Origin of the sequence: Vibrio sp. Isolate32 (assembly GCF_022397955.1) — a bacterium.
In the GTDB taxonomy this organism is placed as follows: Bacteria; Pseudomonadota; Gammaproteobacteria; order Enterobacterales; family Vibrionaceae; genus Vibrio.
This window is the reverse complement of record NZ_JAKEUQ010000005.1, coordinates 115,343-173,013: the sequence shown is the minus strand read 5'-3', so window position 1 is coordinate 173,013 and position 57,671 is coordinate 115,343. Positions and strand designations below refer to the sequence as shown.

The following is a 57,671-nucleotide window of genomic DNA, read 5'->3' as shown; positions in this document are numbered from 1 at the left end:
GGTATTGAAAGATCTGGTTGGTGGTGAACAAGAAGTTGTTGCCCAAGCAGACGTTGCTGCAAAAGTAGCTGCGCTAATCTAATTAGCATTAGAGCAAACGCTCATAACGAATAATAACGTCAGCACTATGCTGGCGTTTAAAGAATTAAAGAGGACAGGAAGTGGAACTTTACGATAGCGAAGAGCAGCAGGTTGAAGCCATTAAAGATTGGTGGAAAGAGAACGGTAAAGCCGTAATCTTCGGTGCGGTTATTGGTTTAGGTGGTCTATTCGGTTGGCGCTACTACCAAGATTCTGTAGTTGAGGCGCGTGAAGCTGCTTCAGAAAGCTACACGACAGTGATCTCTGCTTTAGATGCAAAAGGCGTTGATGCTCAATCTGATATTCAAGCTTTTATCGACGCAAACAAAGATGCTGAATACTCAGTACTTGCAGCGATGCAGCTAGCAAAAGTACAAGTACAAGCAGGTGAATTATCTGCAGCACTTGAACAGCTAGAGTGGGCAAAAGCGGCAACTAAGGAGGCGGCACTTTCGCCACTACTGACTTACCGTGTTGCTCGTATCAAAGCTGAGCAAGGTGAATTTGATGCTGCGTTGTCTGATCTTGCTGCAGTAACGGACGAGTCTTGGAAAGGCCGCGTGGCTGAACTACGTGGTGATATCTCACTTCGTAAAGGCGACACAGACGCAGCATACAGTGCTTACACCGAAGCACAGCAAGCTGTTGATGCTAGCCAAACGCTTCAAATCAAACTTGACGACCTAGCTAAATAAGGCGCTTTGAATGAAGAAGATGTTTCCAAAAGCGGCGTTGTGTGCGATTGCTCTTGGCCTATTAGCTGGCTGTGCGGGTGAAGAAGACACCGTAATCATGGCGCCAGTACCAACGGTAAACAGTGAGTTCACTCCTAAACAGGAATGGTCGACCTCGGTTGGTGATGGTGTTGGTCACTACTTTTCAAAACTGACGCCTGAGCTGGCTTACGACAAAGTGTTTGTTGCAAGCCGTGAAGGTCTGGTTAAAGCGCTGGATCCTGAAACGGGTAAAGAGCTCTGGAAAACTGACCTTGAGAAAGATGTGCTGGCTCGTTTGTCTGGTGGCTTAACTGCTGCTTACGGCAAAGTGTTTGTGGGTTCTGAAAATGGTGAAGTAATCGCGCTGGATGAATCGACTGGCGAAGAGCTGTGGCGTGTATCAGTAAACGGTGAGGTGCTTGCATCTCCTGCCACTGACAACAATATGGTATTGGTTCACACTAGCCGCGGCATGATGCTCGCGCTAGACCAAGAGACCGGTGAACAGAAGTGGACAATCAGTACTGAAGTTCCAAGCCTGACGCTACGTGGCGACAGTGCTCCTGTTGCGGTTTCTGGTGGTGTGTTCTGGGGTACGGCAAATGGTCGTCTAGCAGCAGCTATTGTTGAGCGTGGTCAGTTGATTTGGCAACAACCAGTTGGTACACCAAAGGGCGCGACGGAAATCGATCGCTTAGTTGATGTTGATGCATCGCCAGTTGTACTGGGTGGTACCTTGTACACTGTTGGCATTAACGGCCAGTTGATTGCCATTGATCTACGCTCTGGTAAGCCAGTTTGGAAACGCAACTACTCATCAGCGATTGACTTAGCAAGTGACGGCAGCCGTTTGTTCCTTGTAACAGATAAGGATCACGTAGTTGCAGTAGATGCTCGTAGCGGTACCGAACTGTGGAGCACTCCATTGCTAGAAAACCGTTTACTGACAGCACCTGCTATCATTAACGGATACGTTGTTGTGGGTGATACAGAAGGCTATCTACATTGGTTAGATCGCTCAACGGGTGAGTTTGTTGCTCAGCAGTTGGTTGATGACAGCGGCTTTGCTGTAGCGCCAATTGAACTGCCTGAAGGCTACTTAGTGACGACTCGCAACGGCGATGTAAAGAAACTGACGATTAGCCAATAAAAGCGTGATATAATTCACAGTCGGCTCCTGGTTGGTAACAGCCAGGAGCCGTTTTGTTGTTAAAAATTAATAAACCATGTGGTTATAGGTAAGAGTTTAAACTTGCGAACAAGTGCTTACCTATAACTACATTAAGAGAAGAAATTGTAGAGGTTGTTATGGTACCTGTTGTTGCTCTAGTAGGGCGTCCGAACGTAGGTAAATCTACGTTGTTTAACCGATTGACTCGAACTCGTGATGCATTGGTTGCGGATTTCCCTGGCTTAACGCGTGACCGTAAATATGGCCATGCTCAACTTGGTGAGCATGAGTTTATTGTTATCGACACTGGTGGTATCGACGGTACCGAAGAAGGTGTTGAAACTAAAATGGCAGAGCAGTCATTAGCTGCGATCGACGAAGCTGATGTTGTACTGTTCATGGTAGATGGCCGTGCTGGTCTAACACCATCTGACGTTGCTATCGCGAAGCACCTTCGCCAACTAGAAAAGCCTTCAATGCTTGTAGTAAACAAGGTTGATGGTATTGACCCTGATGCAGCAAGTGCTGACTTCTGGCAGCTAGGTGTAGAAGACATGTACCAAATCGCTGCAGCGCACGGTCGTGGTGTTACAGCACTGATTGATCTTGCTCTAAACCCATTTGCTGAAGCACTTAAAGCTGAGCAGGGTGAAATTAGCGATCTAACAGAATTTGAAGACGAAGAAGCTGAGCAGGTTGATTTCACTGAAGAAGAAGCGGAACAAGAGTTCAAGCGTCTGCAAGATCAGCCAATCAAGCTTGCAATTATTGGTCGTCCAAACGTAGGTAAATCAACGCTAACTAACCGTATCCTAGGTGAAGAGCGCGTGGTTGTTTACGATATGCCTGGTACAACTCGTGATTCTATCTACATCCCAATGAGCCGTGACGAGCGTGAATACGTTCTGATCGATACTGCGGGTGTACGTCGTCGTAAAAACATCAACGAGACTGTAGAGAAGTTCTCGGTTGTTAAAACGTTGAAAGCGGTTGAAGATGCGAACGTTGTTCTACTTGTGATTGATGCTCGTGAGAACATCTCAGATCAAGACTTGAGCTTGCTAGGTTTTGCATTGAACGCAGGTCGTTCAATCGTGATCGCAGTAAACAAGTGGGATGGCCTAGATAACGACGTGAAAGAGCGCGTTAAGAAAGAACTAGACCGTCGTTTAGGTTTCGTTGATTTCGCACGTATTCACTTTATCTCTGCACTTCACGGTACTGGTGTTGGTCACTTGTTTGAATCGGTTCAAGAGGCTTACAAGTCAGCGACAACTCGTGTTGGTACGTCTGTTCTAACTCGTATTATGAAGATGGCGACTGATGATCACCAACCGCCTATGGTTCGTGGTCGTCGTGTGAAACTGAAATACGCGCACGCGGGTGGCTATAACCCACCAATTATCGTTATCCATGGTAACCAAGTTCGTGACTTGCCAGATTCATACAAGCGATTCCTGATGAACTACTACCGTCGTTCACTAGAAATCATGGGTACGCCAATTCGCATTCAATTCCAGAACAGCGAAAACCCATTTGAAGCTAAGACGAACAAGTTAACTATCTCTCAAGAACGCAAACGTAAGCGTATGATGAGCATGGTTAAAGGACGTAAATAGTCCTTTTGAATAGATTTGATACCCGAGCCTGTCTCGGGTATTTTTTTAAGCAAAATTTACGTTATCTGATAACCGCACCTTGCGAGGAATTATCAGTAAGCGACATAGACTAGATTCCAAAAGAAGAACGACATGACAACGAGCGACTTGATTACACCAGCAGCAATCACACCGACCATCACCCAATTCTGCCACCAGACTTGGCAGCTTGAGGCAAAGGTTCTGCATGTTGAAAGTGATGAGAGCAAAGCCTACTTAATCACAGATGTGACTCCTTTTCACCCTGTTAGCCACATATGGCCAGATCACCCAGCGGATAGAGGCACTGTTAACTTTGGCGACCTGCAATATACCGTTGATGATTGCTTAGTGGGTGCGATAGAACAATCTACTGGCAAACTTTATGTAGCAGCAGATATTCCTGTTAAGCGAGATACAGAGGGTTGGGTATTTGTGGTGGTCCATCAGCTACCTGCATCCGCTTCTACGATAACTATTAACGAGCAGGTATCGTTATCGGTTGATAAAGAGTATCAAGCAAGCATTAGCCGTGGTCATAGCGCGGGACACGTCGCCTTCTTAGCGTTGAATAAGGTCTTAGCTGACAGCTATTGGCGCAAAGATGCAGACCGCAAAGATCCACTGGGCAGCTATGACTTTAATAGCTACGCCCAAGTAACCAGCTTTGTAACGCCTGAGCAGTGTAAAGACACTTATCGCTTGGGTAAAACCTTGAAGAAACGTGGCCTGAACGTTGCTGACATGCTAGCGAACCTTGAGGCCATTGAAGCTGATGTTAATGAGCTGATTTCCGTTTGGTTAGCACAACCATCGGCGGTTACGATGAGGTTAGAGGGTGAGGCGTTAACAGACTCTCGTTACTGGGAATGGCAACTTGACGCAGGTACCCAGATCACCATTCCTTGTGGTGGCACACACATTGGGAATACCTCTGAACTTGGTGCGCTGTCCGTTAAGTTGACCCAGATAGATGACCAAAACATTGAAATGCTGACGCATGTAATTCGATGATTTGAGTAATAGATCGAAATAACTTGTGCTGATTATTTCTTTTTTATTTGTCACTTTTAATATAATTAACTGTATAAAATTGAAATGCAGCATATGTAACTTATGCTTTCGGTGTGTGGTGATATAAATATTCTTTTTGGGGTAGATCGCTGATCAAAGTAGATAAAGCGAAAGATCAACCAATGTTCCTCGATTGTGGGTAGTTGTAATTAAGTGTGTTATTATTAACCAATAATACTCTTGAATGAGAACAGGCTGTACCCGATTAAATAATTGAAAGCGTTATTGAATGGAACAACTATTTTTATTAGAAGGCCACCGAGCAGTCAACAGTTTGCTACGGAAGCTTGCCCTTGGGATGGATCGCAAGGACTTAAACCGCAAGATCATTGAGCTTACAGAACAGCTTTTTGGTCAGCGTATGGCTTCAATTTTACTTCTCAACGCCGAGTCTCAGACTTTGCACCTCGAATATGCTCCGAATTTGCCTGATTTCTATAATCAGCAGATAGAGGGGGTCGGTGTTGGTGCTGGGATTGGTTCCTGTGGTGAGGCCGCTGCGCTCAAAAAAGCAGTGATGGTATCAAATATAAATGCACACCCCAATTGGGCACCTTTCTTGGCGTTAACAAACCAGGCTAACCTTCATGCATGCTGGTCTGTGCCAATTCTTTCTTCAAACGGGCACGTACTTGGTACTTTCGCTATATACAGCCAATATGTTTCCGAGCCACATGAATTCGAGCTTGAGATCTTAGAGCTGCTCGCTTCTCTATATTCGGTGGCGTTAGAAAAGTACGAGTTGGAAAATCAGCTTAACTTTTTCGCTAATCGTGATTCTCTTACCCACTGCTTGAATCGCCGTGCCTTGTTCAATGAAGCTGAAAAGGTCTTAGCCAAGACCTGTTTTGCACAGAAGGTGATGGCGTGTCTGTTTGTCGATGTCGATAAATTCAAATCAATCAATGACACCTACGGTCACAGCTTTGGCGATGATGTGCTATTGGCGGTTGCCGAAGTTCTAGATGAGGCAACCACAGCATGTGCCAAGATAGGTCGTTATGGTGGTGATGAATTTGTGGTGTTCTCATGTTTTGATGATCAAGAAACTGCTCTCAACTTCTACCACCGTTTAGAGAAAACACTGCAACAAGCCCTTTATATTAATGACGTGCAGTTCTCAGTGAGTGTAGGTCTTGCTTGTGAAAAAGATCCACAGGGGTTAGATCAGTTGATCGCACAAGCTGATAAGAACATGTACCAAATCAAACAAGCGAAATCCAAGCAGTAGTAGATTGTAAAAAGAGTCGTGAATTAGGAAATACTAATGAGTGAAAATATCTGCCCTAAGTGTCAGTCAGAGCTTGGCTGGGATGGACAATGCCACTGTAAAAATTGTCAGGCACATTTTACTAAAGTAGGGTTCTGCCCAGAGTGCAGCAGCCAGTTAGAGAAACTTCAAGCCTGTGGTGCCGCGAGCTATTTTTGTAATGGTGAGTGTAACGAGCTTAAATCTAAGTCGAGAGTAAAGTTCGAGTTCCAAGCTGCGGACTAGCTTGAAAGTGACAACAGTAAGTATCGTAACCATAGCATTCATTAAGAGGCCCAATACCTATGTATTGGGCTTTTTTGTACCCACTCTAGGGTTGTGTATCATCTTGGTTCATTCTTATTGTCACTGCACCAGTATGAAACATAGTGACATGGTTGCTATGCACGCTATTGGTGTGGTCTATTTTTAAATCCATTTAATACAACCACTTATGTTTTTAATGGTTACTTATTGAGTTTGGCACTCTTCTTGTAACTCTGTAATTGAATAACAAAAATACAATTATGGAGTACTATCATGAACAAGGTGTTCAATTTATCGCTAGCTGCACTGTGTACAACACTTTCATTTTCTTCTGCATCAGTGTTTGCGGCTGACGAGACCATAAAGGTCGGCGTTCTACATTCACTATCTGGCACCATGGCGATCAGTGAAACCACACTGAAAGATACCGTGTTAATGCTCATCGAAGAGCAGAACAAAAAGGGCGGCTTGCTAGGTAAAAAGCTTGAGCCTGTAGTCGTTGACCCTGCATCAAACTGGCCTCTATTTGCAGAAAAAGCGCGTGAGCTTATCGAAAAAGAGAAAGTGGATGTGGTGTTCGGTGGTTGGACATCGGTATCACGTAAATCCATGTTGCCTGTCTTTGAAGAGCTCAACAGCATTCTTTTCTACCCAGTACAGTATGAAGGGGAAGAGTCTTCTAAAAACGTTTTCTACACCGGCGCCGCGCCAAATCAACAAGCGATTCCTGCCGTGGATTACTTAATGGAAGAGCTGGAAGTTGAGCGTTGGGTACTAGCAGGCACGGATTACGTTTACCCGCGCACAACCAACAAGATCCTTGAAGCCTACCTGAAAGATAAAGGTGTCGCAGAAGAAGACATCATGATCAACTACACGCCATTTGGTCACTCTGATTGGCAATCTATCGTTTCCGACATCAAGAAGTTCGGCGAAGCGGGCAAGAAAACCGCTGTGGTTTCTACTGTGAACGGTGATGCGAACGTCCCTTTCTACAAAGAGCTAGGCGCTCAAGGCATTTCATCTGAAGACATCCCAGTTATCGCATTCTCTGTTGGTGAAGAAGAACTATCGGGTATGGACACAGAACCACTGGTAGGTCACCTAGCGGCATGGAACTACTTCATGAGCGTTGATACTGAAGCCAATGAAGAGTTCGTTGAAACGTGGCAGTCATTCATCAAGAATGAAAAGCGTGTCACCAACGACCCAATGGAAGCGCACTATGTTGGCTTCAATATGTGGGCGCAAGCGGTAACCAACGCGGGCACAACCGATCCTGAATCTGTGCAAGATGCCTTGATTGGTGTGTCTGTTCCTAACCTTTCTGGCGGCTACTCAACCATGCTGCCAAACCACCACATCACTAAACCAGTCCTGATCGGTGAGATCCAAGACGATGGTCAATTCGATATCGTCTGGGAAACCACAGGCCTTGTTGCGGGTGACGCTTGGTCGAGCTACTTACCTGAATCGGCAAAACTGTTCTCTAGCTGGTCGAAGCCATTCTCATGTGGTGCGTTTAACGTCGAAACCAAGAAGTGTTCTGGCGGTAACTAGAGCGTTAATTTAGGAATATTGAGCCTTCTTTTTTGGGAAGAGCGCCTCTGCTTAAGAGGTGAAGCAAACGGAAGGCTCATCATTTCAACTAACAATAATTCTCCACATGTTCACTGAGCAAAAATAACAATATCTAGCTCGATGGATTAAGGAAGCAGGGATGAAAAACCTATTGAACGTATTCAAGGCGCTACTGCTTATGGCTGTCAGTGCTCAGTTGGCTTTTGCCGGAATAACGGATGAAGCTAGCTTTACCAAGGCGCTAGTTGGTAAGAAAACATCAGATAAAGAATTGGCTATCGATTGGGTCATTGAAGCACAAACGGAAGACGTGTCGAAACCTATTTTGGATGGCTGGTTAAACGGTAATCTCTATTACTTCAATGATAAACAAAGCGAGCAGTACAAACAGCTCTACCTCATTCAAAGTATCAAAACAGCGACGTCAGCTCAGTCGGTATGGGATGATTCGACGCTGAATATCGAGAATGCTAAACAGTTTAAAAAGGTTCGCGTGAACAACAAGCTTCGCGGGATCTTACGTGGTGAAATTGCCTCGATTGGCTTAAACAGTAGTAATCCAGATGTGCGTTATCAGGCGGTCTCTGATCTATTGGGAACCAAAGATGCCGATATCATTAACCGCCTGTCTGAGCTGAGAGCAAATGAGCCCGAGACTAAGGTCGCTGAACTAATGGATCTCTCACTCGCGATTTATACTTCTCTGGATAGCAGTGCTACTACACAAGCTCGTGTGGCTTCAATTGAACGAGTTGGCGACTTCAAACAATCAGTCGTGCTAAGGACGCTAAACCAACTGCTCAACAGCGAGCAAGATCCAAAAGTATTGGCTGCGGCAGAGCGTGCTCTTGATAGTTATCAACAGAGCCAAGCACTGTACTCGGGCGTTGAGACCGTATTCTTCGGCTTGAGTTTAGGTTCGGTATTAGTGCTGGCAGGTATAGGCTTGGCGATCACCTTTGGCGTAATGGGCGTGATTAACATGGCCCATGGCGAGCTGATAATGATTGGCGCATACACCACCTATGTATTGCAGTTGTTGATGCCGAATCACATCGGTTTAGCGTTGATTCTCTCTATTCCGGCTGCATTTGTTGTATCTGGTCTGGTCGGCATAGCGATTGAGCGCAGTGTGATTCGCCACCTTTACGGTCGCCCACTGGAAACCTTGCTCGCGACCTTTGGTATCAGCTTGATCTTGCAACAAGCCGTTCGCTCTATTTTCTCGCCACTTAACCGCTCAGTGAGCACACCTGAATGGATGTCTGGCGCATTGCAATTGAATCCAATGCTGTCTCTGACCTACAACCGCTTATATATCATCCTCTTCTGTGCTTTGGTGTTTATGGGATTGTTGATGGTTCTTAAGAAAACGCCACTTGGCTTGCAGGTACGTGCCGTTTCTCAAAACCGTGGCATGGCGCGTGCTATGGGTATTCGTTCTGAACGTGTTGATGCGCTGACCTTCGGTTTAGGTTCTGGCGTTGCGGGTGTTGCGGGTGTTGCACTGTCTCAACTGACGAACGTTGGCCCGAATATGGGACAGGCGTACATCATCGATTCTTTCATGGTGGTGGTGTTCGGCGGAGTTGGCAACTTGTGGGGAACACTCGTCGCAGGCTTAAGCCTTGGTTTGTTCAATAAGATCTTGGAACCATGGGCTGGCGCTGTACTCGCCAAGATTTTAGTACTGATTTTCATCATTCTATTTATTCAAAAACGCCCACGCGGATTGTTCCCGCAGCGTGGTCGTGCGGCTGAAGGTTAAGGATAACATCATGCAGTCTAAATCATTTGTACTTTCGGCGATGCGTGGTGACAAAGGTGGGCAACTGACCATCCTTGCCATTCTTGCAGCCGTGATTCTTATCCCACTGGCTAACACCATGTTGCCAAGTGGGCATCCACTTCATGTTGAGATTTTTACTATCTCACTGATGGGCAAATACCTGAGCTACGCAATGTTGGCGTTGGCACTCGATCTTGTATGGGGCTATCTCGGAATACTGAGCCTAGGCCATGGCGCTTTCTTTGCACTTGGTGGTTATGCCATGGGCATGTACCTGATGCGTCAGATTGGTGACCGTGGGGTTTATGGTGATCCTATCCTGCCTGATTTCATGGTGTTCCTTGATTGGTCTGCGTTGCCGTGGTTTTGGCAGGGCTTTGATCAGTTCTGGTTCGCTTGTCTGATGGTGGTGTTGGTGCCGGGCGCATTGGCTTATTTGTTCGGTTATTTGGCTTTCCGCTCTCGCGTGTCTGGTGTTTACCTTTCGATCATGACTCAAGCATTAACTTACGCCTTGATGCTGGCGTTCTTCCGCAACGAGATGGGCTTTGGTGGCAACAACGGGTTGACGGATTTCAAAGACATCATCGGCCTGAGTTTACAGAGTGATGCGGTCAAGATTGGTCTGTTTGTCGCGACGGGCATCTCGCTCATTCTCAGTTACATCGTCTGTCGCATGGTAGTGACCAGTCGATTAGGGCGTGTGGCACTGGCGATTCGTGATACCGAGTCACGCACTCGCTTTATGGGTTACGACGTCGATGGCATTAAGCTTTGGGTCTTTGTTTTGTCTGCTGTTATCGCGAGTATTGCTGGTGCTTTATATGTTCCTCAAGTTGGCATTATCAACCCAGGAGAGTTTGCACCGCTTAACTCGATTGAGATTGTGGTTTGGGTTGCATTGGGCGGTCGGGCCACTCTGTTTGGTGCCATTGTCGGTGCGCTGATCATCAACTACGCCAAGAGCTGGTTTACGGTTGAGTTCCCAGAGGTGTGGTTATTTGCTCTCGGTGGTCTATTCGTTCTTTCGACCATGTACTTCCCACAAGGTGTTATTGGTTTTGTCAGTGAGAAGTGGCAACAGCTACGCAAAGCATCGAATTCAAAAGACGCAGGACAAGATCAGGATGATCAGCATAAAACCAAGGAGGTGATCGCATGACTAAGTTAAACAGCGTGAAGGAATCGGTTCAGTCGTTCACTCGCCGAGATGAAGTCTTCGATTACCTTAAGCCCGATATTCATCCCGCCATCGATACCCGTCATAACGTGCTGCTGTATGTAGAAGGGGTGAATAAGAACTTCGATGGTTTCCAAGCGATAAACGACCTTAATCTTTATATCAAAGAGGGCGAACTGCGCTGCATCATCGGCCCTAATGGCGCAGGTAAAACCACCATGATGGACATCATCACCGGCAAAACTAAACCAGATACTGGAGAGGTATGGCTCGGCTCTAACATTAATCTACTCAAGATGAATGAAGCTGAAATTGCTAATGCAGGCGTTGGGCGTAAGTTCCAAAAGCCAACCGTTATTGAATGTCTAACCGTGTGGCAGAACCTAGAGTTGGCAATGGCGGGCGATCGCTCTGTGTGGGCCATTTTTACTGCCGTGATGTCTGGTGAGCAGAAAGACAAACTGACCTCGGTATTAGAGCTGATTCACCTCAAAGACGAAGCGGCAAATTTAGCGGGCAATCTGTCTCACGGACAAAAGCAGTGGTTAGAGATTGGTATGTTATTGATGCAAAACCCTAAGCTGTTGCTGGTGGATGAACCCGTTGCAGGTATGACTCACCAAGAGATGGATCGCACCTCTGAACTTCTTAATTCGCTGGCAGGTAAGCACTCGGTGGTTGTAGTTGAACACGATATGGATTTCGTTCGTTCGATTGCTAGCCATGTCACCGTGCTTCATCAAGGTCACGTGTTGGCAGAAGGCACCATGGATCAAGTACAGGCTCACCCTGAAGTTAAACAAGTTTATCTCGGAGAATAGGATGTTAGAGGTTAAATCAGTTAATCAATATTACGGTGAAAGCCACACCTTATGGGACTTAGATATGCAGATCCCTGAGGGCAAATGCACGGTATTAATGGGGCGTAACGGTGTTGGTAAAACCACCTTGCTGCAATGCATTATGGGGTTGGTGAAGGTTGAAAGTGGTGACATTTCTTTATCGGGTGAGTCACTTTTGAAAACCGATGCTGAGGACCGCCCACGCCAAGGGATCGGCTATGTACCGCAAGGTCGCCAGATCTTCCCAATGCTCACTGTTCAAGAAAATCTAGATGTCGGTTTGCCGATTCGTAAAAAAGGCGACCGTAAGATCCCAGAATTCATCTTCGATATTTTTCCGGTACTAAAAGAGATGCTACATCGTCGCGGTGGTGATTTATCGGGTGGCCAGCAGCAACAGCTAGCGATTGGGCGTGCGCTAGTGGTGAATCCAAAGCTATTGATCTTAGATGAGCCGACGGAAGGTATTCAGCCCAATATTGTGCAAGAGATTGGCGACATCATTCGCATGCTCAACGAGAGGATGGGGCTCACGGTATTGTTGGTTGAGCAGAAGCTACCATTTGCAAGAAAGGTCGGTGACCGTTTTTGTATTCTCGACCGTGGGCGTCAGGTGGCAGAAGGTGAAATGACAGGGCTCGATGAGTCTTTGATTAAGGAGTACCTAACCGTATGAATTCTCTCTTTTCTCCAAATGAAGTAAGCAAGGCTTCTTTAGTTGAAGCTTTATCTTTGAATGAGACCATCGAAAAAGATATTCGTGATGGTTGGCAAGCGAGTTTAAATCTCACCTTTGTCGATCGTGGTGATAAAACCGTATTAAAGAATCGTCAGCAGTCAGGCCCGCTTGCGGTGCAACGCCCCCTGTATCCTGATGGGGAAACGTGTCACACCTACTTACTCCATCCCCCCGGCGGAGTGGTAGGTGGTGACACTCTCAATATTAACGTGAACCTTGAGCACGGTGCTCATGCGTTGATCACCACCCCTGGTGCGACCAAGTTCTATCGTTCCAACAACAAGTACGCCAAGCAGAAGCAAACCTTACATGTGGAGAAAGGGGCTCACTTGGAGTGGATGCCGCAAGAGAACATCTTTTTCCCCAATGCACATGTTCGACTCGATACTGAAATACGCGTAGAAAAGGGTGCACAGTTTTGGGGGTGGGAGATGCACTGTTTTGGACGGCCTGCACAGAATGAGGGATTTGAGCATGGTCACCTCGTCGGTAAAACGGAAATCTATCTTGATAATCAACGGCTTCTTACGGAAGGGTTTAATTTTCACGGTGGCGATAAGTTGATGATAAATATGGGGTTACTTGACTATTCTATGATGGGAACCTTTTATCTCACCTCAAATGAGAAGCAAGATTTAGAGTTGGTACAGAGCTTGCTCTTATCTATTACACAGCAAGCTTCTCAGCAATCAGACTCATCGAAAATGTCGAGTGACCCCACATTAATATTGGGCGCGACACAAATAGAAGGATTGATTGTGGTGCGAGCCTTGGGCAATTGGAGTGAAGATATTCTCCAGGCCTTTGGTCAGATATGGCAAGCAACTCGCTCTCATTTGTATGGTACGACTCCTGATTTACCGAGGATTTGGGCGACTTAGCGATTAGCCCTATTTGTACCGAGGGTGACTTCCGGCCCTCGGTACATTTTTTCAAGCTTGCTGTGACTGAATCCCACTTATTGCTCATGCATTTCTGAGCAATAAGAAAACAACACTAACAGCGGGCGGCTAAATGGAATTAACACCAAGAGAAAAAGATAAGCTACTTATCTTCTGAGCAGGAATGCTGGCACAGCAGCGAAAACAAAAAGGCTTAAAACTCAACTATCCAGAATCTATTGCGCTGATCAGCAGTGCCATTCTAGAAGGTGCCCGCGAGGGTAAAACCGTTTCGGAACTGATGGATTTTGGACGCACACTGCTAACCGTCGATGACGTTATGGAGGGGATCCCTTCCATGATCCCAGATGTACAAGTCGAAGCGACTTTTCCCGATGGCACCAAATTGGTGACCGTTCATGAACCTATCGTTTAGGGAGAAGTAGTATGGCTGGTTCCACCAAACAATATTCAGGCTTAGTTCCCGGGCAAGTCGAAACCGCTCCGGGCAACATTACTTTAAATGAAGGCCGAGACACGACGTCGGTTAAGGTGCAAAACATTGGCGACCGTCCTGTGCAAATTGGCTCTCATTACCATTTCTATGAAGTAAACCCTTCTTTGATCTTTGACCGAAAAGCCACTAAAGGGTTTCGACTTAATATCCCTGCAGGTACTGCCACTCGTTTTGAACCGGGACAGTCACGTAGCGTCGAGTTAGTGCGTTACGCAGGTAAGTTAGAGATTTATGGTTTCCAAGGAAAGGTGATGGGCAAGCTCTAAGCCTCCCATAGAAAGAATTAAAACAACAAAGGATTGATCATGGCGACGATATCCAAACAGGCTTATGCCGAAATGTTTGGGCCTACAGTCGGTGACCGAGTGCGTCTTGCTGACACCGATTTATGGCTAGAAGTTGAAAAGGATTACACCGTATACGGTGATGAAGTGAAGTTTGGTGGCGGCAAAGTGATCCGTGATGGCCAGGGGCAAAGCCAGCGTCCAAGTGCCGAAACACCTGACTTGGTGATCACCAATGCGATTGTATTGGACTATTGGGGCATCGTAAAAGCCGATGTCGCCATCAAAGACGGCCGAGTTCAAGCTTTAGGCAAAGCGGGCAACCCAGACGTTCAGCCGGGTGTCGATATAGTCATTGGCCCGGGCACGGAAATTTTGGCAGGTGAAGGTTCGATCCTGACTGCTGGCGGTATCGATTCACACATTCACTTTATCTGCCCACAACAGATTGAAGAGGCGCTGGCGTCGGGTGTGACCACCATGATAGGTGGTGGTACTGGGCCAAACACAGGCACTAATGCGACGACCTGTACACCGGGTCCGTGGAACATGCACCGTATGTTGGAGTCGCTCGACCAATTCCCAATGAACTTTGGTTTACTCGGGAAAGGCAACGCTAGCCAACCGGAAGCATTGCGTGAGCAAGTGGCAGCGGGCGCTGTGGGTTTGAAGTTGCACGAAGACTGGGGAACAACACCTGCTTCAATTGATACTTGCTTGAGTGTTGCTGATGAGATTGACGTACAAGTTGCGATTCACACCGACACGTTGAATGAGTCAGGCTTTGTTGAATCGACACTCGGCGCCATCGGTGATCGCGTGATTCATACCTATCACACTGAAGGGGCGGGCGGTGGTCATGCTCCCGATATTATCCGTGCTGCAGGTGAGCCGAACGTTCTGCCTTCTTCTACTAATCCGACACGTCCTTACACCGTCAATACGGTTGATGAGCATTTGGATATGTTGATGGTGTGTCACCACTTGTCCCCGTCTATTGCTGAAGATGTCGCGTTCGCTGAATCGCGTATCCGCCGTGAAACCATTGCTGCCGAAGACATTCTGCATGATTTAGGTGCCTTTTCGATGATCGCTTCTGACTCGCAAGCAATGGGGCGCGTAGGCGAGGTAGTGACTCGAACTTGGCAAACCGCACACAAGATGAAAGTGCAGCGTGGCAGCCTAAAAGAAGATTCCGACTACAGTGATAACTTCCGTCTGCGTCGCTACATTGCAAAGTACACCATCAACCCAGCGATCACGCACGGCATGGCGCATGAAATCGGCTCGATTGAAGAAGGAAAGCTGGCAGATTTAGTGCTTTGGAAACCAGCTTTTTTTGGTGTCAAACCAAGTGTGATTCTGAAAGGTGGCATGATCGCGATGGCACCGATGGGCGATCCTAATGCCTCTATCCCAACACCTCAGCCCGTTCACTACCGCTCTATGTTTGGTAGCTATGGCAAGGCGTGTCAGAACACATCGATGCTATTTGTTTCCAAGGAAGCCAAAGCACAGAACATCGATAAGCAGTTGGGACTAAAGAGCCTGATTGGTGTAGTCAGTAACTGCCGAAACATCAGTAAGGCTGACATGAAGCTGAACGACTGGATGCCGAAGATTGAAGTCGACTCTCAGACGTATCAAGTGCGCGCTGATGGTGAACTGCTGACGTGTGAGCCGGCTGAAGAACTGCCAATGGCTCAAAGATATTTTCTATTTTAATAACTCGGCTGAAGGCTCTTATTTTAGCTCTTGGCTGAGGGCTCATATTTTGAACGTTATACATCTCACAAGGAGATTGAGGTAATAGCATGATTGAACTTACTCAAATTCAAGTGGAGTTGAACACGGCTCCAGATGGCTTTCTAAGCCTACCGATCGATAGTCGCATCAAAAGCCGCCTTAAGGTGACATTGGATGACGGTCGAGATGCAGGACTGTTTCTACCACGTGGTCATATTTTGCGTGGCGGAGAGCAATTAACTAGTGAGTGTGGCTTAACGGTCGAAGTCAAAGCAGCTCCGGAAACCGTCTCTACTGTGTACTGCGATGATGCGCATCTGCTGACTCGCGTAGCTTATCACTTGGGTAACCGACATGTTCCCCTGCAAGTAGAAGCGGGCTGGGTTCGCTATCAGCATGACCATGTTCTAGATGAAATGGTTGAAGGCTTAGGCGCGACAGTGACCACCGAAAAGCAACCCTTTGAACCTGAAGGAGGCGCTTACGGTGGTCGCTCTGGCGGTCATCACCACCATCACTAATCGAGTCATTTGAGACACATTAATTTATAAACACAACAACGATAAGAATAACGCAAGGATTACGCGATGAACTTTAAAACAGCAGCAGGCTTAACAACATTCACAATCGCTTCGCTAACAACACCAACATTGGCTCTGGCTCACCCGGGGCATGACCATGGCTCTCACTCACTGCTCTCTGGCTTAACGCACCCAGTAACTGGCGTTGACCATCTTATTATGCTGGTGGCATTTGGCATGCTAATTGGTGCGCTCTCTTATTCAAATAAGGTTAAATCCGCTTTGGTTGGCGGTGGTCTTGTCTCTCTTATGGCGGGTCTATTAGTCGGTAAAGCGTTGGGCTTCTCTGTGGTTGTCGAGCCAGCAATCATCGCCTCTCTGTTCGCGGTTAGCCTGTGCTTATGGCACGTGTTCTCTCCGTCTACCACCAAGGTTAATACTGTAATAGCGGTTTCAATCGGCTTCCTTTTCTTCCACGGTTACGCACACGGCGTTGAAGCAGCATCTGGCCTCGCGCAGTTCGCTGTGGGTATGGGTATCACGGCATTTGGTCTGATTGCCGCAGGCTACTTCGCGGGTAAAGCATTGTATTCCAAGTGGGCTTCAGTGGGTGTTGCTTCGTTGAGTGCGCTGTTTTTGATGGCGGCTTAAATTGCTCAAAAGGAGATAAGCATGCAAGCAACAGCGAATGTCGCGAGCTATCGCCTATTTCAATTGATAAGTCCGTCGCTGCCTATCGGTGGTTTCACCTACTCACAAGGTTTAGAGCTAGCAGTGGAAGCGGGGTGGGTGACTGATCGTAGCAGCATGGAGCAGTGGCTAAATACCATCGTCAGTTCCAGTGTTGCGACTTTGGAATTGCCCATCTTAGAGCGCCTTTATCATGCTCTAGAAAAAGGTGAACTCGATGAGATTGAGCATTGGTGCAATTACTTGTACTCAAGCCGTGAAACCAGTGAATTACGAGCAGAAGAAAAGCAGCGTGGGTTGGCGTTAAACACCTTGCTAAAGCGCTTAGAGATCGATATTTCGGAAGTGGAGTCGATTGATAGCCACCCAAACCAGCTATTAGGAATGTGTATCGCGGCTCAACATTGGAACATTGATTTGGAAAGCCTCAAGCAGGGCTACCTATGGAACTGGCTTGAAAATATCGTTACTGCAGGCGTCAAGTTGGTGCCTTTAGGGCAGACAGATGGACAGTTAGCACTGATTAATATCACCAACACCTTTCCTGAAGTGATTGAAAAAGCACGCACGATGGAAGACTGGATGGTGGGCAGCTTCTCGCCATCAATGGCACTAGCGAGCTCGCTGCATGAAACACAATACACACGACTATTTCGTTCCTAGTGCTGAGTGCGTACGAGATAGTAGAAAGAACATAAGGAACAAGGCTATGGAAAGTTATAAGCAACCCCTTCGAATTGGTATCGGTGGCCCGGTTGGCTCTGGTAAAACCGCGCTACTTGAGGTGCTGTGTAAAGCAATTCGCGACAAGCTTAATATCGCGGTCGTGACCAATGACATCTACACCCAAGAAGATGCAAAGATCCTCACCCGCGCTGAAGCTTTAGAACCTGACCGTATTATCGGTGTGGAAACGGGCGGTTGCCCGCACACCGCGATTCGTGAAGATGCGTCGATGAACCTTGCAGCAGTTGAAGAGCTGGCAAAACTGCATAAGAACCTTGATGTCGTATTCGTAGAAAGTGGCGGCGATAACCTGAGTGCGACGTTCAGCCCAGAGCTTGCTGACCTGACTATCTATGTTATCGATGTGGCGGAAGGCGAGAAGATCCCACGTAAAGGTGGCCCGGGTATTACACGTTCGGATCTGTTGGTGATTAACAAGATCGATTTGGCACCTTATGTAGGCGCGTCGCTAGAAGTGATGGAGCAAGATACGCAACGTATGCGTCCAACCAAGCCGTTTGTGTTTACCAATCTTAAAGAGAGTAAAGGGCTAGACACCATCATCGATTTTATCGTGACCGAAGGTATGTTGACTCTGAAAGAGCCAGAGAAGACAAGCTAGTTATTCGTAGCTCCTGATTATTCCCCCCATAAGCAAAAGCCCTATCAAATCTGATAGGGCTTTCTAATACAGTGCAGATTAGCTGCTTACGCTTTTGCCGTTTTCTGGGTCACTTGAGACTCAATCACACCATCTTCAACTTGAGTGGTGATCACTTCACCGACTTCGACATCGTTAATTGATGACACAGTCTTGCTCGATTCTGAATGGGTAATGCTGTAACCACGCTTTAGGGTTGCCAGTGGACTAACGGTCTCTAATTTCTCGGCAGCCATCGCTAGCTGGTGGCGAGTAGTAAGCAGTGTTTTATCCATCGCATCTAATAGCTTTTGCTCTGAACGTTGCAGATGCAGTTTTTGTTCACCCAAGCGTTTCACTGGTGAGTTCAATTGAAGCTGATGCTGTTTACGTTCGACACGCTGTGCATGCTGCTTTAGGTATTGAGTCATTCCGCGACGCAGACGCATGTCTAGATCATCAAGCTGCTGGCTCTGCTTTTGCAGTTGGTAGCTAGGGTGCTGTCTTTCTAAGCGGTGTTTCAATGCTTGAGTCGACTGCGCTTGCTTGATTAGTACGTGGCGAATCGCACTCACTAAGCGAGCACGTTTAGAAGCGAAAGCTTGCTCTTTATGACTGTTGTCGCGGCTAACCAATTCAGCGGCTGCTGATGGCGTCGGAGCACGCATATCTGCGACGAAATCGGCGATAGTGACATCCACTTCGTGGCCGACGGCGCTGATGATTGGAATCTGGCTTGCAGCAATAGTGCGAGCAACGATCTCGTTGTTGAAGCACCACAGGTCTTCTAACGAACCGCCACCACGGCCCACGATTAACACATCACACTCATTGCGCTCATTGGCACGGCCAATCGCTTGGGCAATCTGAATCGCCGCCTCTTCGCCTTGAACCATGGTTGGGTAAACCACAACCGGTAGCGAAGGATCGCGTCTTTTCAAGACATCCAGAATATCAAACAGTGCAGCGCCAGTTTTAGAGGTGACAACACCAACGCGCTTCGGGTGCTCAGGAAGAGCTTGTTTACTCGATTGAGCAAATAGCCCTTCAGCAGCAAGGTTCATCTTTAGCTTTTCAAACTCTTGCTGAAGTTTACCGTCACCTTCTGGCTGCATGCTTTCGATGATAAGTTGGTAGTCACCACGCGGCTCATAGAGAGACAGGCGAGCTTTAACTAATACTTGATTACCGTTTTGAGGCCTAAAGGTGACTCGGCGGTTATTGCCACGAAACATGGCGCACTTAACTTGAGCGCGAGAATCTTTAAGGGTGAGGTACCAGTGACCAGAGACAGGTGCAGAGAAGTTTGAGATTTCACCAACGAGCCACACTATTCCCATTTCGTTTTCTAATAGGAGACGAACCTCTGAGTTGAGGCGAGAAACAGTAAAGATGTTTGGATTAGTCATAGGTGCGCTATCTTTCCTTGAAGGAAGGTCTTTCTTAGTATCTCACAGGGCGTGAGTATGGAAGATAGCGGCAATATAATACATATCAAGGGGGTAAATGCAAATTAAAAATACAAAAATGTGTAGCCAAGCGATTTCCCCGTGCGTATAATCCCTCCGCAATATCTAATCCAAAGCACTTCATTATGCGAAACGATGAAGTCGGATTTTTCTTTCTACTCCTCAATTGTGAGATATTGCAAATGCTAAGAATTGCCAAAGAAGCGCTGACATTCGATGACGTACTACTCGTGCCAGCTCACTCCACTGTTCTCCCAAACACAGCTGATCTTCGCACTCAGTTGACTAAAAACATTTCACTGAACATCCCTATGATTTCTGCGTCGATGGATACCGTGACGGAAGCTCGTCTGGCTATCGCACTCGCGCAAGAAGGTGGCATTGGCTTTATCCACAAGAACATGTCTATCGAGCAACAAGCTGAAATGGTTCGCCAGGTTAAAATTTACGAAGCAGGCGTGGTTTCTCACCCTGTAACTGTAAGCCCTGACGCAACGATTGCTGACGTTGTTGCCCTGACTGAGAAGCACGGTTTTGCTGGCTTCCCTGTAGTGACTGAAACAAACGAACTGGTTGGTATCATTACTGGCCGTGACGTTCGCTTTGTAACAGACCTTTCTAAGAAAGTTGACGTAGTAATGACGCCTAAGTCGCGTCTAGCTTCTGTTAAAGAAGGTGCAACTCGCGAAGAAGTTCAAGAGAAAATGCACGAAGCACGTGTTGAAAAAGTACTTGTTGTAAATGATGACTTCCAACTAACAGGAATGATCACTGCAAAAGACTTCCACAAAGCAGAACGTAAACCAAACGCTTGTAAAGATGAGCGCGGCAGCCTACGTGTAGGTGCAGCTGTTGGTGCTGGTGCTGGTAACGAAGAGCGTGTTGCTGCTCTTGTTGAAGCTGGCGTAGACGTTCTACTTATCGACTCTTCACACGGTCACTCTGAAGGCGTACTTAACCGTATCCGCGAAACTCGCGCTGCATACCCAGATCTACAAATCATCGGTGGTAACGTAGCAACTGGCGCTGGCGCTCGTGCTCTTATCGAAGCGGGTGTAAGTGCAGTTAAAGTTGGTATCGGCCCTGGTTCTATCTGTACAACTCGTATCGTTACTGGTGTTGGTGTTCCTCAAGTAACAGCAATCGCAGACGCAGCGGAAGTTGCAAACGAATACGGCATTCCAGTAATCGCAGATGGCGGTATCCGCTTCTCTGGTGATATCTGTAAAGCTATCGTTGCTGGCGCATCTTGTGTGATGGTTGGTTCAATGTTCGCAGGTACTGAAGAAGCACCAGGTGAGGTTATCCTTTACAACGGTCGTTCTTACAAGTCTTACCGTGGTATGGGTTCTCTTGGCGCTATGTCTCAAGGTTCTTCTGACCGTTATTTCCAATCTGACAACGCTGCAGACAAGCTTGTTCCAGAAGGTATTGAAGGTCGTATCGCATACAAAGGTCGTCTAAAAGAGATCGTTCACCAACAAATGGGTGGTCTACGCTCAAGCATGGGCCTAACAGGTTCTGCGACGATTGAAGACATGCGTACTAAAGCTGAGTTTGTTCGTATCTCTGGTGCGGGCATGAAAGAATCTCACGTACACGATGTTCAAATTACTAAAGAAGCACCTAACTACCGTTTAGGTTAATAATACGTCCAAACGTTTGAATAATGTGCTGATTAAGTCGGCACATTATTTTATCTACCGTCTGTTTTGCTGAAAGGCTGATTTTCTCAAAACACGAGGTTAAAGATATCTAACGAAAACGTTTGCTTTATTTCTTGAAGAGTTAATCAGAGGTGAGTAAACTCGCCTCCGTTTGATCACATAGCCAATAAGACTGCTTAAAATGACTAAAAATATTCATGACCAACGTATTCTAATTCTAGACTTCGGTTCTCAATACACACAGCTAGTTGCTCGTCGTATTCGTGAGATCGGTGTTTACTGTGAACTTTGGAGCTGGGACGTAGACGAAGCGGATATTCGTGAATTCAATCCAGACGGTATCATCCTATCTGGTGGCCCTGAAAGTGTAACGGAAGAGAACTCTCCACGTGCACCTCAGTACGTGTTTGATTCAGGTGTTCCTGTATTTGGTATCTGCTACGGCATGCAAACTATGGCTGAGCAACTTGGCGGTAAAGTAGCAACGTCTACTGAGCGTGAGTTCGGCTACGCAGCGGTACAAGTGACTGGTGAATCAGCACTGTTCGCTGACCTTGAGTCTACTCAAGATGTTTGGATGAGCCACGGTGATAAAGTGGTTGAGATCCCATCTGATTTCACAAAGATCGCTGAAACAGACACTTGCCCATACGCAGCAATGGCAAACGAAGAGAAGAAATACTTCGGTGTTCAATTCCACCCAGAAGTAACACACACTAAGAACGGCCTGAAAATGCTTGAGAACTTCGTTCTTAACGTTTGTGGTTGTGAAGGTCTGTGGACTTCAGCTTCAATCATTGAAGATGCAGTTGCACGTATTAAAGAGCAAGTCGGTGACGACGAAGTTATCCTTGGTCTTTCTGGTGGTGTTGATTCATCAGTAGTTGCGATGCTTGCTCACCGCGCTATTGGTGACAAACTAACGTGTGTATTCGTAGATAACGGCCTACTTCGTCTGAACGAAGCTGAGCAAGTTATGGATATGTTCGGCAACAAGTTTGGTCTAAACATCATCAAAGTAGACGCTGAAGATCGTTTCCTAGAAGCGCTTAAAGGCGAAGCTGAACCAGAAGCTAAGCGTAAGATCATCGGTCACGTATTCGTAGATATCTTCGATGAAGAGTCTAAGAAACTGACAAATGCTAAGTGGCTTGCTCAAGGTACTATCTACCCAGACGTAATCGAGTCTGCTGCATCTAAGACGGGTAAAGCACACGTAATCAAATCTCACCACAACGTTGGTGGCCTTCCTGATGATATGGAAATGGGCCTTGTTGAGCCTCTACGTGAGCTGTTTAAAGATGAAGTACGTAAGATCGGTCTAGAACTTGGTCTTCCATACAACATGCTTTACCGCCACCCATTCCCGGGTCCAGGTCTAGGTGTTCGTGTTCTTGGCGAAATTAAGAAAGAGTACTGTGATCTACTGCGTCGCGCAGATGCTATCTTCATTGAAGAGCTTCACGCTGCTGACCTTTACCACAAAGTATCTCAAGCATTCACGGTATTCCTACCAGTACGTTCAGTTGGCGTAATGGGCGATGGCCGTAAGTACGATTGGGTTGTATCTCTACGTGCTGTAGAAACGATCGACTTCATGACTGCTCACTGGGCACACCTACCATACGACTTCCTAGGTAAGGTATCTAACCGTATTATCAACGAAGTTAACGGCATTTCACGTGTTGTTTACGATATTTCTGGTAAGCCACCAGCAACTATCGAGTGGGAATAATCTCTTAGAGATTTAACTGCTATTTGATTTAGTTATTAAAAGCCCCGGACTCAGTTCGGGGCTTTTTTGTTTTCCACGCCGTATAGTCAATGGTTGTGGTTTGAAGGCGGCTTATTGAGTGTAAGAAACCAAATCAGTTGGAAACTAGATATCAGCTCAAGAAAGCATGAGACGCATTGTTACCTTTAACTATACATAAAACTATCACTCGCACTTTTTATAAAATCATACCGCAACAGCTAGGCTATTTCCCACGTGCCACATACTCTTTGATGGACTTATTAAGGACAGATAAGAGAATCCATCATGTTAAAAATCAAATATTTGGCGACAGTATTGGGCTGTACTTTAGCAGCACAAAGTCATGCGTCTTTGAACATTCAACCTGATCCGCAAAACCCGAATGGTTACCTTATTGAGAAGTCGGCTTTACAGGCTGCTGAACAAGCGAAAACCTCGGACCCTATGTATGCGATCTGGTCACAGGCACTGCAAACTCGTTCGAACACCATCGTTGAAGCGATTGAACCCGGTTTATCTTCCAACCCTGAGAACGTAAAGCGGGTTGAGCGCGTATTCCCTCAATCTGAATGGGATTTCCTTACTCAGATGGCTGCGCCTGAATACACTTACACACGTTTCCTACGCGCGATTGGTAAATTCCCCGCGTTTTGTGGAGAGTACACTGATGGCCGTGATTCTGACGCCATCTGTAAGAAATCCATCATCACGGCTTTTGCTCATTTCTCTCAAGAGACGGGCGGTCACATCGCGATAGATAATACTTCTGATAATCCGTTGGCTTTAGAAGAGTGGCAACAAGCGCTGGTACATGTTCGCGAAATGGGGTGGTCTGAAGGGCAAGAAGGTTACACAACTGGCTGTGGTCAGAACGATTGGCAAAATGCACGCTGGCCATGTGCGGCAGGGCAGGGTTATTTCGGTCGTGGTGCAAAACAGCTTTCTTACCACTTTAACTACGGCGCTTTCTCTGAAGTAATGTTCGATGGTGATGCAACCGTGCTGCTGAATAATCCGGGGTTAGTTGCTGATTCTTGGTTGAACTTGGCTTCGGCTATTTGGTTCTTCTTAACGCCACAAGCACCGAAGCCAGCGATGCTGCATGTTATTGATCGTACTTGGACACCATCTCAACGTGAACTGGATGCAGGCATTGGTTATGGCTTTGGTACCACCATCAATGTAATCAACGGTGGTATTGAGTGTGGTGAACAGAATAAAGACAAAGGCCAACCGGTTAACCGCATTCGTTACTGGGAAGGTTTAGCGGCCCACTACCAGATCCCTGTTGAAGCAGACGAAAAGAATACCTGTTGGCAGCAAACGCCATACGGAAGCTTGAACCTCAACGGCGCAACAGATGTGCTGTACACCAACTGGGATGGCAACTGGAAATACTACGCAGATCGCCCAGAAGGTTACTCATTTGAGTGTGAGTTAGTCGGCTTCCAAACTGCATACTCTGCATTAGTACCGGGCGATTACGAGAAGTGTGTGACTAACTTCTATGGATCTCATGCAAGTTGGCCTGAAGTGAAGGTGGTCGATAAGCTTGATCCGGTAGACCCAGGAACCGATCCAGGTGGTAACGGCTGGAGTGCGACTAAGGTTTACAACGCCGGTGACCAAGTGACTCACAACGGCGCAACCTACGAAGCGAAATGGTGGACACAAGGGGATGACCCTGCCAACGGTGGCCCTTGGAAACTAGTAGCAGGTGAGCCAACACCACCGGTAGTGACAGATCCAACGCCTGTTGATCCTGCTCCTGTCGATCCAGAACCAGTAGACCCAACACCCGTTGAACCGCCTGTGACAGAGCCACCAGTGGTTGTCGATCCATCTGAATTTATTACGTGGCAAGCAGGTGTTAGCCAAGTGAGTAATGGCGATAAAGTGACACATAACGGTAAGTGCTTCGTGGCTAAAAACGGCCCTGGCGTCTGGGAAAGCCCAGTTCAATCGAATTGGTTCTGGGATGAAATCAGCTGTAATTAATCGTTCAGCCAATTGAGTACCTTAACTGATTAATCAAAGCCGAAAGTGATTGCTTTCGGCTTTTGCGTTTCTGCTCTGCGTTCCTCGATCATCTAACGCAAAACTCCCTAGCTGAATGCTAATTTTCCATTTATAGAATAAAGTCCTGTACAAATGCCCTTTGTGCATTTATATTCACTTTTAAATTATACTTATTCTTTATTTTAGGGTTGAGGTTTACCTATGGAACAGACAGATATCACGTCACTCATCCCCATTGTGATTACTTTGGTGTTGTCGTTGGCGACAAGGAATGTAGTGATTGGCCTTTTTGCTGGCGTACTCAGTGGCGTTGCTATGCTCACCGGAATGTTTAGTGAACTAAACCCTCTTGATACCTTTGGAGCCATGGTCAAAGGCTACCTAGTGCCACAGCTTACTGATAGCTATAATGCTGGCGTCATTATGCTGTTGGTATTCATCGGTGGCTTTGTTGCTTTGATGGAGAAGTCGGGTGGTGGTGTCGCGTTTGCCAAGCGTGTGACGGAGTGGGTCAGCAACAAGTGCCAAGCTCAGTTGTCTGTGTGGTTTGGAGGAATCGTGATATTTTTCTCTGACTTAGGTACTCCGTTAATTGTTGGCCCTGTCTTTCGTCCTCTTTTCGATAAACTGAAACTTTCTAGACAGAAGCTGGCATTCATCATCGACTCAACATCATCACCTGTCGCGATCCTTATCCCATTCATCGGGTGGGGCGTTTACATCATGAGCCTGATTCAAAAAGAGTTTATCGCCTTGAATGTCAACATGTCTGATTGGGATGCCTTTATCGGTGCGATTCCTTTCCAGTTCTACGCATTCTTAGCGATTTTCATTGTTCCTTTGGTTTCTGTTAAAGGTTTAGACTTCGGACCAATGGCAAAAGCGGAACGTGATTGCCAAGCGGGAATTAACTCTGGCGTGAACAGCGAATCACTCAATTCTTTCTCGCATAAAAATGCAAAGGCTTCTTTTGTTTGGGCACCATTGTTAGTGATGCTGGTGGTATTGTGTGCCATGTTAGTTCCACAAGGTTTCCCATTTCAAAAGGTCGCAGGCTCATCATTCAGAGCGGCACTGTCTTCGGCTTATTTCTTTGCCGCGATTACCTTGATCTCGCTGATGGCTTACTACGGAGTGAGAAAGCTATCGGATGGTGTTTCTGTATACCTAAAAGGCATGGGTAACATGATGCCTGTTGCGATTATTTTGGTACTGGCGTGGGCATTAAGCACGATTGGTAAAGAGTTAGGTGCGACGGCTTATATTGCAGAACAAGCGCAGAGTGGTTTCCCATATTGGTTAGTGCCTGCGGTTGCTTTCTTGCTGTCGGCTATTATCTCATTCGCTACTGGCTCTTCATGGGGAACCTTTGCCATCATGATGCCGTTGGTAATCCCAACCGCGATTGCAATTGATGCACCACTTTTGGTTGCGATTGGTGCAGTGCTTTCTGGCGGTCTGTTTGGTGATCACTGCTCACCGCTATCTGAAACCACCATCCTCTCTTCAACAGGTGCCGGGTGTGATCAGTTTGAGCACTTTAAGACGCAACTACCTTACGCATTAATGAACGGCTGTGTTGCTCTAGTGAGCTTTGTTGTCGCTGGCTTTACCGGCAGCTCGTTGGTTGTGTTAGGTGCGCTTGTCGCTCAATGGGTTGTGGTAACACTACTAGCCAAGCGCGACGCGAGTAAGAGTGCATCTTCAGAAGTTCAACTTCAAGTGTCTGAATCTAAACCACAACAAGCGTAATGTAAGATTTCAGAAGAGGGATGAGATTCCAAATATCTCGTTCCTCGATTCTGGAATGATGATGGGATGGGTAGATACGGGGTGCGAGGAATCGAGTCTCGAAGAGCTCACACTCTATCGTTCTTCATTTCATAATTTACATCTCTGTTACTCGTATCTTTTCATTACGTGATAGGGAATTTTCAACGCATAGCTTTCATGAATGTAAATTGCAGGAACTAAGTCAAAATTCTAATAGGATCATTTCAACAACCTTAGTTTTCGATAACTGGATTATCCCAAAAGCGATTTATCAATTAAAATTTTCTTACAATTCTTATTGGTTTTTTTTAACCCCTATTTGATAAAGGTAAATTCGCAATGTCGACCAAACTAGCTAACCCAGCGCCGTTAGGCTTAATGGGTTTCGGTATGACCACTATTCTTCTTAATATCCACAACGCAGGTTTCTTTCCACTAGATTCAATGATCCTTGCTATGGGTATTTTTTACGGTGGTTTAAGCCAAGTTATCGTTGGCACAATGTGTTTCAAACGTGGTGACACGTTCGGTACAACTGCATTTACCTCTTACGGCCTATTCTGGTTGTCTCTAGTTGGTCTAATCGTAATGCCTTACATGGGCCTACCAGCAAGCCCAGCAGCATTTATGGGTTGGTACCTACTTCTATGGGGCATCTTCACAGGCTTCATGTTCATCGGTTCTCTATGCTACCCAGTAGCGAAGCAAGTAGTATTCGGTTCACTAACTATCTTGTTCTTCCTGCTTGCAGCACGTGACTTCACTGGTAGCCAACTGATCGGCACTATCGCTGGTTTCGAAGGTATCTTCTGTGGTGCTTCTGCTATCTACTTTGCAATGGCACAAGTAATCAACAACGAATACGGCCGCACAGTACTGCCAATCGGTGAGAAGAAAGCTCCTCAAATGGCAACACAAGAAATCGCTGCATAATCTCGCGTTTCTTAGAAATATAAAAAAAGGGTTAGCCGTGGCTAACCCTTTTTTGCATTTGCTCTAGAGAAAAACAGAATCTAGAGCAACTTATCGTTTAAAAGCTGTAATTGAAGGCCTTACGCTGAAGGCTGTTCTACTGGCTTGCTATCTGCCACTTCAGCTTCTGGCGACTTACCCGTCTTACGCTTGTACTTCTCTTCCCAGTAAGTAGCACCTTTGATGCCTAGTTTTACAGGGTTGAATGTATACTCGGTTACGCCTTTACTCTGCTGTTCTTCGTAGTCAGCCAAAGCTTTTAGCGCAGGCTTAGACATGAAGAAGATAATCAGAATACCAACGATGTTTAACCATGCCATCAAGCCAACACCAACATCACCCATTGCCCATGCAAGGTTCGCTGTTTTAACTGTGCCATAGAAAACCGCAGTGATGAGAACAAGCTTAAGTACGAACATCATGCCAGGGATCTTGATGGTACGACGTAGGTAAGCAATGTTCGTTTCTGCAATGTAGTAGTAAGCAAGAATTGTTGTAAATGCGAAGAAGAACAGAGCAAATGCGATGAATGGCTTACCAACACCTGGTAGTGCGCTTTCAATCGCTAGCTGTGTAAATACAGGGCCGTTTGCACCCACGTTTGCTGCTAGGTTTTGTACAAGGAATACGCCTTCTGAGCCGCCGTGTACGTTGTAAGCACCAGTGATGATGATCATGAACGCCGTAGCAGAACAAACTAGCAGTGTATCGATGTAGATAGAGAATGATTGAACCAAACCTTGCTGAGCTGGGTGATCAACACTTGCTGCCGCAGCTGCGTGAGGACCAGTACCTTGACCCGCTTCGTTTGAGTAAACACCACGTTTAACACCCCAACCAATCGCAGCACCGAAGCCTGCCATAGGTGTGAATGCATCACCGACAATCATAGAGAACACAACGGGCACTTGGTCAATATTAAGTAGGATAATAATGAAGGCGATGATGATGTAAGCCAATGCCATGAATGGAACAACAATTTGCGTGAAGTTCGCTATACGCTTAACGCCACCAAAGATGATGAAACCAAGGATAATTGAGATAACGGTACCAGTGAAGATTTTAGCGAAACTGAATGTACCGACAGCTGTTTCGATCATTGCACCTGAACCAAATGCAGCTTCTACAGCGTTACCGATACTGTTTGACTGAACACCTGGAAGTAAAATACCACAAGCAAATATAGTCGCGATTGCAAAGATCCATGCGTACCATTTCTGACCCATTGCTTTTTCGATGTAGTAAGCCGGGCCACCACGGAACTGGCCTTCGTCTTCTTCTTTATAGATTTGCGCTAACGTAGATTCTGCAAATGCAGTCGCAGCACCAAAGAAGGCAACAACCCACATCCAGAATACCGCACCAGGGCCACCGAAACCGATAGCAGCAGCAACACCTGCAATGTTACCTGTACCTACACGGCCAGATAGTGAAACAGCAAGTGCTTGGAAAGATGAGATACCTTTATTCGAACTTTTACCAGATAGTAACAAACGCCACATTTCAAAGAAGTGACGGATTTGTACAAATCGAGTCATGACCGAGTAGAACAAACCAGCACCTAAACATAGATAGATAAGTACTGGACTCCAGATTATTCCATTCAAAAAATCAACGAATGACTGCATGAGTATTTTCCCTGTTAGTTTTACTTGTGATTGTTTTTCGAACAACACAATACTTCACTTGTAACCTGATTTTTAAATTATTTAACTGCGCATTCGGATTACTGTGACATAAAGCATGTTGTGGGAGCGAATTGTTAACGCTTAGTGCTATTTCGAGGATTGTTTTATTTAAAGACAAATGCAATTAGTTGTATTTGAGTTTGGGTTTGAAAGTGCATAAATGGTGATTAACACAAAAGTGTGAGTTGCTTGAAGGATAGATAATGGGTTGAGATCGAAAACTGCTCTTTTAGTCGATTGGAAGTAACGGCTGTAACCAGCGGAATGTTATCGATAAGTTAGAATATATCACCTCTATTTAGGGGCTTGTTGCAAAAATGGAAGATGTTTCTGAGGTGCCTATTTGAGCACCTTTTTCATGCGTAAATTCCAAATATATTGAAGAGTTCATTGAGGAAGACGGATCTCTCCTGAACCCTCAGTTTTGGCTCATCGCGACGTAACCAAAAATCAAACTGGCCTTTATTCAACATCCGGATCCCTTCAAAACCTTGAATCGTTGCCCAGGCCCGCTTTCGCACCTTGAATCCACCTGTGCCTTCGATAAGCTTTTTAATCGGGGCGTGGTCAGATTCAATGCCATTGTTGAGATATTTCACTTGCCGCTGTTCTACATCTTGCCGTAATCGACCTTCACGCTTGAGGCGAGCAATGGCGTTACCATAAGACGAATGTTTGTCAGTATTCAATGCGTTGGGATGAAAGGAGGCTTTGTAGCGACGTAAACAGCGTTTGAGAAATTGATAAGCTGCTTCTTTATTACGTTTATGAGAGAAGAAGAAATCCACCGTTTCCACACATTTATTGATGGCTCGATAGAGATAATGCCATTTGCCTTTCACCTGGGCGTAAGTTTCATCAAGCTGCCAAGAAGAATCAATACCGGTGAATTGATAACGGCATAACTTCTTATGTAGGCTAGGCCCATAGTGGATAAACCAACGATAAATCGTGGAGCGATTCACAAATACACCGTGTTCGGCCAGAATATCACTGAGGTTTGCGTAACTCATTGCGGTAGTACCGTACCCGCGTACATACCATAAGATAAGTTCAGGGGGGAAATGACACATTAAAAGAATGTGAGTCCGTTTTTTCTCTAAACGGAAACAGGGCAAAAGACGTGTTTGCCGAGAACGGCGTCAACACGTCTTTGGACAGAAATCAGATTTGGAAAACCTTACATTAGAAGTTCACGAGTAACCTTAAGTATTGCAAATGAGCTCAATCATGTCGAAAAACAAAATTAATAGACTTACTTTCTTATTAACTTTCTATAACTCAGAACTACTATCTCAAAGAGCACCTGTTCACCTTTGTGGTTGTTATATTTTCTACTGCCATATCGATAGAATATTTATTGATGACAATGTTAGAAAATAAGCATAAAATTGCATACAAGCCCACTATTCGAGTTAAACCGATATTAATAACATGCCAGAAATCTGTACTCATATCTTCAACAATGCAGAACTTTTGAATCAGCATTTTGACCCTGATGCAATTGACGCTCCAATCGTCCCCATCTACGCTTCGTTCTCAAACCAAACGACCTCATCATTGCGCTCCAAAATGCACCGCCATCATAAAGGGCAGTTGGTGTACGCCAAGTCAGGAACCGGAGAGATCCAATTAGAGGGGTATTCTCATGTGCTACTGCCCAACCAAATGGTTTGGATCCCGGGAGGCGTCATGCACCAAGTAATTTTAAATCACGACGTAAACTTTCGGGCGATTTATCTCGACCACACCAGATTTCCTCAACTTTCTAGCCAGTTCGATACATTTTTCGTTTCCCAGCTACTCGCAGAGGTGATCGAGACCATTTGCTCTTCATCGTTTCACACAGATTGGATGGCAGGTACCGAATTTCACTTACAGTCCATTCTCATCAAGGAAATGCACCGCTCGGCGACGACGCCTCAATGGCCTGCCTTTCCCAAGGATAAACGACTACGTGACAACTTACTCAAGTACTATGAACAAGGGCACATGTTGCCACGACTGAACGAACTGGCGGTGCATTTTGGAGCATCGGAGCGTACGCTCTATCGCATGTTTGTCCAAGATACGGGTATGAGTTATCAAAAATGGCGCCAGCGTATTCGCTTGATTTTGGCAATAGACATGTTGGCAACCAACAAATCGATCACCGAAATTGCGCACCATCTTGAGTTTTCGACCACCAGTGCGTTCATCACCTTTTTCAAAAGTTACCAAAACATAACGCCAAATAAATACCGCACACTTAGCGACCCTAAAGCTACGTCATAGATGCCATTCCATTAACCATTGGCCAAGCCACAACGCTATCATACCAACAACGAGGGCGCTCCCTGCGCTGCGAGTTCGTCCCATGATCACAACGGCCAGAAGTGCCGCAAAAAGTTTGGGAGCCCCTTCAATATTTGCACTATCAACCGAGGTCATCAAGCTAGGGACGATCAATGCAATAATGGCCGCCGGAGGGATTAGAGTGAACCATTTCGCTGCGACATCGGGAAACGGCCGTTTGCCATTGAGCCACAGAAATGAATAGCGCAATAAGAACGTTGCGATGGCACTGGTAATCAGAACCACCCAAATCATGGACTGAGTCATACTGCCTCCCTCTGTGCCTGTCGGCTCTTCCATTTTAAAAATCCACCACCTGCCAATACACCGGATGCGATCGAAAACAAAAAGCCCAAGTTATACGGCCAGTGATAAGTCATCGCTGCGCTCATCCCAGAGACACCAGTCACCACTACCACCGTGTGACTTTTGACCATCGGCACCAACAAGGAGATGAAACACAAGGTGATGGCAAAATCTAGTTCCCAATAATCTGGGACATTGCTCCCTCCAAGGATCCCTATCGCTGTGCCGCACTGCCAAGTCAACCACATCGGCAGCGCCGTTCCAAAATAATAGTACGTTCTCTCGCGCGGCGTCATCATATGCTCTTGACTGCGCAAAAACGTCAAGGCATAGGTCTGGTCGATGAGCACTTGTGCGGCAGCTACTTTCTTCGCTGGCGTAACATCCAGTTTAAGTTGAGCCAATCCGGCACTATATATGGCATAGCGAAAATTGATCGCAATGTGAGTGAAGATCACCACCAATGGGGTTGCACCTGTGGTCATTAACGAAGCTGCGGCGATTTGGGATGCCCCAGACATCAGTAACACCGATGACAATTGAGCCGTCCATGGTGTCATTCCTGCTTGGATGGCACTAACTCCTGTTAAAATGGCAAACGGCAACAAGCTGATCAGTTGGGGAGTCGCATCCAAGCACCCGCGTTTGAACATCGACATAACGTAATACTACTCCATCATATTTTCATTCCCCCCAGATTCACGTTTCAGCTCGCTAGGGGGGGATATACTCTTCCTGTGGGTCTATGCGACCTGCACCTTGTCTTCCTCGCACAACTGGCGCATGGCGATGGCGTCTTTTAGACGCAACAATTGATTGTATTTGGCCATCGACTCGGTGCGGGCAAGTGATCCAAACTTGACTTTGGGGCATCCCAGCGCCACAGCCAGATCAGCAATGCTGGTGTCTTCGGTTTCACCTGAGCGACGAGAGATAACAATACCGTAACCGGCTTGGTTGGCGGAATCCACAATTTGGATAGTTTCACTCAATGTGCCTATCTGGTTAGGTTTAACAAGAATGGCGTTGGCCATATTTAAGTCTAGTCCAAGGTCAAAACGTTGCTGGTTGGTGGTAAACAAGTCATCCCCCACCAGTTCGATACGCTCCCCTATCCGCTGAGTCAGAGCCACCCACCCTTCAAAGTCATCTTCCCCAAGTGGATCTTCTATCAACGTGATAGGATAGCGATCGCACAACGACACTAGGTAGTCGATCATTTCGACCGTCGTCAGATCACGCTGCTCGGCCGCCAATTGATAGCACCCTTCATGGAAAAACATCTCCGCAGCAATGTCCATACTCAAGCCCACGTCTACACCCGGTACATAACCAGCGCGTTTGATGGCTTCAACTAATAGGGCCAGCCCTTCTTCATTTGACGCTAAGGTCGGCAAAAAACCTCCAGTCCCCGACACACCGGTGCACATTCCTCGCTCTATGAGCATCGTCTTTAGTGTGCAGTGTACGTTCTTGGCTACTTGCAAAGCGGCTTCCAAATCGGTCGCCTTTAGAGCGATGATCTGGTAATCCTGAAAGTCACAATTACCATCGCCATGCATACCCCCGGACAGCATAGAGAAGATTGGTTGTGGAATGGCAGGTTCCCGGCCTTGACTCAAATAATCGCACAGTGAGCAATCACGCTGTGCGGCGGCGGCGCGCGCCACTGCTAGCGACACGCCGAGGATGGCATTGGCGCCCAGTTTACTTTTATTCTGGGTGCCATCGAGCTCGATCAGCATACGGTCAATCGCCATTTGATCGAAGGGCGATATGCCATACAGATGAGGTTTTATAGTTTGTTCGACAATCTCAATAGCCCGTAACACCCCCTTGCCATTAAAGCGGGCTTTATCGTGATCGCGCACTTCAACCGCCTCGTGTTTACCCATGGAACTGCCGGATGGGATCATGGCACGCCCCCGTTTATCACTGTCTAGGCGCACTTCCACTTCCAAAGTAATATCGGCACGCGAATCGAACACTTCGCGCGCACGCACGTCAATGATTCTTGACATAGTTATTTGTTTCCTTTGCTGGTGTTAAAATCATGGATACTCAGAGCAAATTGTCCGTTAGGGAGCGTAAGTGGCACTGTTACTGCGTCACAGTACAAACCCCAACTAGCTAAAATAGCTGAATGTCCGCCTCGACCTCCTGCCACTACTAAATCAATGTCTTGGGGGCTACGAGTGGCGGGAATATGCTCAAGGTCAGCAAAATGGGCTGGCCTGACAGGTACCAACCCTTTTCCTTGCACCGCTTGCCTATCGTTGTAGATCTCACGATGAAGATGTGCACGCAGATCAGCTTTGTCCCACCCGGCTTCATGAAGCATTTGAGCGTGATCGGGCGTTAGCACTACTAAGATGCGACCAGGGATGTAAGCATTCATCCTTCCCAAATGTGTAGCACTGTCAATGATGACATCCAGCAAGCTGGATGCAGTCTGGCTGAGGAAGTCCACTACGTCAGTCGGTGGCTCTGCTTTCATTAAATACACGCAGGTGGCCAGAGGATCGTAGTGCTCTTCGTTGAGCGTAGGCCAAGGGCTATCTGTCAGGCTCTCCGCAAAGCAATATGTGAATTCGACCGGTGACCCGAGACACCCCAGATCGGCTTTCCCCGGATACGCTCGACAGACGTTCAAAATCGTTAGATTGACCGCACGACCAATGGTGGCATTGGCCCGATAGCCCGGCCCCAAACACCCTTGTCCAGAACTGATTCCTAATTCTTTGGCTATCGGCCCGCTGACCAACACTAAATTCCCTCCATTGTAAGAGGTGGTTATAGATTGCTGGAAATTGAATGCGGGAGCAGTCATGGCACGGAAGGTTGCGATCACAATTGGCAAATAGTGAGGTTCACATCCAGCTAGGACACTGTTGACAACCACATCACGTACCGTGATGTCGCAACCTGAAGGACCCGCTTCCGGAATCAACACCGTGTCTAATGGCTCAGGGCTGTACTCTGTCATCGCCTCGACCCGAGCGGGTGTGGGAGGAATGACGGGCAGGCCGTCACCAATGGATTGGGTCTCGTACCATGTCATGAGGTCATCGAGATCTTGCTCTGGCATCAGCTTGCCCATCAATGTAGTCAAATCAGCATCCATCTTGGGAACCAGTTGGGCCGCAGCCTGGGTATGACCTTCCTGGGTCAAGGCGGCGAATACCACATCGTGCTTCGCATCAACCTGCTGTCGGATGTCGTCCACTGTGCTGGCCTGATAGATGTCGAGGTGACAAATGCACAATTGACCAGCACGGTAATGGGCCACGTGTTCGGCCAATTGGTTACCAGGGGGGGACGCAATCAACAGCGTTGGTATACCACGCTTTTCTAATTCGATGGACAGGATGGTCGTCATAACCGAGGTCCCCATGTCGGCTAATGCGACCACGGCTGCTGCGTAGTCGGCACTAGCCAGTTCATCCGCCAACAAGCGTATTTGCTCGGTCATTGTGCCACGTACCGATCGGCACACGTGCTCTATGTGGTGACATCCCCACTCGTAAAGCATCGCCTCTAATCGAACAAAAATTTCGTTGTAATTGCAGAAAGCAAGCTTGGTATTGTCAAAAAACAGTATCTTACCCTGGGTCAGAGTGGCGGTGTCTTTTYTGGGGGCAAGCTGAAAGGTTTCTCTTTTGATTTGACCTCTTGGATCCAACAAAGAATGGGTTAATTCGTCAGTCATGATAATGTTGCTTTTTCTAGAGTTAAATTCGAGAGAAAATAGTAGCGGTGGCGGCGGGCAGAAAAATATACAAAGTATGCCAATTAATCTCGAAAATAAGACACAACATTCAGGGCGCGGTTTCCATGGGCGAATCCGGGTCTCCAAGTTGTGCCTTCCTAGCTGTTATGATAGGATGATATCAATAATTAGTTGTTTTTATTTAATATCTTACAAATATAGTCACCTCATGAATCGACTGTCTACCTATGTGCTTGCTATTCACTCTTCGCACTCTCAGGTTCGAGTGGTGGCTCAGTCACAGCAGCAAATCCTCACCGACAATAGCGAGTGTATTGAAGAAACCACCACGACGTATACGTTTGATAATGGCGTAAAAATCGTTTGTCATACTGAATTGGATTCTTTTCAATCGGAGGATGCCTGCCCTGAATGTTGGATACAGTATCAGGTCTTGGAGTCAGGATCGGCAGCAGAAACGATTTCGCCACAGAAGAAGCAATTTTATAATCGCTGTCAGGAAACGTTTTGGCTCAAAATGCAATCGATACGCGATGAGCCAAACGGTTAGTTCAATTTCAATCAGTCAGTGGCACTGCCAGCGACAGGAATTCAGACGGTCACATCGTTTCCAGCAATGGTGATACTCTGACCGTGTAAAAACAAGCTGCACACATCCCGATCAAAGCAGTCTAAGATGGGGATATTAATGGCCATTGCCGATTCAAACAAAATTTGATCCGCGTGATCGCAGAGGATCGCCGCAGGTGCATTGCCTCGCTGATGAGCTTCATAGAGCAAAAACGGGGCCATCGTACCGCCCTTCCCATTAGGACAAACCAGCACCTTACCGGCAAGAGACTGACCTGAAAAAGTGTGCTCGGGAAGCAACAATGTCCCAGTGTAAGGGTCAAAGTCACCGATAAAAGAAAAAGCCTGATCCACCACGAATGCATCAGCTGTCACATGGCCTATATTTAGCACTCTGGCATTAAATTTCATGGTTCACCTCTTAATATTACGTTAATGAAGTAAGGCATCGATACACTGTTCGATATCCGCGACAGCAACCGAGATGCGACCCCGGTTCAATTGCGTTATGTAGTGTGCCGCCTTCATGGATGAGGTCATTAATGTACTGACGCGCTTGGGAATGGGGGAGTCTGGAATGGTGGACATACAGGCACTGACCATGATCCCCCCGGCGGATTCGATCGTATTAGCGTACCCCATTTCTTTGGCCAATTGGTATTGTTGATGCGCCAGACCAATCCACAAATGACGATTTCGTGGGATCACCTTACCGCTCAAACGCTGGGCTATGAGGCGCACTTCCTGAATTGACAAGTGGGGACAACCCAGCACCACCATGTCGGTTACCGATCCGGGAAGGGCCCGCGTAATGGTCCCATCCTTCGGCGTCAAAACAATGGGCATCACCTCCGTCGCCCTCTTCTTAGAAGCATAGGTGGCCAAAGATTGTGTTACTACTTTACGATCAACAACGATGTGTTTAATGGGCCGCTGAGCACCCAAGGCTTCATTCACATTGTCCGCTTCGGGAGTTGAACCGGGAACATGACACACTCCTACCGCGCCAGTTACTGTCAGGGGGATCATCAGTTGTCTCAGAGAATCCATGCTGATGCCTCGCTCGATACCTTCCACGACTATGTTATGAGTTTGCGCTTGTGCACCTAGGTAATAGCCAACGGCACTCAGCTCAGATTTGGTCAAGCTATTAGCATCAACCCCACTGAAACGGACGTGCACCTGGGCCAATCGATTTTCGTCTAAAAACAGACCATGGTAAGGCGCCCGGCCGGTAATGGCGCAGGCCAAGGTCAACAGTGCGCCATCTCGGTTACATCGAGCTCCTATCGTTGAGTTCACCAACACTTGCCCTCCCGAGCCAATCCATGACACATAGTCGCCCTTTTTGGCTAAACTTCCGACGGAGGGGGGGTAGCAGGTGTAAGTTTGGTTGAAACCTTTTTCTGCAAATAAGGCCGCACGCCGCTTGACATCAGCAAGTTGGTCGTGAGCATAATCGGCTCCGATCCCCATGCTCTGCCAGTTACTAGGGCAAAGCGCCGACATGTGGGGATGAAGTGTGGTCATGACGGAGACGCTCTCCACCTCTTGAGTGTATGCTTCCAGTAGTCCCAACGGGATATTGGGAATGACATGGGCGCTGGCGATCTTAACAAGCCTGCTCGCGCCAAATGCGTTGGAAAAATTTACCAGCATCTGCATACATTTTTGCATTCCCCGCCCGGCTTCGCCCATCAGAAACGCCTGTTCCGTGTCTGTTAGTTGCATAGGTCACTTACCCCTCCTTGTCGTTGAAGGGACAAAGGTTAACACTGCAGATTCAACGCAAAATATCAATTATCCGCACAATAATATTTATAACCCGCCAATTGAGGCTTGCCTATGCATTGCTTTGCCACTTCATACCTCTTGCAGGTTGGAAACATGATCTTATTGTTCGAATTGAATGATTTAGAAAATATGGGCTTGTTGCAAAAATGGAAGATGTTTCTGAGGTGCCTATTTGAGCACCTTTTTCATGCGTAAATTCCAAATATATTGAAGAGTTCATTGAGGAAGGCGGATCTCTCCTGCACCCTCAGTTTTGGCTCATCGCGACGTAACCAAAAATCAAACTGGCCTTTATTCAACATCCGGATCCCTTCAAAACCTTGAATCGTTGACCAGGCCCGCTTTCGCACCTTGAATCCACCTGTGGCTTCGATAAGCTTTTTAATCGGGGCGTGGTCAGATTCAATGCCATTGTTGAGATATTTCACTTGCCGATGTTCTACATCTTGCCGTAAACGGCCTTCACGCTTGAGGCGAGCAATGGCGTTACCATAAGACGAATGTTTATCAGTATTCAACGTTTGGGGATGAAAGGATGTTTTATAGCGGCGTAAGCAGCGTTTTAGGAATTGATAAGCCGCCTCTTTATTGCGTTTACGAGAGAAAAAGAAATCCAGGGTTTCCCCACGTTTATTGATGGCTCGGTAGAGATAATGCCATTTGCCTTTCACCTTGACGTAAGTTTCATCAAGCTGCCAGGAGGTGTCAATACGAGTGAATTGATAACGGCGTAACTTCTTATGTAGGATAGGCCCGTAGTGAATGAACCAACGATAAATCGTGGAGCGATTAACGAAGACACCTCGTTCGGACAACATATCACTGAGGTTTGCATAGCTCATTGCGGTAGTGCCATACCAACGGACACACCATAAGATAAGTTCGGGGGTGAAATGTCGCCATTTGAATTCAGACTTGACCATAACGTATTGCTCAGTGATGAATCATAGTTAAAGTCTGGCGGCTCGTGAGGTTTTTGCAACAAGCCCCTGAATGCCGGGATCAAGATGACACCACCATCAAGTAGCGAACGATCAATGATCGCTTTAAGGCGCTCGGCTCGTGTCGCAATATCATCGTGTGTGCTAGTGCCATAGGTTGATTCGATAAACAGATAGTCGGCCTGCTGAGGAGGCATAGGATCGGGCAGTAATGGTGTATTACTTGGCCCTAAGTCTCCTGAAAACACCACCACTTGTTGATTGGGTAACTTTATCTCGATATAGGCAGAACCCAAGATATGCCCAGCTGGTTGAAAACGAGCATACAGACTATTTGGCCTACTATGATCCTTTCCGTTATTTTGCTGTTTAGCGGCGATAGGAAACCACTCTCCATAAGGCTTGGGAACAATCAATGAGTGGAGTTTTTTCAGTATTAGCTTTGCTTGTTTATGGCTAAGCCCTTGCAGCTTTAGGCCATCTTCAATCATCAAAGGAGCCAGTTCAGCGGTGGCTTGAGTGCAATAAATCGGTTGGTTGAACCCGGTGGCGAGCAACCAAGGCAGTCGCCCGATATGGTCTATGTGAGTATGAGTTAACAGTAGGGCATTGAGGTGGGATGTTTCGAAATCGATATCAAGAGGGCGATTGTCTCTACCTTGAACCTCTTTGCCTTGAAACAAGCCACAATCGATGAGCACGGCTTGGCCGGAATCTCTTAGCTCGTGACAAGATCCTGTGACCGTATGTTTACCGCCATGGTGAATCACTTCCATCGTTTACTCCCATTGCTCTATGCCGTTTCCCGCGTTTTATTTTGCGGATAACCGTCGGCAAGTAAAACAAGAACAATGAGAGTTGCGATCGTAAGGTCTCTTTTTCGGTAATTGAGCGTTAACTCAATGTTTTCGCTGAGAGTTAGCTCGTAGAAGAACGATCAGAATCAAGCTCTGGGTTTTGTTGTGATTCCAATCTAGCAACTTCGGCATCAAGCTCTGCAATCTTCTCAGCCATTAAAGCATGGCAGTGATTCGCCAGTTCTCTTGCGTCACTCAGTTTGTATCCAGATACATCAATAGGCTCAAGCATCTCGGTAATCACAATGCCGTTGTTTAGTCGGTTAAAGTCGATTTTATTGTGAGTGGTGCTCGTGCACATCGGGGTGATAGGCACACCTGCCTCAATCGCCATTCGGAAAGCGCCCGTTTTGAACGGCAATAGCCCGCGGCCTTTACTACGTGTCCCCTCTGGGTAAACCCACACAGAAAGGTCTCGCTGATGAATTGCTTCTGCCACTTGTTTGATGGTATCGCGCGCTTTCGACTTGTCTTCACGGTTGATCAGAATGTTCCCCGTGATCCAATACAGTAGACCAAAGAAAGGCACTATCAATAAATCACGCTTTCCTAAAGAAACAGTACGCGGCCTTAGCATTCCTGGATCGGTGACAAAATCCAACACACTCTGATGGTTAGAGATATACACGCTCTTTTTTGGCGTTGGGGCATTCTCTAGGCCACGCTGCACCAGTTTTACGCCAAGGATCTTCTGTAATTGGTTGAACCAACGACAAAAAAAGTACACATGCTTAGGGTTCTTGGGGCTAAACAAGCAGTAAACAAAAGCAAATAACGTGGTGAAAATAATAAACACCGTAGCCAAGATAATACGAAGAACAGCAAGCACAATTGACTCCTTACTCACTACAAGGATGCAGTGATTAAATAGTTTTAGATAATTGAAGTTTTTACTCTATTTAACCGAAATGCAACAATTAACTGTGTGTGAGGCCTATTTTTAGATCTGTATATAAAACAATGACTAACAATCACTCACAGACAGGCGTACCGAGCTTACACGTGTTCACCAGTACGGGGTTATGAGGGCCAATATTGCTTATTTGGGTCTGATGTTTCTACCCATTCAGGGTTTTGGCGAGCTTCCAAATAGAGCTGAAGACCGTTATAAGACATGAAAGCAGCAGGGCCGCCAAGGTGTTCGAAATAGTCAAAATAGTCATCTTCAAGCGCGCATAGCTGAGCTAAATCTTCCACCTTGTTCGCCAGTGCCCATTGAATCGCAAACACCGGAGCCGTTGAGCCAGCAACCGACACTTCTTCAATATTGGGGTTAAACATTCCATTAGCCTGTTCCAGTAGAATCTCTTGCTGTTCAGATTCTTGCAGCAGCACCTCATCGATGATAGCCAAACGCTTGGAATTCGAGACATTCTTGTTCAGCTTTGCAATTTTCAGTGCGTAGCTAAATCTTTCTGATGAAACAATATTGACCAGCTCAGACAGCAGTTCTTTGTCTACCCCGGCTGCCTTGGTGAAATAGTCGATACAAGAGTGGATTGAAGCATAACGAGTACCTTCAAATTCAAAGCCACTGGTTTCGTCGTAGGCCTCAATGGCGATGTTATCAAGCGACAAAGGCCAACCTTGATACTCGACTCGTTGCTTGGCTATTTGATACATCTTCCAAGCGCTGCGCCCAAAGCCACCAAGTGTCGAGCCCGTAAATTCACTGTCTATCAGCTCTTGCTCTGTCCAGTTTTCACCAATACCTAAGTGCTTGGCATACTTATCAATGAGCGTATGTTTTATCTGGTCGCGCACCGCCCAAATCGAAGTTAGGTCTTTCGCATATTTGACACTCGAGCACTCTTTACACGCTGGCAGCGCTATCGGCGCATGACCAACCTTGGAAAAAAGCGACGCGGTTTTAGGAAACTCAACGCTGTGGTTAGAAGGCTCACCACAAAACCAACAGGTGTGGCGTAGGTTGAATGGGATGTCTATGTAAGAGTATTGAGTCATTGAGCGTCTATCGGCTGAGTGTTGAGGTTGGGGACATTACGGAAAACAATTATCTCTGTTCGGGTGTCGCCTTGCACCTGGTTTGTTTCACTTTTCCACCGAGTTTGATTTTAGGCGCTTGTTATCTGAATGGGTTGGTGGAGATATGTTTATATAAAACAGCGACTAATGGTCAATGTTGATGGGAGTGGCTGAACCGAGATGTGCCGCTAGTAATCTTGTTAGGTCACTATTACTATGGAGCTAGACTCCTTACTCCAATAGCGCATATGTCTTCATCGATTCCTTTTTACGATAAAAATGCTCACCTACTTTGCCAGCAGTACCATTCTGTTGCTTTCGAAGCTGTTCATAAAAGCTGGCAAGCTTATTGGCCTTTAGAGGGCGATAAGGTGCTAGATGTAGGGGCGGGATGTGGCCGTGATGCGTTATGGATGCAAAAGGCTGGTGCGGAAGTCATCGCGATAGAACCCAGTGCGTCATTACGTGAGCAGGGCTCAGAATATACTGGGCCAGATGTTACATGGTTGGATGATTCACTCCCATCCTTGAGTCGAACTGAAAACCTTGGAATGCGTTTTGACCTGATACTAGTAAGTGCTGTGTGGATGCACCTTGCACCGTCATATCGCGAGCGAGCATTCAGAAAGTTATCTAACTTACTCGCTCCAAATGGCAAGTTGGTGATTACGCTACGTCACGGAGAGTTTCATGACGATCGAGAGGGGTATGAGGTCTCGGTTGAAGAGCTTGAGCGTTTGTCGAAAAACAGTGCCTTGTTGGTGCGTCATGTCGATGATAGCCAAGACACCTTGAAGCGCAGTGAGGTTTGGTGGCAAACCGTAGTGATGACCTTGCCTGATGACGGCTCGGGTGATTTAAACAAGGTGCGCCACATTATTGTGAATGACAATAAGTCGGCCACATACAAATTGGCTCTGTTAAGAACCTTGCTGCGAATCGCAGATGCCCATTCAGGTGCTGTGCTTGATCGAACCGATGGCAAAATATCTCTACCAGTGGGTTTGGTTGCTCTGTATTGGGTTAGGCAATTTAAGCGTCTCATTGATATCGATATAGAAGGCGTTGGGATTCAGCAAAACAGCAACACGAGTAAAGGTCTAGGGTTTGTAAAAGACGATGGCTGGAACAAGCTCAAGCACCTCAGTGCTGATGATTTAGCGATAGGCACGCTGTTTATTGGTGATGAAGCCAAAGCACTGCAGAAGTTGTTTTCACAGACGATCAGCACCATTAAATCGGGCCCAGTGACCTTTATTTATCAAGGTTCCAAAGAGAATAAGTTGTTTGAGATACTCCCACCTCAACAGCGACGAAAGAGTCGAGAATCACTAGTTATCGACAGTGAGTTCTTAGCAAGCTTTGGTTACTTCACACTGGATGAAAGCTTGTGGGAATGTTTCAGAATCTATCACTCTTGGATTGAGCCGCTAGTCGTGAATCAATGGGTGATGGAGATGCAGCGTTTTGAGTTGAATCGACAGCGCAACATTTCACTACAGACCTATCATGACTGCTTAGTCTGGATTGACCGAAACCACGATACTCGTGACGTACGCAAAAGAGTTGAGCAACTTAGAGCTGAACATGCAGACATTGTCAGTGTTTGGAGTGGAAAATCGTTAAAAAATGAGTATCACGTTGATCATTGTCTGCCTTTTGCTTACTGGCCGAATAACGATAAGTGGAACCTCTTTCCAACCACAAGCAAAGAGAACTTAAGCAAAAGTGACAAAGTGCCTACCGCTGAAAAACTTCGCGCGTCTAAACCTCGTATTCTCGAATGGTGGCAATTGGCGTGGAGTGATTCGGATCATTTTGAACAGCAATTCTTTTCTGAAGCAGCCCTTTCTTTACCCAATATTCCACCACAGTGTCGAGACTTTGAAGAGGTGTTTGACGCAATGGGTCTGCAGGTGCGTGGTGTGAAAAGTCGACTGCTAATCAATGAGTGGCATTGAGCGCCACGTTTACCCGCAAATTTAATCCTTTAAACAACGGTAGAGTAAACAATGAAATACATCGGAATTGATGGCTGTAAGGCGGGCTGGATCGCTTGGATTGTCTCTGATGATCAGGCGCCAGTGTTCAAAGTAGTAAAGGCACTTGATGAGCTAGCGAGTGATCTTATCGGTTCAACGGCGCTTATCGATATGCCGATTGGTTTTAGTGACGCACAAACTCCAGATCGCTTGTGCGACAAAGCAGCGAGGCGCTATCTAACCAGCAAACGTGGTTCTTCGGTGTTTCCGGTTCCGTGTCGAGAAGCGGTTTATAAAACTGATTATATTGCGGCGTGTAATGCCAATGTGCAGCAGCTTGGTAAGAAGTTCTCTAAGCAAACTTGGGGTATTGTTCCTAAAATCCGAGAGTTAGATAAGCTCATCGATGATCACCCACATTTATCGATCAGAGAGTCTCACCCGGAGGTGGTGTTCGCTGCTTTGAAAGGGGAACCGCTTACCTTTTCTAAGCGAACTCAAGAGGGCAAAGAGGAAAGGCTTTCGATTATTCAGCAACTCGCTCCGCAATGGTGTGAGGGTTTGGCGTTAGCAATCTCGAATACCAAGCGTAAAGATGTCGCGATAGATGATATTTATGACGCATTTATATTGATGCTGATTGCTTATCACGCTTCAACATTGTCGTGCTTGCCTGAACTTTCTGAGATTGGTGGAAAGGCGGATAAGGATCAGAATGGTCGAGTTCGCGAAATCGTGTATTGGAACAAAACGCACTAGCAAAGTATGCGCCCTGTTAGGTTGAGTGTGTTATTTTCCACTTCCTATCTTTTTACTCTTACTGTTTTTGAGCCTTGATATGAAACGTTTAATTGTTGGTTTGCTGGCAACCTTGATCAGTGCGGCGAGTTACGGCCAAGTTGCACCTGTTTCTCAATGGCAGTGTGACATGATGAAAAAGAACAAGGTATTGAACAGTGGAGCCCCCGTTGGCTGTGAGCGACTATCCAAAGTGGACTTTGATTTCGTTAACTTTAAGGGCGAAATGCAGCAGGGGAACATGATTGTGCTTGATGTTGTCGCCCCTTCTGTTGAACAAATCTTTTTAGAACTCAAACAGCGTAATTTCCCGCTGCATTCTGCGCGCCTAATGCGTGAATTCAACGGCGACGACAATGCCTCGATGGAAGCCAATAACAGCAGCGCGTTTAATGCTCGGCCTATCACTGGTGGTGGAGGTTGGTCGAAGCATGCATACGGTGTGGCAATCGACATCAACCCAGTTCAAAACCCTTTCTTAGCGTTTGATAGCAATGGAACCATCACGGTAAAACCATCGCAATCGGCAACCAGCTACGTGAATAGAACACGCTTTCGCGCTCGTAATGACATTGAACGCCGAGGCATGGCTGAAGATGTGGTCGAGCTGTTTGCACATCATGGTTTCATGATCTGGGGAGGGGACTGGAATTCTCCAATCGATACTCAGCATTTCGAGGTCGGATCAAGAAAGTTCGTCAATCAGCTGCTCTCTAAACCCAAACCAGAAGCCAAAGTGTTATTTGAGCAATACGTCGAATCTTACCGACAATGTTTTAATAAAAATAAAGGCGAGGGCGCAGAAAAAGCTCGCGCTATCTGTGCAAAGAAAACAGTCGGCACTTTTTAGTGCTATGTTTATCTAGAACCGTTTGTGTTTTAGCAAGTTAAGCTCGCTTCAAGGGTATTTTGAATCGCTAAGGTCAACGTATGTCGTTGGCCTTTTTTGTATTCGTTTCTCCAATAGAACTCTGAGTATTCAAAAGGTTATTGGGTATCGGTTAGTCAATAATTGATGAAGTAATGCGACACTAAGTCATCGGTTTGTCATTGAAAAAGTCATAGCGTAAACGTTATGTGAGAACCATTGCTGGTGGGGGAACTTATTGTCTTTTCACCAGTATTATTAGTGAACTGATCACAACGGACCAACTAATGAAAAAGATACCTTTGGCTCTAACTCTTTTAAGCACTTTACTTTTTTCACAATATTCTTTGGCTACAGACACTTCACACACCACACAAAATCCGACTTACGAACTCGATGGTAAGGCGGTATTAGGCCGTACTGAGAATGTGTACCTCTCTAGCGTTCAAGGGCTTAAAGACGTTCCTTTCATTGGCAAAATCGACACCGGTGCCGAAACCACTTCCATGCATGCAGAAGACATCCATGTAAAAAGCACACATGCCGATTATAAGAACCTCAAAGATAAAGAGTTGATGTCGGCATTGACTGAAGATGTTCTGAACAATAGCGACGTTGATTACGACGATTGGGATGGCAGCACCTTTGCGAAATACCAAGCTGTGGTCTCTTTTAAAGTTCAAAACCCACGTACTGGTGAGATGGTATTGGTTGAGGCGCCACTAGAGCGTGTCAGCATGATTCGCAGCCGTACCAGCAGCACGCCTTTGCTTCGCCCGACCATTAAAATGTCTCTGACTATCGCAGACCAAGAGCTAAAAACAGATGTTAACCTGACAGACAGAAGTCACTTCTCTGCGCCTGTATTGATTGGTAAAACCTTCCTAGCGGATAACGCGCTGGTATTTGCAGGTTACGACTATTTGCAAGAGCAAGAGAACGCAACTGTGGTTGGCCGTAAAGAGGTGGTTTCTATCTCGGGAATGCCAATGAATGCGACCTTCTCTTTAAAGAACCGCTACAGTAATTTGCATGCAAAAAATATCGACATAGACAAAAAGAACAAACAAGTGACGTTTGATATGTTTGACAACGATGGCAAGCAAAAAGAGATGACGTTGCCGTTGGTTCGTATGTTAAGCGTGAGCGGTAAGAAGAGACCTTTAGTCTATGTGCCCGTTCAACTGGATGAGAACACCACTAAAGATGTGCTTGTTTATCTGCGTGACCGTTCAGACAGCAGCTCTCAGCTAAGATTGGGGACTAACACAGCAAGTGAACTCTTCATGATTGATACCAGTGCTGAAAATATTTTATCAGAAGGTTCAGAGAGCTTTAGTGATGTGGCTGAATCTGGTGAACCTATGATTATCTCACCGGAAGAGGACATCACACTGGATGACTTCCCACTAAAGGCTGTGGCTTCTTTTACTGTAAATACGCCTTTGTTGAAGGTGGACAGCTTTGAGATTGTTGGCAAGGGCAAAGATGAATCCGTTGAGTTCTACCTAACTGACGCGAATGGTGAACAGCAGAAGGTCACAAAGCCCATCATTAAAAAGCTCAAAGTCGGTGACGATACTCGCCCAGTAGTGAGTGGTGAGTTCTCGGCATCTGGCAAGGTTCGCACACAAGAGTTTGCTATCGATGTGCTAAACAGCAATGAAAAAGAAGCCTACTTCATTCTAGGTAAGAAGATGGCGAAAGAGGGCGTTTACGTAAACACGCGCTCAGACTACCTATTGAAAGCCGAGCCTCTGTTTAAAGTCGGGCACATTGAAGTGGTTGAAGTGAACGGCATGACATTCCCTGCCAAGCTAGACACAGGTGCTGATGTGAGCTCAATGAACGCAGTGAACATCAAGCGATTCAAGAAAGACGGCCAAGACATGGTGACCTTTACTTATCAAAATAACCAAGGCGATAAGCAAGAGTTCACCAAGCCAGTGATTGATGTGATGCGCATTAAAGCGAAGAAAGGCGAGAAGGCGAACATTCGCCCTGTGGTTGAAATGAAGGTTAAGCTCGGAGATCTAGAGAAAGAGGTGAGGGTAAACCTTCAAGATCGCTCCCGCTTCACATACAGCATGATTCTAGGTAAGAACTTCTTAAAGCACGGCGCGGTAGTAAGTAGCGATGAAGATTACTTACTCGGTGATATGGAGTAATCCCGAAACTGGTTTTGTACTAGAACAGCTCTAAACTGCCACACATTTCAGTATTGGGATGTGTGGCTTTTCTTACTGAACCAGAAGGAAATGTGCAGGCCTTTTCATGTACTTCGCTTAATATTTTTCTTCCCAAGTTTCAGCCCCATTCTAATGAAATTTAGCATCCAACAAGCGACGAGTTGCCCATCTGTCGGCAGCTTCAACGAGGTAAAACCTCTCTTTTGGACGTTTTCTGGAATAGAATCTTTTCTTTTTTCTATCAGCGCCTTTGAGTAGGCCACGCAAAACTCAGGGTGCGCTTGAATACCCAATGAAGTTTGTCCTACTTGCATCATTGAAACTGGGCAAAAGTCATTGCCTGCGATAGCTTGCGCATTGTCTGGGATGCGCAGCACTTGATCTTGATGGCTGACTAGAAGGTTGAATTTGTTTTGATAAGGTTTCATCCATACTTGTGGCTTGTAGACTTTGGCGATCACAGTGCCAATACCCCAGCCAACCTTTGCTCTATAGACTTCTCCACCAAGGGCTTTGGCGAGCATCTGATGTCCAAAACAGATACCGACAAAGGGTATCTGCGCGAGATGGATTTGGCGAACCAAATCCTCCATACGTATGATCCACGCATCGTCATCCATAATGCCTGACTTGCTGCCAGTCGTCATATAGGCATCACACTCAGTTAATTCATCGGGAAACTCATTGTGATTTAACCAGTAAAATTTAAGCTCTAGGGTTTTGTCGACGGCAAGTAACAATCGAGAAAACATGGCCTTATAATTTCCGTGTTCTAGCTCTAGCGCAGGGCTTACATCATCGCAGATTAATACGCCAATTTTCATTGTTGTCACCGTTATGAGTTTGTGTTTTTACCTGTCAGAGCATGTAAAAACAGGAGTGTATATTGCTGTGCGTTAAACGGGATGGGGTTGCCACTGGAGGCTGCATCATTGACCGCAAGTTCACCAATTTTTATCGCATCTTTATCGCTAATACCGATCTCAGCAAGAGTATGTGGAATCGCTAATATTTCTCTTAATTCAATCACCCACTTATGCACTGCTTCAAACCCTGGGGATGGAAGTGAAAGTGCACGAGCTAGCGTGACCATCTTGGAGTCGATTTCGCTACGGTTGGCTTGCAGAACGTAAGGCATTAAAATCGCGTTGAGTAACCCGTGATGCTTGTCATACAGCCCGCCAAGGGTGTGCGCTAGGGCGTGCATTGCTCCTAAGCCTTTTTGAAATGCCGTAGCACCCATACATGATGCGACCAATAGCTGAGTACGAGCATCAACATCATGCCCATCAACATATGCTCGATATAGATTACGTTTGACTAGTTGGATTGATTCAATCGCGATACCATCAGCCATTGGGTGATAACCTAGTGCGCAGAACGCTTCCAAGCTATGAGATAGGGCGTCCATCCCAGTTGCAGCAGTAATATGGGCAGGTAAATCTATGGTGGTTAATGGGTCTAGGAGCACCTGCACAGGCAACATTTTCGGGTGGAAAATAATTTTTTTTGTGTGGTTTTGACTATCAGTAATGACAGATGCTCTGCCTACTTCTGATCCTGTTCCTGCGGTTGTTGGGATGGCAATCACCGCAACGATTGTGTTCTCGTCGGCATGTGTCCAGTTATCTCCAATGTCTTCAAAACTCCATAGTGGCAGTGATTGCTTGGCACACAACGCAATTGCTTTTGCCGCATCAAGGCTTGAACCGCCACCGTAGGCGATAATACCATCGTGATTTTGCGCATTATAGGCAGCAATCCCGTTATTAACATTGTCATCGGTGGGGTTGCCCTGTACATCGGAAAATACGGTGATTTCGACGCCCTGTTTGGCGCAATCATTCACTGTATTTTCCACAATATCTAGTTGTGCGAGAAATGGGTCGGTGACCAACATTGGCGACTTCATATTTAAGCGTAGGCAATGCTTCGCTAATAAATTGAGCGCACCTTCACCTACACTGATTGATGTAGGATAGTTCCAATTTGAAATGGTCATTTAGCTCTCTCCCGCAACTTGAACTTGAGATGTTTGAGTGTGGTGCGTTTTAATATGAAATGATTTAGGTCGAGTGAGCATTTCAAAACCAATGAGTGATAAAGTACAACCGCGACCTGAGTTTTTAACCCCTGTCCATGCTAATTGTGGGTCAAGATAATCACATCGGTTGACGAATAAAGTGCCTGTATCAACTTGCTCGCCAAGCTTTGCTGCAGCTTGTTCATCGCTTGAGAAGATAGAAGCAGTTAAGCCAAACTCAGAGTCATTCATTAGCCTGACGGCTTCTTCGTCATTCGATACCGACTGAATGCCAACCACGGGACCAAAGGATTCTTCAGTCATAACTCGCATAGTATGGTTTACATTGGTTAAAATCTGCGGGGCAAGATAAGGTGTGCCGTTTTTGCTACAGGAAAACCAAGACTCATCAATATTGGCAATGGCTCCTTTAGCAAGCGCATCCTCAATTTGTGAACGAACAAAATCGGCGGCAGCGGTACGTACAACTGGACCCAGATTGGTCTCTGAGGCGTTTGGATTGCCAAGTTGATATTGTTTGGTCAATGCCACCGCTTTTTCAACGAACTGATCATGAATTGACTCATGCAGATATATGCGTTCAATCCCACAGCACGATTGGCCGGAATTGAAAAACGCGCCATCGACGAGTGTTTCAACTGCATATTCAATATCGGCGTCGGCACGTACATACGCAGGGTCTTTACCACCAAGCTCTAACCCCACGCCAATGAAGCGCCCAGCGGCGTTTTTCTCGACCATCGCACCTCCTGCCACTGAACCGGTAAAGGCAACGTAATTGATCTGTGGATGCTTGATCATTTGTTCAGTGGTTGGGTGGTCGGTATGAACAAACTGAAAAACACCATGAGGTAAGCCCGTACCTTCAAAAGCTTGTACCAATCGCTCTGAACAAAGTGGCGTCTGCGCTGAGTGTTTTAAGATCACGCAGTTACCCGCTAAAAGTGCTGGGATAACGGCGTTAATGGCGGTTAAGTAAGGGTAATTCCATGGCGCTACCACCAGAACATTACCTATTGGTACCCGCTTGATATAACGAGTAAAGCCGGGTTTATCTGTCAATTCGATGGTTATCAACGCTTGTTCAGCTTGCTCAATCATCGATAGTGCACGCTCTTCTACCCCTAATACTTCACCTTGAGTTTGAACGAAGGGTCTGCCCATCATCATAGTGATTTCCTGTCTGATGGTGTCTTGGTTGTCGACAAAGTTTGCGATCGCTTGTCTGCAGATTGCCTTACGTTCAGTCAAAGGTGTAGCTTGCCACTTCTTTTGGCTGTGAGTTGCTTGCTCAATAATAGCGTTGATTTGCTTGTCCGATGATAACGCTCTCGATACGCAAACCTTGCCGTCAACGGGAGATAGAGTGTGCTGTTCCATGCTGTTATTACCTATGTTGTCACGATTGCCGTTTAAATGATTTCAAAGTAGCGATTGAGTTCCCAATCGGTCACTGCTTTACGGAATTCACGTTCTTCCCATTCTCTACTTGCTGCAAAATGGTCAACAAATTCATTACCAAACATTTCGCGAGCGTAAGGTGATGCTTTGAGCATTTGCGCAGCATCCCAAAGGGTGGCTGGTAGTTTCAGTTCTTCAGGAATGTCTTGCTCATAGGCATTACCGACAATGGCTTCACCCGGCTCCCATTTATTGAGAATGCCACAAAGACCGGAAGCTAAAGCGGCAGCCAATGCTAAATAGGGGTTGCCATCTGCCGCACCGATTCGGTACTCGACTCGTTGGCTTTTTTCTGAACCGGGGATAACGCGCAGTGAAGTGGTACGGTTTTCCACTGCCCAAGTGGAGTGGGTCGGTGCCCAAAAACCAGGGACCATGCGGCGGTAGCTATTAACCGTTGGTGCTACCATCGACAAGAACTCAGGCATCAATCGCTGTTGACCCGCAACAAAATGACGTTGTAATGCGCTCATATTGTGCTGATTACTTTGGTTGTAAAATGCAGAGCTACCATCACTGTTTTGCAGTGAAATATGAATGTGGCCACTTTGACCAGGGCAGTCATTACTCCATTTGGCCATAAAGGTCGCCATCATGTTATTTCGTTGCATCAACACTTTGGTATAGGTTTTAAATAGCGCCGCTTTGTCGGAAGCATTCATTGCATTATCAACCGAAAGAGCAGCTTCAATTACGCCTGGCCCCGTTTCAGAGTGAATGCCTTCGATAGGGAAATCCATGCTTTCACTCATGTCTAATATCTGCTTATACAACTCGATATAGGTGGAGTTCCTGATCATCGAATAGCCAAACCAGTCAGGTGTGATAGATTCAAGATCTTGAAAGTTTTTCTCACGAACAGATTTAGGTGTCTCGTTGAAAACGAAAAATTCATATTCAAAGGCGCAGAAAGGATTCAGTCCTAATTCATGGTACTTCTCAACAATGCGCTTAAGAGTACTGCGAGGACAAACTGCTGCTGCTTGTTGGTCAAACTCAGCGATAAATAGCAGCATGCCTTCTTCATCGAGTACATCTCGGCAGGTATCAGGCAGTATTTTAACTGGTGCATCGGGATAGCCGGTATGCCAACCGGTGTAAGTGGTATTATCGTAGAGCTGGTCTTTACTGTCCCAGCCTAATACCACATCACAAAATGCGAAGCCTTTTTCCAGCGACGAGAAAAATTTGTCTTTCGACATGTATTTTCCGCGCATGATGCCATCATTATCAAATAAGCCAACTTTGATATGAGAGAGGTTACGATCCTCGACTATCGCTTTGGCATCTTCGATGGTCTTTACTGATCTTGCGTCCATTCGTTGTTCCTCTTTGCACCGGCAATCGTAGCCGGTGCATTACCTGAGTTAGCTATAACGGTAAGGTTTACCTGCTTTTTCCATGTCGGCAGCGTACTTTTTGAATATATCCACTACCCGTTTGTTTCTTGGGCTGGTTTCGGCGACTTCATCCCAAAACTTAAGTGCTTCAGCTTCAACCGTTTTCCACTCTTGATCAGGGATGGTGGTTAATTCAAGTTTGTCGCCTTCAACACGTAGTTTTGCTTCGCCACCCCAATACCAGTGCTGACGATAGTAGTGCGAGCTGTCCATGCATAATTGCCATAGAGTTTTAAGGTGCTCAGGTAAGGCATCCCAGCGTTCGCTGTTGGCAAAGAAGGAACCACACCAAGCCCCAGAAATATTGTTAGTGAGGAAGTATTTGGTCACATCCGCCCAACCAACCGTGTAATCCTCGGTTATCCCTGACCATGCAATTCCGTCAAGCTCCCCAGTTTGAATTGCTACTTCAACATCTTCCCAAGGTAAGGTGACTGGAATAACACCAAAGCGAGAGAGGAAGCGACCCGCGGTTGGAAAAGTAAAGACACGTTTTCCTTTTAGATCCGCTAGGCTGCGAATAGGTTTGACTGTGGCAAAGTGACATGGGTCCCACGCACCTGCAGATAACCAAGTTACGCCTTTGATTTCGTCATAGGCTTCTTGCCAAATCTCTTTTAGACCGTACTGCTCAAATAGAACTGGAACATCAAGGCTGTAACGAGTTGCGAACGGGAAGTAGCCACCGAAAACAGAAATATCGACTGGCGCGGCAATGGAATCATCATCACTTTGCACCATGTCGATGGTGCCACGTTGCATGGCGCGGAATAACTCGCCAGTTGGCACAAGCTGATCGGCATAGAACAACTCAATGATCATTTCACCATTGGCAGCTTCGTTAAAAGCATCAACAGCTGGTTTAATGACATGTTCACCTAATGCAGGGCCAGCATAGGTTTGTAAACGCCATTTAATCGGCTCTTTGGTACTAGCAATCGCAGGTGTCACCGCCAATGCAGTAGCACCAGCAGCAGAAACAGCACCAGCTTTTTTCAGGAAATCTCTTCTAGAAGACATGTTTTATTCCTCCATGGAATGTGTGTCCATATCAAAAGTTATGGTTGTACATTGGGTGATTTTCATTAGCCGTAGTGGTACTCCGGAAGCCACAAAGCTAGTTGAGGGAAAGCCATTACCAGAATCAAACCAAACATCATAATGAGCACAAACGGAATGATTGAGGTGTAAATGTCTTTCAATGAAACTTCAGGTGGTGCCATAGCACGCATTAAAAACAGGTTGTAGCCAAACGGCGGTGTCATATAGGCAATTTGGCAAGTAATAGTGTAGAGTACACCATACCACAATAGGTCAAAGCCCAAAGCACCAACCAGTGGCACGTAGAGTGGGGCAACAATGACTAACATTGCCGTGTCGTCGAGAAAGGTGCCCATCAAAAGGTAAGATAGCTGCATTAAGATCAGTACTTGCCACGGGGTCAAATTGAGGCGGTCAATAAAGAAGCCTTCAATCGCTTTTACCGCACCAATGCCATCAAACACTGCGCCAAAACAGAGTGCAGCTAATATGATCCACATAAACATGCAGCTAATCGCCAGTGTTTTTCTTAGCGTCTCTTCCAGCACTGAGCGGTTAAGTCGTCTCTTTGCAATTGCGGCTATGGTGGCTGCGACGGAGCCAACTGCAGAGCTTTCAACTAAGCTGGTTACGCCCATGAGGAAAAGCCCAGTCATGGAAACAAAAATGAGTAGTGGGGTAATACCCGCACGCAGCAGCAATAGTTTCTCTTTTAGGCTAACGTTACGCTCTTCTTCTGGTAGTGCCGGGCCAAGATTTGGCTGAATTTTGCAGCGAATCACGATGTAAACAATAAACAGTGTCGCCATCAATAATCCCGGGAATACCCCGGCAAGCCATAGTTGACCAACAGGCTGACGAGCAATCATGCCATAGAGCACCAAGACCACACTCGGTGGAACGAGAATGCCCAACGAGCTGCCGGCTTGAATAACACCTGTGACCATGATTTTGTCATAGCCACGACGAAGTAGTTCTGGCAAGGCAATACTGGCACCAATAGCCATACCGGCCACGCTTAAGCCATTCATAGCCGAAATAACCACCATTAAAGCGATAGTCCCGATGGCTAACCCCCCGTTGAGTGGTCCCATCCACACATGGAACATCCGGTAGAGATCTTCGGCAATACCAGATTCTGATAGCATGTAGCCCATGTAGATAAACAGCGGTAGAGTTAACAGTGGGTACCATTTCATCAACTTGATTGCAGAGCTGAAGGCAATTTCAGAGCCGCCATCACCCCAGAGCGACAGTGCAGCAATCACGGCAATAGAGCCAATTACGGCAAATACTCGTTGACCAGTGAGTAGCATCAGCATCATGGCAGAGAACATCATTAAGGCGATCATTTCGTAACTCATGAGCTCGCCTCCAACTTGCTACCATAAACAATTGTCGCAATGTCACGAAGCCAAACGGCTATGGCTTGCAGCATCATCATAAATACACTAACAGACATAAGGATCTTTATTGGTGCCATGTATGGGCGCCACGCAGAATAACTGCGCTCGCCGTATTCAATGGCATAACTGGTGCTAGATATACCGCCATAAAGCAGCACGCTGAGATAGAAAAACAACATGATGACGGTGATGCTGTCGATGGCGGCTTTTTTGCGTGGAGTCCAATTGCCATAGAGCAGATCCATCCGGACATGGCTATGCAGTTGCATTGAGTACGGTCCACCAAGCATGTAGAAGGCAACCATAACGAATTGAGCCATTTCTAATGTCCACAATGAGGGAAAGAAAAACGTTTTGGAAACGGAGGAATAGAGCAATATTCCGATCATTACAAAGATTAGATACATCGCAAATCGCCCAATTCTGCGGTTGATGGCCTCGACTATTCTGACAAATACCTTAGCGGGAGAGGGCAGAAAGTTGATTGGATCCTGCATTGTTCGCGACTCCGTATCTTTTTGTTGGTAGGAAACTCATGGCTCCTTACTATCAACACTCTGCTCTTCCTACCATTCAACATCCGGCTCTAATTGGCTTAGAGGGGTGGTCAAAAATTGAACTAAATGTTGGTTTGTCACATAATAATTGCAAATAATTACAAATAGTCAACAAAAAAGAAAAGTTTATTTCACAATTCAGTTTGGTGTAATATTTGTTACGGTTTGTGTTAGGTTCGATTTTCACAATCACTTAAGGAGAATCAATTGACGGTTTCAGAAAAGATAAAAGAGAAATTTTCAACGCTTACAAGGGCTGAAAGGCAACTGGCGAATGTGATGTTAGATAACTATCCAGCATCAAGTTTAGGGACTGTCGTTTCAATTGCTGAAGCGGCCAAAGTCTCTAATCCTACAGTGGTTCGTTTAGCTAAAAAGCTGGATTTTATGGGCTTTTCAGATATGCAACGAAGTCTTCATGAAGAGATCGGTGATACGTTAAAAAACCCAATCGAAAAGCATGCATCTATCTCAAACTCTGATCCAAGTTCCCATCTTTTGGGACGGTTTTCTCACGCAGTTATAAACAATATTCAGCAAACTGTCGCGCAAATTGATGAAGAGTTATTCAACCAAGTAGTTGATACCCTTATTAACCCAAATAGCTCTCTATACATTGTGGGGGGGCGAATTAGCCATTCGATTGCTGAGTATATGTTTACTCATATGCAAGTGATCAGAGCTAACGTAACGATGGTGGAGCCTAATGCCAATCGTTGGTCACATTATGTGATCAATATGAACCCAGGAGATACATTGGTGGTGTTTGATATTCGTCGATACGAAAATGACATCCTGACCTTAGCAGAAATTGCCCAAAGTCGAGACGTAAGGTTGGTACTGTTTACGGATCAGTGGGGTTCACCGGTCAGTAAGTTTTCTCAGCATGTTTTCCATGCTCGTATTGAAGCCCCTTCGGCATGGGATTCTAACGTTGCAATTACCTTTTTGGTTGAAGCTTTAGTTGAAGCTGTACAGTCTGCTACGTGGTCAGATACCAGTAGCAGAATGAAAGATCTTGAAGTGTTATTAGATCGAGTCAAACTGTTTAAGAAGTTTGTTTAATTCACATTTGTCTACTTTGATGGTGAGAGAGAAATTCAAAGACAGTACAAAGGCAAAACAGAAGTTAAGGTGATAGACTACGTAGACACAAAACTACCGATGCTACAACGTATGTATAAAAGGCGAGAGAAGGGCTACAAAGCTCTAGGGTTCGAAAGTCACCTTTCTGGGGAAGCTTACTAAGGTTCACTTCAACTACCTATAAACGTTATGCCTGATGGAATCGCAAAGTAGTCAAATGGTGACTGTTCTCGGTTTGTCTTTGAGTAATAAGGTATAGACGCCTTTCGATGTCAGTGAGATATATTTCATGATTTCGTACCGAGTGTTAGTACAAATCAAACCTCAGCAGTCATCAAATTAAAAAAGGGCCAACTCTTTCGAGTTGGCCCTTTCCAAACGTTTGGTGGGCTGGCGACATTTGGAATGAAGTCTCAATACTCTATAATTCAGATGGTTATGATGGCGTTATGTATTCAGTGTAACATCAAGTGTTACATCAATTTCCTACTTAAAAAGGAACTAAACCCGCGTCCAAGTATAATTTTTTGTTATTGAAAGTCGTATCAACTATAGCAAAATGGTCTTAAAACGCGCTGTAATGGTTATTCATCAACAAGTGATTTATTACTGTCGAGCAATAATTGTAGCATACTCGATGAGGACG

The 57,671-nt window shown here is 46.2% G+C and carries 51 protein-coding genes and 1 pseudogene (1 of these 52 cut by a window edge); 32 read left to right on the top strand and 20 right to left on the bottom strand.

The window, feature by feature from the left end; genetic code table 11:
• From hisS to ureG, 20 genes are all read left to right on the top strand, one after another.
• A protein-coding gene (gene hisS, locus L1D11_RS06000; protein WP_239833150.1) for a histidine--tRNA ligase crosses the window boundary here: on the top strand, positions 1 to 82 show its 3' portion. It extends 1,187 nt beyond the left edge of the window; only the last 82 of its 1,269 coding nucleotides appear in the window; its start codon lies beyond the left edge, outside the window; its stop codon occupies positions 80 to 82.
• A 79-nt stretch (positions 83 to 161) separates the two neighbouring features.
• The gene (locus tag L1D11_RS05995; protein WP_239833149.1) at positions 162 to 776 is read left to right on the top strand and encodes a YfgM family protein; all 615 of its coding nucleotides are present in this window, start codon (positions 162 to 164) and stop codon (positions 774 to 776) included.
• Between the two features lie 10 nt (positions 777 to 786).
• Positions 787 to 1,947: an outer membrane protein assembly factor BamB gene (gene bamB / locus L1D11_RS05990; protein WP_004740326.1), complete on the top strand. Its 1,161-nt coding sequence runs from the start codon at positions 787 to 789 to the stop codon at positions 1,945 to 1,947.
• A 158-nt stretch (positions 1,948 to 2,105) separates the two neighbouring features.
• Positions 2,106 to 3,587, top strand: coding sequence for a ribosome biogenesis GTPase Der (gene der, locus L1D11_RS05985; protein ID WP_004740325.1), 1,482 nt, complete (start codon positions 2,106 to 2,108; stop codon positions 3,585 to 3,587).
• Positions 3,588 to 3,719: 132 nt separating this feature from the next.
• Entirely contained in the window at positions 3,720 to 4,619 is a 900-nt protein-coding gene (locus L1D11_RS05980) for an alanyl-tRNA editing protein (protein ID WP_239833148.1), read from the top strand.
• Positions 4,620 to 4,908: 289 nt separating this feature from the next.
• A complete protein-coding gene (locus tag L1D11_RS05975; RefSeq protein ID WP_239833179.1) occupies positions 4,909 to 5,910 on the top strand; it encodes a sensor domain-containing diguanylate cyclase in 1,002 nt (333 codons plus the stop codon).
• A gap of 36 nt (positions 5,911 to 5,946) precedes the next feature.
• Positions 5,947 to 6,174, top strand: a complete 228-nt coding sequence (locus L1D11_RS05970; RefSeq protein ID WP_239833180.1) for a zinc ribbon domain-containing protein — start codon at positions 5,947 to 5,949, stop codon at positions 6,172 to 6,174.
• A 294-nt stretch (positions 6,175 to 6,468) separates the two neighbouring features.
• Positions 6,469 to 7,755 (top strand): urea ABC transporter substrate-binding protein, encoded by a 1,287-nt coding sequence (gene urtA / locus L1D11_RS05965; protein WP_239833181.1) that lies wholly within the window; start codon positions 6,469 to 6,471, stop codon positions 7,753 to 7,755.
• A 160-nt stretch (positions 7,756 to 7,915) separates the two neighbouring features.
• Positions 7,916 to 9,544 carry an urea ABC transporter permease subunit UrtB gene (urtB, locus tag L1D11_RS05960; RefSeq protein WP_239833182.1) on the top strand — a complete coding sequence of 543 codons (1,629 nt, stop codon included), beginning with the start codon at positions 7,916 to 7,918 and terminating at the stop codon, positions 9,542 to 9,544.
• 10 nt (positions 9,545 to 9,554) lie between these two features.
• Positions 9,555 to 10,727, top strand: coding sequence for an urea ABC transporter permease subunit UrtC (gene urtC / locus L1D11_RS05955; RefSeq protein ID WP_239833183.1), 1,173 nt, complete (start codon positions 9,555 to 9,557; stop codon positions 10,725 to 10,727).
• Positions 10,724 to 11,566, top strand: coding sequence for an urea ABC transporter ATP-binding protein UrtD (gene urtD, locus L1D11_RS05950; RefSeq protein ID WP_239833184.1), 843 nt, complete (start codon positions 10,724 to 10,726; stop codon positions 11,564 to 11,566). The genes urtC and urtD overlap by 4 nt, the downstream gene beginning before the upstream one ends.
• 1 nt (position 11,567) lies before the next feature.
• On the top strand, positions 11,568 to 12,263 hold the full coding sequence (urtE, locus tag L1D11_RS05945; protein ID WP_239833185.1) for an urea ABC transporter ATP-binding subunit UrtE: 696 nt from the start codon (positions 11,568 to 11,570) through the stop codon (positions 12,261 to 12,263).
• Positions 12,260 to 13,207 carry an urease accessory protein UreD gene (locus L1D11_RS05940; protein ID WP_239833186.1) on the top strand — a complete coding sequence of 316 codons (948 nt, stop codon included), beginning with the start codon at positions 12,260 to 12,262 and terminating at the stop codon, positions 13,205 to 13,207. Before urtE ends, L1D11_RS05940 begins: the two co-directional genes overlap by 4 nt.
• A 184-nt stretch (positions 13,208 to 13,391) precedes the next feature.
• On the top strand, positions 13,392 to 13,643 hold the full coding sequence (gene ureA / locus L1D11_RS05935) for an urease subunit gamma (RefSeq protein ID WP_239833187.1): 252 nt from the start codon (positions 13,392 to 13,394) through the stop codon (positions 13,641 to 13,643).
• A gap of 11 nt (positions 13,644 to 13,654) precedes the next feature.
• On the top strand, positions 13,655 to 13,990 hold the full coding sequence (locus L1D11_RS05930) for an urease subunit beta (protein ID WP_239833188.1): 336 nt from the start codon (positions 13,655 to 13,657) through the stop codon (positions 13,988 to 13,990).
• Between the two features lie 39 nt (positions 13,991 to 14,029).
• The gene (ureC, locus tag L1D11_RS05925) at positions 14,030 to 15,733 is read left to right on the top strand and encodes an urease subunit alpha (RefSeq protein ID WP_239833189.1); all 1,704 of its coding nucleotides are present in this window, start codon (positions 14,030 to 14,032) and stop codon (positions 15,731 to 15,733) included.
• 89 nt (positions 15,734 to 15,822) lie between these two features.
• Complete coding sequence (ureE, locus tag L1D11_RS05920) at positions 15,823 to 16,275, top strand: urease accessory protein UreE (RefSeq protein ID WP_239833190.1); 453 nt, start codon at positions 15,823 to 15,825, stop codon at positions 16,273 to 16,275.
• Between the two features lie 66 nt (positions 16,276 to 16,341).
• Positions 16,342 to 16,926, top strand: a complete 585-nt coding sequence (locus L1D11_RS05915) for a HupE/UreJ family protein (protein WP_239833191.1) — start codon at positions 16,342 to 16,344, stop codon at positions 16,924 to 16,926.
• 21 nt (positions 16,927 to 16,947) lie between these two features.
• Entirely contained in the window at positions 16,948 to 17,628 is a 681-nt protein-coding gene (locus L1D11_RS05910) for an urease accessory UreF family protein (RefSeq protein WP_239833192.1), read from the top strand.
• 46 nt (positions 17,629 to 17,674) lie between these two features.
• Positions 17,675 to 18,313 (top strand): urease accessory protein UreG, encoded by a 639-nt coding sequence (gene ureG / locus L1D11_RS05905; protein ID WP_008222792.1) that lies wholly within the window; start codon positions 17,675 to 17,677, stop codon positions 18,311 to 18,313.
• 86 nt (positions 18,314 to 18,399) lie between these two features.
• Here ureG and xseA read toward each other — a convergent pair whose 3' ends face one another.
• Complete coding sequence (gene xseA / locus L1D11_RS05900; protein ID WP_239833193.1) at positions 18,400 to 19,740, bottom strand: exodeoxyribonuclease VII large subunit; 1,341 nt, start codon at positions 19,738 to 19,740, stop codon at positions 18,400 to 18,402.
• Positions 19,741 to 19,982: 242 nt separating this feature from the next.
• Between xseA and guaB the strand changes: the two genes are divergently transcribed.
• From guaB to L1D11_RS05875, 5 genes are all read left to right on the top strand, one after another.
• The gene (gene guaB / locus L1D11_RS05895; RefSeq protein WP_061033280.1) at positions 19,983 to 21,446 is read left to right on the top strand and encodes an IMP dehydrogenase; all 1,464 of its coding nucleotides are present in this window, start codon (positions 19,983 to 19,985) and stop codon (positions 21,444 to 21,446) included.
• A 202-nt stretch (positions 21,447 to 21,648) separates the two neighbouring features.
• The gene (gene guaA / locus L1D11_RS05890) at positions 21,649 to 23,202 is read left to right on the top strand and encodes a glutamine-hydrolyzing GMP synthase (RefSeq protein ID WP_239833194.1); all 1,554 of its coding nucleotides are present in this window, start codon (positions 21,649 to 21,651) and stop codon (positions 23,200 to 23,202) included.
• Positions 23,203 to 23,508: 306 nt separating this feature from the next.
• Positions 23,509 to 25,221: a chitinase gene (locus L1D11_RS05885; protein ID WP_171730906.1), complete on the top strand. Its 1,713-nt coding sequence runs from the start codon at positions 23,509 to 23,511 to the stop codon at positions 25,219 to 25,221.
• A 222-nt stretch (positions 25,222 to 25,443) separates the two neighbouring features.
• Positions 25,444 to 26,994 (top strand): Na+/H+ antiporter NhaC family protein, encoded by a 1,551-nt coding sequence (locus L1D11_RS05880; RefSeq protein WP_239862281.1) that lies wholly within the window; start codon positions 25,444 to 25,446, stop codon positions 26,992 to 26,994.
• 360 nt (positions 26,995 to 27,354) lie between these two features.
• Positions 27,355 to 27,948: a GPR1/FUN34/YaaH family transporter gene (locus L1D11_RS05875; protein WP_004737553.1), complete on the top strand. Its 594-nt coding sequence runs from the start codon at positions 27,355 to 27,357 to the stop codon at positions 27,946 to 27,948.
• Positions 27,949 to 28,067: 119 nt separating this feature from the next.
• Here the strand turns inward: L1D11_RS05875 and L1D11_RS05870 are convergent, their stop codons facing one another.
• Complete coding sequence (locus L1D11_RS05870; RefSeq protein WP_239862279.1) at positions 28,068 to 29,615, bottom strand: alanine/glycine:cation symporter family protein; 1,548 nt, start codon at positions 29,613 to 29,615, stop codon at positions 28,068 to 28,070.
• 416 nt (positions 29,616 to 30,031) lie between these two features.
• Complete coding sequence (locus L1D11_RS05865) at positions 30,032 to 30,748, bottom strand: IS6 family transposase (protein WP_239832074.1); 717 nt, start codon at positions 30,746 to 30,748, stop codon at positions 30,032 to 30,034.
• Positions 30,749 to 31,109: 361 nt separating this feature from the next.
• Between L1D11_RS05865 and L1D11_RS05860 the strand changes: the two genes are divergently transcribed.
• Entirely contained in the window at positions 31,110 to 31,949 is an 840-nt protein-coding gene (locus tag L1D11_RS05860; protein ID WP_239832073.1) for a helix-turn-helix transcriptional regulator, read from the top strand.
• On the opposite strand, the gene L1D11_RS05855 is transcribed toward L1D11_RS05860, so the two are convergent.
• From L1D11_RS05855 to L1D11_RS05840, 4 genes are all read right to left on the bottom strand, one after another.
• Complete coding sequence (locus L1D11_RS05855; RefSeq protein WP_239832072.1) at positions 31,944 to 32,276, bottom strand: AzlD domain-containing protein; 333 nt, start codon at positions 32,274 to 32,276, stop codon at positions 31,944 to 31,946. The genes L1D11_RS05860 and L1D11_RS05855 overlap by 6 nt on opposite strands.
• Positions 32,273 to 32,974 (bottom strand): AzlC family ABC transporter permease, encoded by a 702-nt coding sequence (locus L1D11_RS05850; protein ID WP_239832071.1) that lies wholly within the window; start codon positions 32,972 to 32,974, stop codon positions 32,273 to 32,275. Before L1D11_RS05850 ends, L1D11_RS05855 begins: the two co-directional genes overlap by 4 nt.
• A gap of 84 nt (positions 32,975 to 33,058) precedes the next feature.
• On the bottom strand, positions 33,059 to 34,336 hold the full coding sequence (eno, locus tag L1D11_RS05845) for a phosphopyruvate hydratase (RefSeq protein ID WP_239832070.1): 1,278 nt from the start codon (positions 34,334 to 34,336) through the stop codon (positions 33,059 to 33,061).
• 2 nt (positions 34,337 to 34,338) lie between these two features.
• Entirely contained in the window at positions 34,339 to 36,024 is a 1,686-nt protein-coding gene (locus tag L1D11_RS05840) for a hypothetical protein (protein ID WP_239862277.1), read from the bottom strand.
• Positions 36,025 to 36,253: 229 nt separating this feature from the next.
• On the opposite strand from L1D11_RS05840, the gene L1D11_RS05835 reads away from it, so the two are divergent.
• Positions 36,254 to 36,595 carry a hypothetical protein gene (locus L1D11_RS05835; protein ID WP_239832068.1) on the top strand — a complete coding sequence of 114 codons (342 nt, stop codon included), beginning with the start codon at positions 36,254 to 36,256 and terminating at the stop codon, positions 36,593 to 36,595.
• A 41-nt stretch (positions 36,596 to 36,636) separates the two neighbouring features.
• On the opposite strand, the gene L1D11_RS05830 is transcribed toward L1D11_RS05835, so the two are convergent.
• From L1D11_RS05830 to L1D11_RS05805, 6 genes and pseudogenes are all read right to left on the bottom strand, one after another.
• The gene (locus tag L1D11_RS05830; RefSeq protein ID WP_239832067.1) at positions 36,637 to 37,026 is read right to left on the bottom strand and encodes a DUF126 domain-containing protein; all 390 of its coding nucleotides are present in this window, start codon (positions 37,024 to 37,026) and stop codon (positions 36,637 to 36,639) included.
• A gap of 21 nt (positions 37,027 to 37,047) precedes the next feature.
• Complete coding sequence (locus L1D11_RS05825) at positions 37,048 to 38,346, bottom strand: aconitase X (protein WP_239832066.1); 1,299 nt, start codon at positions 38,344 to 38,346, stop codon at positions 37,048 to 37,050.
• Between the two features lie 248 nt (positions 38,347 to 38,594).
• On the bottom strand, positions 38,595 to 39,332 hold the full coding sequence (locus L1D11_RS05820; RefSeq protein ID WP_239832065.1) for an IS6 family transposase: 738 nt from the start codon (positions 39,330 to 39,332) through the stop codon (positions 38,595 to 38,597).
• 68 nt (positions 39,333 to 39,400) lie between these two features.
• Positions 39,401 to 40,126: pseudogene (locus L1D11_RS05815) on the bottom strand (MBL fold metallo-hydrolase); the annotation flags it as partial.
• Between the two features lie 142 nt (positions 40,127 to 40,268).
• Complete coding sequence (locus L1D11_RS05810) at positions 40,269 to 41,036, bottom strand: 1-acylglycerol-3-phosphate O-acyltransferase (RefSeq protein WP_239832064.1); 768 nt, start codon at positions 41,034 to 41,036, stop codon at positions 40,269 to 40,271.
• A gap of 191 nt (positions 41,037 to 41,227) precedes the next feature.
• Complete coding sequence (locus L1D11_RS05805) at positions 41,228 to 42,172, bottom strand: hypothetical protein (protein WP_239862275.1); 945 nt, start codon at positions 42,170 to 42,172, stop codon at positions 41,228 to 41,230.
• Between the two features lie 269 nt (positions 42,173 to 42,441).
• Here L1D11_RS05805 and L1D11_RS05800 point away from each other — a divergent pair, with 269 nt between their 5' ends.
• The 4 genes from L1D11_RS05800 to L1D11_RS05785 all read left to right on the top strand — a co-directional run bounded on the left by L1D11_RS05800 (position 42,442) and on the right by L1D11_RS05785 (position 48,009).
• A complete protein-coding gene (locus L1D11_RS05800) occupies positions 42,442 to 44,154 on the top strand; it encodes a class I SAM-dependent methyltransferase (protein WP_239862273.1) in 1,713 nt (570 codons plus the stop codon).
• A gap of 51 nt (positions 44,155 to 44,205) precedes the next feature.
• Positions 44,206 to 44,934: a DUF429 domain-containing protein gene (locus L1D11_RS05795; protein WP_239862271.1), complete on the top strand. Its 729-nt coding sequence runs from the start codon at positions 44,206 to 44,208 to the stop codon at positions 44,932 to 44,934.
• 79 nt (positions 44,935 to 45,013) lie between these two features.
• Positions 45,014 to 45,823, top strand: coding sequence for a M15 family metallopeptidase (locus L1D11_RS05790; protein WP_239862269.1), 810 nt, complete (start codon positions 45,014 to 45,016; stop codon positions 45,821 to 45,823).
• Between the two features lie 305 nt (positions 45,824 to 46,128).
• A complete protein-coding gene (locus L1D11_RS05785; protein ID WP_239862267.1) occupies positions 46,129 to 48,009 on the top strand; it encodes a RimK/LysX family protein in 1,881 nt (626 codons plus the stop codon).
• A gap of 104 nt (positions 48,010 to 48,113) precedes the next feature.
• Here L1D11_RS05785 and L1D11_RS05780 read toward each other — a convergent pair whose 3' ends face one another.
• From L1D11_RS05780 to L1D11_RS05750, 7 genes are all read right to left on the bottom strand, one after another.
• The gene (locus tag L1D11_RS05780; protein ID WP_239862265.1) at positions 48,114 to 48,854 is read right to left on the bottom strand and encodes a GMP synthase; all 741 of its coding nucleotides are present in this window, start codon (positions 48,852 to 48,854) and stop codon (positions 48,114 to 48,116) included.
• An 11-nt stretch (positions 48,855 to 48,865) separates the two neighbouring features.
• On the bottom strand, positions 48,866 to 50,032 hold the full coding sequence (locus tag L1D11_RS05775) for an iron-containing alcohol dehydrogenase (protein WP_239862263.1): 1,167 nt from the start codon (positions 50,030 to 50,032) through the stop codon (positions 48,866 to 48,868).
• On the bottom strand, positions 50,033 to 51,454 hold the full coding sequence (locus L1D11_RS05770) for an aldehyde dehydrogenase family protein (protein ID WP_239862261.1): 1,422 nt from the start codon (positions 51,452 to 51,454) through the stop codon (positions 50,033 to 50,035). It abuts the gene before it with no gap.
• Positions 51,455 to 51,486: 32 nt separating this feature from the next.
• Complete coding sequence (locus tag L1D11_RS05765; RefSeq protein ID WP_239862259.1) at positions 51,487 to 52,854, bottom strand: glutamine synthetase; 1,368 nt, start codon at positions 52,852 to 52,854, stop codon at positions 51,487 to 51,489.
• A gap of 48 nt (positions 52,855 to 52,902) precedes the next feature.
• Positions 52,903 to 53,955 carry a TRAP transporter substrate-binding protein DctP gene (gene dctP / locus L1D11_RS05760; protein WP_239862257.1) on the bottom strand — a complete coding sequence of 351 codons (1,053 nt, stop codon included), beginning with the start codon at positions 53,953 to 53,955 and terminating at the stop codon, positions 52,903 to 52,905.
• A 65-nt stretch (positions 53,956 to 54,020) separates the two neighbouring features.
• The gene (locus tag L1D11_RS05755) at positions 54,021 to 55,340 is read right to left on the bottom strand and encodes a TRAP transporter large permease subunit (RefSeq protein WP_122055016.1); all 1,320 of its coding nucleotides are present in this window, start codon (positions 55,338 to 55,340) and stop codon (positions 54,021 to 54,023) included.
• Positions 55,337 to 55,879: a TRAP transporter small permease subunit gene (locus tag L1D11_RS05750; RefSeq protein WP_239862255.1), complete on the bottom strand. Its 543-nt coding sequence runs from the start codon at positions 55,877 to 55,879 to the stop codon at positions 55,337 to 55,339. The genes L1D11_RS05755 and L1D11_RS05750 overlap by 4 nt, the downstream gene beginning before the upstream one ends.
• A 267-nt stretch (positions 55,880 to 56,146) precedes the next feature.
• Between L1D11_RS05750 and L1D11_RS05745 the strand changes: the two genes are divergently transcribed.
• Positions 56,147 to 57,004: a MurR/RpiR family transcriptional regulator gene (locus L1D11_RS05745; protein ID WP_239832052.1), complete on the top strand. Its 858-nt coding sequence runs from the start codon at positions 56,147 to 56,149 to the stop codon at positions 57,002 to 57,004.
• The last annotated feature ends 667 nt before the right edge of the window (positions 57,005 to 57,671 follow it).

Bases quoted from the DNA above. Each gene is read 5' to 3' on its own strand.
- bamB (WP_004740326.1), top strand. From the start codon at position 787: ATGAAGAAGATGTTTCCAAAAGCGGCGTTGTGTGCGATTGCTCTTGGC.
- der (WP_004740325.1), top strand. From the start codon at position 2,106: ATGGTACCTGTTGTTGCTCTAGTAGGGCGTCCGAACGTAGGTAAATCT.
- L1D11_RS05980 (WP_239833148.1), top strand. From the start codon at position 3,720: ATGACAACGAGCGACTTGATTACACCAGCAGCAATCACACCGACCATC.
- L1D11_RS05975 (WP_239833179.1), top strand. From the start codon at position 4,909: ATGGAACAACTATTTTTATTAGAAGGCCACCGAGCAGTCAACAGTTTG.
- L1D11_RS05970 (WP_239833180.1), top strand. From the start codon at position 5,947: ATGAGTGAAAATATCTGCCCTAAGTGTCAGTCAGAGCTTGGCTGGGAT.
- urtA (WP_239833181.1), top strand. From the start codon at position 6,469: ATGAACAAGGTGTTCAATTTATCGCTAGCTGCACTGTGTACAACACTT.
- urtB (WP_239833182.1), top strand. From the start codon at position 7,916: ATGAAAAACCTATTGAACGTATTCAAGGCGCTACTGCTTATGGCTGTC.
- urtC (WP_239833183.1), top strand. From the start codon at position 9,555: ATGCAGTCTAAATCATTTGTACTTTCGGCGATGCGTGGTGACAAAGGT.
- urtD (WP_239833184.1), top strand. From the start codon at position 10,724: ATGACTAAGTTAAACAGCGTGAAGGAATCGGTTCAGTCGTTCACTCGC.
- urtE (WP_239833185.1), top strand. From the start codon at position 11,568: ATGTTAGAGGTTAAATCAGTTAATCAATATTACGGTGAAAGCCACACC.
- L1D11_RS05940 (WP_239833186.1), top strand. From the start codon at position 12,260: ATGAATTCTCTCTTTTCTCCAAATGAAGTAAGCAAGGCTTCTTTAGTT.
- ureA (WP_239833187.1), top strand. From the start codon at position 13,392: ATGCTGGCACAGCAGCGAAAACAAAAAGGCTTAAAACTCAACTATCCA.
- L1D11_RS05930 (WP_239833188.1), top strand. From the start codon at position 13,655: ATGGCTGGTTCCACCAAACAATATTCAGGCTTAGTTCCCGGGCAAGTC.
- ureC (WP_239833189.1), top strand. From the start codon at position 14,030: ATGGCGACGATATCCAAACAGGCTTATGCCGAAATGTTTGGGCCTACA.
- ureE (WP_239833190.1), top strand. From the start codon at position 15,823: ATGATTGAACTTACTCAAATTCAAGTGGAGTTGAACACGGCTCCAGAT.
- L1D11_RS05915 (WP_239833191.1), top strand. From the start codon at position 16,342: ATGAACTTTAAAACAGCAGCAGGCTTAACAACATTCACAATCGCTTCG.
- L1D11_RS05910 (WP_239833192.1), top strand. From the start codon at position 16,948: ATGCAAGCAACAGCGAATGTCGCGAGCTATCGCCTATTTCAATTGATA.
- ureG (WP_008222792.1), top strand. From the start codon at position 17,675: ATGGAAAGTTATAAGCAACCCCTTCGAATTGGTATCGGTGGCCCGGTT.
- xseA (WP_239833193.1), bottom strand. From the start codon at position 19,740: ATGACTAATCCAAACATCTTTACTGTTTCTCGCCTCAACTCAGAGGTT.
- guaB (WP_061033280.1), top strand. From the start codon at position 19,983: ATGCTAAGAATTGCCAAAGAAGCGCTGACATTCGATGACGTACTACTC.
- guaA (WP_239833194.1), top strand. From the start codon at position 21,649: ATGACTAAAAATATTCATGACCAACGTATTCTAATTCTAGACTTCGGT.
- L1D11_RS05885 (WP_171730906.1), top strand. From the start codon at position 23,509: ATGTTAAAAATCAAATATTTGGCGACAGTATTGGGCTGTACTTTAGCA.
- L1D11_RS05880 (WP_239862281.1), top strand. From the start codon at position 25,444: ATGGAACAGACAGATATCACGTCACTCATCCCCATTGTGATTACTTTG.
- L1D11_RS05875 (WP_004737553.1), top strand. From the start codon at position 27,355: ATGTCGACCAAACTAGCTAACCCAGCGCCGTTAGGCTTAATGGGTTTC.
- L1D11_RS05870 (WP_239862279.1), bottom strand. From the start codon at position 29,615: ATGCAGTCATTCGTTGATTTTTTGAATGGAATAATCTGGAGTCCAGTA.
- L1D11_RS05865 (WP_239832074.1), bottom strand. From the start codon at position 30,748: ATGTGTCATTTCCCCCCTGAACTTATCTTATGGTATGTACGCGGGTAC.
- L1D11_RS05860 (WP_239832073.1), top strand. From the start codon at position 31,110: ATGCCAGAAATCTGTACTCATATCTTCAACAATGCAGAACTTTTGAAT.
- L1D11_RS05855 (WP_239832072.1), bottom strand. From the start codon at position 32,276: ATGACTCAGTCCATGATTTGGGTGGTTCTGATTACCAGTGCCATCGCA.
- L1D11_RS05850 (WP_239832071.1), bottom strand. From the start codon at position 32,974: ATGTCGATGTTCAAACGCGGGTGCTTGGATGCGACTCCCCAACTGATC.
- eno (WP_239832070.1), bottom strand. From the start codon at position 34,336: ATGTCAAGAATCATTGACGTGCGTGCGCGCGAAGTGTTCGATTCGCGT.
- L1D11_RS05835 (WP_239832068.1), top strand. From the start codon at position 36,254: ATGAATCGACTGTCTACCTATGTGCTTGCTATTCACTCTTCGCACTCT.
- L1D11_RS05830 (WP_239832067.1), bottom strand. From the start codon at position 37,026: ATGAAATTTAATGCCAGAGTGCTAAATATAGGCCATGTGACAGCTGAT.
- L1D11_RS05825 (WP_239832066.1), bottom strand. From the start codon at position 38,346: ATGCAACTAACAGACACGGAACAGGCGTTTCTGATGGGCGAAGCCGGG.
- L1D11_RS05820 (WP_239832065.1), bottom strand. From the start codon at position 39,332: ATGGTCAAGTCTGAATTCAAATGGCGACATTTCACCCCCGAACTTATC.
- L1D11_RS05805 (WP_239862275.1), bottom strand. From the start codon at position 42,172: ATGACTCAATACTCTTACATAGACATCCCATTCAACCTACGCCACACC.
- L1D11_RS05800 (WP_239862273.1), top strand. From the start codon at position 42,442: ATGTCTTCATCGATTCCTTTTTACGATAAAAATGCTCACCTACTTTGC.
- L1D11_RS05795 (WP_239862271.1), top strand. From the start codon at position 44,206: ATGAAATACATCGGAATTGATGGCTGTAAGGCGGGCTGGATCGCTTGG.
- L1D11_RS05790 (WP_239862269.1), top strand. From the start codon at position 45,014: ATGAAACGTTTAATTGTTGGTTTGCTGGCAACCTTGATCAGTGCGGCG.
- L1D11_RS05785 (WP_239862267.1), top strand. From the start codon at position 46,129: ATGAAAAAGATACCTTTGGCTCTAACTCTTTTAAGCACTTTACTTTTT.
- L1D11_RS05780 (WP_239862265.1), bottom strand. From the start codon at position 48,854: ATGAAAATTGGCGTATTAATCTGCGATGATGTAAGCCCTGCGCTAGAG.
- L1D11_RS05775 (WP_239862263.1), bottom strand. From the start codon at position 50,032: ATGACCATTTCAAATTGGAACTATCCTACATCAATCAGTGTAGGTGAA.
- L1D11_RS05770 (WP_239862261.1), bottom strand. From the start codon at position 51,454: ATGGAACAGCACACTCTATCTCCCGTTGACGGCAAGGTTTGCGTATCG.
- L1D11_RS05765 (WP_239862259.1), bottom strand. From the start codon at position 52,854: ATGGACGCAAGATCAGTAAAGACCATCGAAGATGCCAAAGCGATAGTC.
- dctP (WP_239862257.1), bottom strand. From the start codon at position 53,955: ATGTCTTCTAGAAGAGATTTCCTGAAAAAAGCTGGTGCTGTTTCTGCT.
- L1D11_RS05755 (WP_122055016.1), bottom strand. From the start codon at position 55,340: ATGAGTTACGAAATGATCGCCTTAATGATGTTCTCTGCCATGATGCTG.
- L1D11_RS05750 (WP_239862255.1), bottom strand. From the start codon at position 55,879: ATGCAGGATCCAATCAACTTTCTGCCCTCTCCCGCTAAGGTATTTGTC.